The sequence below is a fragment of the Cryptosporangium japonicum genome (assembly GCF_039524755.1).
GTDB classification, from domain to species: Bacteria; Actinomycetota; Actinomycetes; order Mycobacteriales; family Cryptosporangiaceae; genus Cryptosporangium; species Cryptosporangium japonicum.
Genome location: NZ_BAAAGX010000003.1, coordinates 1 through 55,022, shown reverse-complemented (window position 1 = coordinate 55,022; position 55,022 = coordinate 1). Strand labels below are relative to the sequence as shown.

45 protein-coding genes, 1 tRNA gene and 2 pseudogenes are annotated in these 55,022 nt (G+C 71.0%); 24 read left to right on the top strand and 24 right to left on the bottom strand.

What is annotated here, in order from left to right; translation table 11 throughout:
- On the top strand, window positions 1–2,102 hold a 2,102-nt coding region (locus ABD437_RS02125), incomplete at its 5' end, for a LuxR C-terminal-related transcriptional regulator (protein WP_344647002.1).
- 77 nt (window positions 2,103–2,179) lie between these two features.
- Window positions 2,180–4,024 carry an AfsR/SARP family transcriptional regulator gene (locus tag ABD437_RS02120; RefSeq protein WP_344647001.1) on the top strand — a complete coding sequence of 615 codons (1,845 nt, stop codon included), beginning with the start codon at window positions 2,180–2,182 and terminating at the stop codon, window positions 4,022–4,024.
- Here ABD437_RS02120 and ABD437_RS02115 read toward each other — a convergent pair whose 3' ends face one another.
- Entirely contained in the window at window positions 4,025–4,888 is an 864-nt protein-coding gene (locus tag ABD437_RS02115; protein ID WP_344647000.1) for an alpha/beta fold hydrolase, read from the bottom strand.
- A 138-nt stretch (window positions 4,889–5,026) separates the two neighbouring features.
- On the opposite strand from ABD437_RS02115, the gene ABD437_RS02110 reads away from it, so the two are divergent.
- Genes ABD437_RS02110 through ABD437_RS02100 form a run of 3 tightly spaced genes read left to right on the top strand, consistent with a single transcriptional unit; the run spans window position 5,027 to window position 7,507 of the window.
- The gene (locus ABD437_RS02110) at window positions 5,027–5,980 is read left to right on the top strand and encodes an alpha/beta hydrolase (protein WP_344646999.1); all 954 of its coding nucleotides are present in this window, start codon (window positions 5,027–5,029) and stop codon (window positions 5,978–5,980) included.
- On the top strand, window positions 5,977–6,684 hold the full coding sequence (locus ABD437_RS02105; RefSeq protein WP_344646998.1) for an alpha/beta fold hydrolase: 708 nt from the start codon (window positions 5,977–5,979) through the stop codon (window positions 6,682–6,684). Before ABD437_RS02110 ends, ABD437_RS02105 begins: the two co-directional genes overlap by 4 nt.
- Window positions 6,685–6,709: 25 nt before the next feature.
- Entirely contained in the window at window positions 6,710–7,507 is a 798-nt protein-coding gene (locus tag ABD437_RS02100; protein WP_344646997.1) for an alpha/beta fold hydrolase, read from the top strand.
- A gap of 46 nt (window positions 7,508–7,553) precedes the next feature.
- Here ABD437_RS02100 and ABD437_RS02095 read toward each other — a convergent pair whose 3' ends face one another.
- Window positions 7,554–10,352: an AAA family ATPase gene (locus tag ABD437_RS02095; RefSeq protein ID WP_344646996.1), complete on the bottom strand. Its 2,799-nt coding sequence runs from the start codon at window positions 10,350–10,352 to the stop codon at window positions 7,554–7,556.
- Window positions 10,353–10,491: 139 nt separating this feature from the next.
- Between ABD437_RS02095 and ABD437_RS02090 the strand changes: the two genes are divergently transcribed.
- A complete protein-coding gene (locus ABD437_RS02090; protein ID WP_344646995.1) occupies window positions 10,492–13,215 on the top strand; it encodes an AAA family ATPase in 2,724 nt (907 codons plus the stop codon).
- On the opposite strand, the gene ABD437_RS02085 is transcribed toward ABD437_RS02090, so the two are convergent.
- The 6 genes from ABD437_RS02085 to ABD437_RS02060 all read right to left on the bottom strand — a co-directional run bounded on the left by ABD437_RS02085 (window position 13,208) and on the right by ABD437_RS02060 (window position 19,763).
- On the bottom strand, window positions 13,208–14,389 hold the full coding sequence (locus ABD437_RS02085) for an FAD-dependent monooxygenase (RefSeq protein WP_344646994.1): 1,182 nt from the start codon (window positions 14,387–14,389) through the stop codon (window positions 13,208–13,210). The two genes, ABD437_RS02090 and ABD437_RS02085, sit on opposite strands and share 8 nt — an antisense overlap.
- A complete protein-coding gene (locus ABD437_RS02080; protein ID WP_344646993.1) occupies window positions 14,386–15,129 on the bottom strand; it encodes an SDR family oxidoreductase in 744 nt (247 codons plus the stop codon). Before ABD437_RS02080 ends, ABD437_RS02085 begins: the two co-directional genes overlap by 4 nt.
- Before the next feature lie 45 nt (window positions 15,130–15,174).
- Window positions 15,175–17,943 (bottom strand): ATP-binding protein, encoded by a 2,769-nt coding sequence (locus tag ABD437_RS02075; protein WP_344646992.1) that lies wholly within the window; start codon window positions 17,941–17,943, stop codon window positions 15,175–15,177.
- A 24-nt stretch (window positions 17,944–17,967) separates the two neighbouring features.
- Complete coding sequence (locus ABD437_RS02070; RefSeq protein WP_344646991.1) at window positions 17,968–18,372, bottom strand: cupin domain-containing protein; 405 nt, start codon at window positions 18,370–18,372, stop codon at window positions 17,968–17,970.
- Between the two features lie 65 nt (window positions 18,373–18,437).
- Window positions 18,438–19,046 carry a sigma factor-like helix-turn-helix DNA-binding protein gene (locus ABD437_RS02065; RefSeq protein ID WP_344646990.1) on the bottom strand — a complete coding sequence of 203 codons (609 nt, stop codon included), beginning with the start codon at window positions 19,044–19,046 and terminating at the stop codon, window positions 18,438–18,440.
- A gap of 102 nt (window positions 19,047–19,148) precedes the next feature.
- The gene (locus ABD437_RS02060) at window positions 19,149–19,763 is read right to left on the bottom strand and encodes a TMEM175 family protein (RefSeq protein ID WP_344646989.1); all 615 of its coding nucleotides are present in this window, start codon (window positions 19,761–19,763) and stop codon (window positions 19,149–19,151) included.
- A gap of 122 nt (window positions 19,764–19,885) precedes the next feature.
- On the opposite strand from ABD437_RS02060, the gene ABD437_RS02055 reads away from it, so the two are divergent.
- Window positions 19,886–20,590: a TetR/AcrR family transcriptional regulator gene (locus ABD437_RS02055; protein ID WP_344646988.1), complete on the top strand. Its 705-nt coding sequence runs from the start codon at window positions 19,886–19,888 to the stop codon at window positions 20,588–20,590.
- Between the two features lie 111 nt (window positions 20,591–20,701).
- Here ABD437_RS02055 and ABD437_RS02050 read toward each other — a convergent pair whose 3' ends face one another.
- Together ABD437_RS02050 and ABD437_RS02045 are read right to left on the bottom strand one after the other, a co-directional pair.
- Window positions 20,702–21,709 (bottom strand): hypothetical protein, encoded by a 1,008-nt coding sequence (locus ABD437_RS02050; protein WP_344646987.1) that lies wholly within the window; start codon window positions 21,707–21,709, stop codon window positions 20,702–20,704.
- Between the two features lie 220 nt (window positions 21,710–21,929).
- Window positions 21,930–22,484: an NADPH-dependent F420 reductase gene (locus ABD437_RS02045; RefSeq protein ID WP_344646986.1), complete on the bottom strand. Its 555-nt coding sequence runs from the start codon at window positions 22,482–22,484 to the stop codon at window positions 21,930–21,932.
- 116 nt (window positions 22,485–22,600) lie between these two features.
- Between ABD437_RS02045 and ABD437_RS02040 the strand changes: the two genes are divergently transcribed.
- The 3 genes from ABD437_RS02040 to ABD437_RS02030 all read left to right on the top strand — a co-directional run bounded on the left by ABD437_RS02040 (window position 22,601) and on the right by ABD437_RS02030 (window position 25,415).
- Window positions 22,601–23,554, top strand: coding sequence for a LysR family transcriptional regulator (locus tag ABD437_RS02040; protein ID WP_344646985.1), 954 nt, complete (start codon window positions 22,601–22,603; stop codon window positions 23,552–23,554).
- A gap of 81 nt (window positions 23,555–23,635) precedes the next feature.
- A complete protein-coding gene (locus ABD437_RS02035; protein ID WP_344646984.1) occupies window positions 23,636–24,175 on the top strand; it encodes a SigE family RNA polymerase sigma factor in 540 nt (179 codons plus the stop codon).
- Window positions 24,168–25,415 carry a hypothetical protein gene (locus ABD437_RS02030; RefSeq protein ID WP_344646983.1) on the top strand — a complete coding sequence of 416 codons (1,248 nt, stop codon included), beginning with the start codon at window positions 24,168–24,170 and terminating at the stop codon, window positions 25,413–25,415. Before ABD437_RS02035 ends, ABD437_RS02030 begins: the two co-directional genes overlap by 8 nt.
- A 4-nt stretch (window positions 25,416–25,419) precedes the next feature.
- On the opposite strand, the gene ABD437_RS02025 is transcribed toward ABD437_RS02030, so the two are convergent.
- Both ABD437_RS02025 and ABD437_RS02020 read right to left on the bottom strand, forming a co-directional pair.
- Window positions 25,420–26,073 (bottom strand): response regulator, encoded by a 654-nt coding sequence (locus tag ABD437_RS02025; RefSeq protein ID WP_344646982.1) that lies wholly within the window; start codon window positions 26,071–26,073, stop codon window positions 25,420–25,422.
- A complete protein-coding gene (locus ABD437_RS02020) occupies window positions 26,070–27,119 on the bottom strand; it encodes a sensor histidine kinase (RefSeq protein WP_344646981.1) in 1,050 nt (349 codons plus the stop codon). The genes ABD437_RS02025 and ABD437_RS02020 overlap by 4 nt, the downstream gene beginning before the upstream one ends.
- Window positions 27,120–27,252: 133 nt before the next feature.
- Between ABD437_RS02020 and ABD437_RS02015 the strand changes: the two genes are divergently transcribed.
- Both ABD437_RS02015 and ABD437_RS02010 read left to right on the top strand, forming a co-directional pair.
- Window positions 27,253–28,101, top strand: coding sequence for an alpha/beta hydrolase (locus ABD437_RS02015; protein ID WP_344646980.1), 849 nt, complete (start codon window positions 27,253–27,255; stop codon window positions 28,099–28,101).
- Complete coding sequence (locus tag ABD437_RS02010) at window positions 28,098–29,243, top strand: acyltransferase family protein (RefSeq protein WP_344646979.1); 1,146 nt, start codon at window positions 28,098–28,100, stop codon at window positions 29,241–29,243. The genes ABD437_RS02015 and ABD437_RS02010 overlap by 4 nt, the downstream gene beginning before the upstream one ends.
- 2 nt (window positions 29,244–29,245) lie before the next feature.
- Here ABD437_RS02010 and ABD437_RS02005 read toward each other — a convergent pair whose 3' ends face one another.
- Window positions 29,246–30,961 (bottom strand): transglycosylase domain-containing protein, encoded by a 1,716-nt coding sequence (locus ABD437_RS02005; RefSeq protein WP_344646978.1) that lies wholly within the window; start codon window positions 30,959–30,961, stop codon window positions 29,246–29,248.
- 58 nt (window positions 30,962–31,019) lie between these two features.
- Here ABD437_RS02005 and ABD437_RS02000 point away from each other — a divergent pair, with 58 nt between their 5' ends.
- Both ABD437_RS02000 and ABD437_RS01995 read left to right on the top strand, forming a co-directional pair.
- On the top strand, window positions 31,020–31,697 hold the full coding sequence (locus ABD437_RS02000) for a response regulator transcription factor (RefSeq protein WP_344646977.1): 678 nt from the start codon (window positions 31,020–31,022) through the stop codon (window positions 31,695–31,697).
- Window positions 31,694–33,391, top strand: a complete 1,698-nt coding sequence (locus tag ABD437_RS01995; RefSeq protein ID WP_344646976.1) for a sensor histidine kinase — start codon at window positions 31,694–31,696, stop codon at window positions 33,389–33,391. Before ABD437_RS02000 ends, ABD437_RS01995 begins: the two co-directional genes overlap by 4 nt.
- A gap of 58 nt (window positions 33,392–33,449) precedes the next feature.
- Here ABD437_RS01995 and ABD437_RS01990 read toward each other — a convergent pair whose 3' ends face one another.
- Together ABD437_RS01990 and ABD437_RS01985 are read right to left on the bottom strand one after the other, a co-directional pair.
- Entirely contained in the window at window positions 33,450–34,304 is an 855-nt protein-coding gene (locus ABD437_RS01990; protein WP_344646975.1) for an NAD(P)-dependent oxidoreductase, read from the bottom strand.
- 152 nt (window positions 34,305–34,456) lie between these two features.
- The gene (locus ABD437_RS01985) at window positions 34,457–34,624 is read right to left on the bottom strand and encodes a hypothetical protein (protein ID WP_344646974.1); all 168 of its coding nucleotides are present in this window, start codon (window positions 34,622–34,624) and stop codon (window positions 34,457–34,459) included.
- A gap of 340 nt (window positions 34,625–34,964) precedes the next feature.
- Here ABD437_RS01985 and ABD437_RS01980 point away from each other — a divergent pair, with 340 nt between their 5' ends.
- Window positions 34,965–35,909, top strand: a complete 945-nt coding sequence (locus tag ABD437_RS01980) for a glycoside hydrolase family 16 protein (protein WP_344646973.1) — start codon at window positions 34,965–34,967, stop codon at window positions 35,907–35,909.
- Between the two features lie 10 nt (window positions 35,910–35,919).
- Here the strand turns inward: ABD437_RS01980 and ABD437_RS01975 are convergent, their stop codons facing one another.
- Together ABD437_RS01975 and ABD437_RS01970 are read right to left on the bottom strand one after the other, a co-directional pair.
- Window positions 35,920–38,079 carry a hypothetical protein gene (locus tag ABD437_RS01975; protein ID WP_344646972.1) on the bottom strand — a complete coding sequence of 720 codons (2,160 nt, stop codon included), beginning with the start codon at window positions 38,077–38,079 and terminating at the stop codon, window positions 35,920–35,922.
- A 1-nt stretch (window position 38,080) separates the two neighbouring features.
- Window positions 38,081–38,210: transfer RNA gene (locus tag ABD437_RS01970), tRNA-OTHER, on the bottom strand.
- A gap of 848 nt (window positions 38,211–39,058) precedes the next feature.
- Here ABD437_RS01970 and ABD437_RS01965 point away from each other — a divergent pair.
- From ABD437_RS01965 to ABD437_RS01955, 3 genes and pseudogenes are all read left to right on the top strand, one after another.
- A pseudogene (locus tag ABD437_RS01965) lies at window positions 39,059–39,648 on the top strand (DinB family protein).
- 163 nt (window positions 39,649–39,811) lie between these two features.
- Window positions 39,812–40,231: a GNAT family N-acetyltransferase gene (locus ABD437_RS01960; protein ID WP_344646971.1), complete on the top strand. Its 420-nt coding sequence runs from the start codon at window positions 39,812–39,814 to the stop codon at window positions 40,229–40,231.
- A 612-nt stretch (window positions 40,232–40,843) separates the two neighbouring features.
- Complete coding sequence (locus ABD437_RS01955) at window positions 40,844–41,620, top strand: toll/interleukin-1 receptor domain-containing protein (RefSeq protein ID WP_344646970.1); 777 nt, start codon at window positions 40,844–40,846, stop codon at window positions 41,618–41,620.
- Between the two features lie 35 nt (window positions 41,621–41,655).
- Here the strand turns inward: ABD437_RS01955 and ABD437_RS01950 are convergent, their stop codons facing one another.
- Both ABD437_RS01950 and ABD437_RS01945 read right to left on the bottom strand, forming a co-directional pair.
- Entirely contained in the window at window positions 41,656–41,943 is a 288-nt protein-coding gene (locus ABD437_RS01950) for a hypothetical protein (RefSeq protein ID WP_344646969.1), read from the bottom strand.
- Between the two features lie 77 nt (window positions 41,944–42,020).
- Window positions 42,021–42,596 (bottom strand): hypothetical protein, encoded by a 576-nt coding sequence (locus ABD437_RS01945; protein WP_344646968.1) that lies wholly within the window; start codon window positions 42,594–42,596, stop codon window positions 42,021–42,023.
- A 411-nt stretch (window positions 42,597–43,007) separates the two neighbouring features.
- On the opposite strand from ABD437_RS01945, the gene ABD437_RS01940 reads away from it, so the two are divergent.
- From ABD437_RS01940 to ABD437_RS01930, 3 genes are all read left to right on the top strand, one after another.
- The gene (locus ABD437_RS01940) at window positions 43,008–43,322 is read left to right on the top strand and encodes a cyclic-phosphate processing receiver domain-containing protein (RefSeq protein WP_344646967.1); all 315 of its coding nucleotides are present in this window, start codon (window positions 43,008–43,010) and stop codon (window positions 43,320–43,322) included.
- Window positions 43,323–44,222: 900 nt separating this feature from the next.
- Window positions 44,223–44,357: a hypothetical protein gene (locus ABD437_RS01935; protein WP_344646966.1), complete on the top strand. Its 135-nt coding sequence runs from the start codon at window positions 44,223–44,225 to the stop codon at window positions 44,355–44,357.
- A gap of 241 nt (window positions 44,358–44,598) precedes the next feature.
- Complete coding sequence (locus tag ABD437_RS01930; protein WP_344646965.1) at window positions 44,599–44,913, top strand: hypothetical protein; 315 nt, start codon at window positions 44,599–44,601, stop codon at window positions 44,911–44,913.
- A gap of 117 nt (window positions 44,914–45,030) precedes the next feature.
- Here ABD437_RS01930 and ABD437_RS42940 read toward each other — a convergent pair.
- From ABD437_RS42940 to ABD437_RS01920, 3 genes and pseudogenes are all read right to left on the bottom strand, one after another.
- Window positions 45,031–45,123, bottom strand: a pseudogene (locus ABD437_RS42940) (Imm8 family immunity protein); the annotation flags it as partial.
- Between the two features lie 985 nt (window positions 45,124–46,108).
- Window positions 46,109–46,579 carry an RICIN domain-containing protein gene (locus tag ABD437_RS01925; protein WP_344646964.1) on the bottom strand — a complete coding sequence of 157 codons (471 nt, stop codon included), beginning with the start codon at window positions 46,577–46,579 and terminating at the stop codon, window positions 46,109–46,111.
- Between the two features lie 789 nt (window positions 46,580–47,368).
- Entirely contained in the window at window positions 47,369–48,649 is a 1,281-nt protein-coding gene (locus tag ABD437_RS01920) for a TolB-like translocation protein (RefSeq protein WP_344646963.1), read from the bottom strand.
- A gap of 659 nt (window positions 48,650–49,308) precedes the next feature.
- Here ABD437_RS01920 and ABD437_RS01915 point away from each other — a divergent pair.
- Window positions 49,309–49,659 carry a peptidase inhibitor family I36 protein gene (locus ABD437_RS01915; RefSeq protein ID WP_344646962.1) on the top strand — a complete coding sequence of 117 codons (351 nt, stop codon included), beginning with the start codon at window positions 49,309–49,311 and terminating at the stop codon, window positions 49,657–49,659.
- 399 nt (window positions 49,660–50,058) lie between these two features.
- Here ABD437_RS01915 and ABD437_RS01910 read toward each other — a convergent pair whose 3' ends face one another.
- Window positions 50,059–50,445 (bottom strand): hypothetical protein, encoded by a 387-nt coding sequence (locus ABD437_RS01910; RefSeq protein WP_344646961.1) that lies wholly within the window; start codon window positions 50,443–50,445, stop codon window positions 50,059–50,061.
- Window positions 50,446–50,942: 497 nt separating this feature from the next.
- On the bottom strand, window positions 50,943–51,401 hold the full coding sequence (locus tag ABD437_RS01905; protein ID WP_344646960.1) for an SUKH-3 domain-containing protein: 459 nt from the start codon (window positions 51,399–51,401) through the stop codon (window positions 50,943–50,945).
- A gap of 1,294 nt (window positions 51,402–52,695) precedes the next feature.
- Here ABD437_RS01905 and ABD437_RS01900 point away from each other — a divergent pair.
- Window positions 52,696–53,037 (top strand): hypothetical protein, encoded by a 342-nt coding sequence (locus ABD437_RS01900; RefSeq protein ID WP_344646959.1) that lies wholly within the window; start codon window positions 52,696–52,698, stop codon window positions 53,035–53,037.
- 6 nt (window positions 53,038–53,043) lie between these two features.
- Complete coding sequence (locus ABD437_RS01895) at window positions 53,044–54,909, top strand: hypothetical protein (protein ID WP_344646958.1); 1,866 nt, start codon at window positions 53,044–53,046, stop codon at window positions 54,907–54,909.
- Window positions 54,910–55,022 lie beyond the last annotated feature (113 nt).

Sequence of the window (55,022 nt, the reverse complement as noted above, 5' to 3'; positions counted from 1 at the left end):
TGGCCGACGGGTCGGGCATCCCGCTCGACCCGGACGTGCGGCGGGTGCTGCTCGACACCGCGGCCGGAAACCCGCTCGCGGTGCGCGAACTGGCGGCGGCGATCCAGGATCACGGCCTGACCAGAGGTATCGACCGGCCCGAGCACCTGCCGATGTCCGAACGCCTGGAGCGCACGTTTCTCGGGCAGGTGTCCGCGCTGCCGGAGTCGACCCGCCGACTGCTCCTCGTGCTCGCCGCCGCCGAGGATCTCCCGCTGGCCGACGTGATGACCGCCGCTCGTCGGTTCGCCGCCGGGCCGGACGACCTGGACATCGCCGACGCGGCGGACCTGATCCGGATCAGCGGCGACCGGGCCCTCTTCCGGCATCCGCTGGTCGCGTCGGCGGTGTACGGCGGTGCGGACACCGCCGATCGGGATGCGGTCCACCACGCGTTGTCCGAGACGACGGTGGACGCGGACCGCTCCGCGTGGCACCGGGCACTGGCCACCCACACCGAGGACGAGCGCGTCGCCGCCGCGTTGGCGATGGCCGGACAACGGGCCCGACGCCGTGGCGCGTTGGCCGACGCCGGACGGGCGCTGCACCGCGCGGCCACGCTCACGTCGGTCGGCGAGGTCCGCGCGGCGCGTCTGGTCCAGGCGGCGGAGGCGTACCGGGGGGCCGGGCGGTGGCGCGACGCCGTCCGGGCCGGACGGGAGGCGATACCGCTGACCGCGGACGCCGGGCTGCTGGTGCCGCTCGCGCACACCTTCGCGATGATGGCCGTCATCGGCGCACCGGACGGTGGAGAGCCGTCGGTGTTCGACGAGATCGCCGACCGGCTGCCCGAGGGACCGGAGCGGATCGGCGTCCTGATCGCCGCGGTGACGGCGGCGGACGGCCGCGGGGGCGCACGAGAGCTTCTCGAGCGGCAGCGCGGGTCGACGGACGACCCACTGCTGATCCCGGCCCTGGCCGTGCTCGATCCCGTGCGTTACGCGCCGCACCTGCGGCGACGGCTTCCGCGGACGATTCGGCGCACGGACGACCCGGTCCACCTTCTGGTGCTCGCACGCAGCGCCGAGATCGTCCAGAACGTCCCCGCCGCGATGCGCTGCCTGGACCGGGCCGTCGACGGCTTCCGCCGGGCCGGTTCGCCGCGCGACGTCTGCCTCACGGTGAACCGCCGGGGACGACTACGGCTGGCCGCCGGGCTGTTGACCGACGCCGACGCTGACCTGCAGGTGTCGTTGCGCGTCGCCGAGGAACTCGAGCTGACGACCGTCGTCGCCGCGGGAGCCGTCGCGCTCGCCCGGTTGCGGCTCCGACGGGGAGAACCCGTCGAGGCCGCCGAGGTGCTGGCCCGGGAAGCCGCGCTCGCCGGTGACCGCCCGAGCCGTCGGCTGGCGGCCGACTACGCGTGGGCGCGAGGTCTGCTCGCGTCGGCCGAGAACCGCGCCGAGGACGCGTGGCAGCACCTCCGCGCGGTGTCGGGCGATCGGGAGACTCTCCGGTGGGCGCTGGCTGATCTGGTCGAGGCCGGGCTCGCCGCCGGGCACGCGGAGGAGGCACGGGACGTCGTCGAGGCGGTCGCCGGGGAGGCGGCCGCTCTCGCCTCGCCGTACCTGACGGCGAGCGTTCACCGGTGCCGGGCTCTGCTGGGAACGGGGCCGGCCGTCGACGATGACTACCGGGAAGCGCTCCGGTTCGGCCGGGAGAGCCCGGGCGCGTTCGAGTTGGCCCGCACCCAGGTGGCCTACGGTGCCTGGCTGCGCCAGCAGCGGCGGGTGGTCGAGGCGCGCGAGCCGCTCGCGGACGCACTCCGGGAGCTCGACCGGTTGCGGATCGCCCCGCTGGCCGACCGTGCCGCGGCGGAACTTCGTGCCGCCGGCGTCACACCTGCCCGCGATTCCGCGGCCGCCCGGGTCGTCGACGCGACGGCCGTGCTCACCCGGCAGGAGCTGCAGATCGCGCAGCTCGCCGCGGCGGGACTCACCAATCGGGAGATCGCTGACCAGGTCTTCCTGTCCCATCGCACGGTCGGCGCCCATCTGTACCGCATCTATCCGAAGCTCGGCATCTCGACCCGGGGCGAGCTGGCGGCCCTGATGGCTCGCTGAGGCGCGCGCCCGACCGCCTCGCCAGCAGAGTCGTCCGACGTATTACCGCCGGCCGGTGACGCCGACAGGATCGGGCCATGCTCCAGTTCACAGTTCTTGGTCCGATCGGCGTCCGGCTCGGCGATGCGGAAGTGGAGACCGGGGGCCGGCAGCAGCGAGTGGTGCTCGCCCTGCTGCTGGCCCGGGCCGGCGCGAACGTGAGCGTGTCCGAGCTGGTCGACACGCTGTGGGAGGACGACCCACCGACGAGCGCGGTGAACGTCGTCCACCGCTCGATCGGCATGCTCCGGCGCATGATCGAGCCGGGGCTGCCCGTGCGGACGACGGGCAACTACGTCGTTCGCGGCCCGAGCGGATACCGGCTCCAGGTCGATGCGCGATCGCTCGACCTGCTCCGCTTCCGCTCGCTGACGGACCAGGCCCGGGGCGCGGACGAACCCGGGCGCGCGATCCGTCTGTACACCGAGGCCCTGTCGCTCTGGCAAGGGCCGTCGGCGGCGGGGCTCCGAGCAGTGTCCCGCACCCATCCGGCCTTCGTCGCGATCGACGCCGAATGTTCGCTCGTCGTCCGGGAGGCCGCGGACCTCGCGCTGCGCCACGGCCCGGTGAACCTGGTGCTTCCCGCGCTGCGCCGGGCCGCGCACCTCAACCCGCTGGACGAGGCGCTGCAGGCACGCCTCGTCCGGTCGCTGGCGGCCGATGGCCGGCAGTCCGAGGCCGTGAGCCTGTTCCAGGCCGTGCGTCGGCGCCTGGACCGGGAGCTCGGCATCGACCCGTCGCCGGAACTCCTCGACGCGTACGACCACCTGCTGCACCAGCGAGCCGTCCCGGCCCCACCGAGCGCCGGCAAGCGGTCCGTTCCGGCCCAGCTCCCACCGGACCATCCGTTCTTCAGCGGCCGCTCCGACGTGCTGGCGAGGGCCGAAGCGATCCTCGCGCAGGACCGGAGCCACGGCCGCCCGACGGTCGCGCTGGCGATCGACGGTATGCCCGGTGTCGGCAAGACCACGCTGGCCGTGCACCTGGGGCACCGGTTGGCCGCGGACTACCCGGACGGTCAGCTCTACGCCGACCTTCGAGGCCTCGCCCCCCACGGTGCGACCATGGCGCCGGACGAGGCGTTGCGTGGCTTCTTGAGCTCGCTCGGCACCCCGTCGTCCGGTCTCCCGACCGAGTTGCACGCACTGGCCGGGCTGTACCGGAGCGTGCTCGCTGATCGCCGGGTGCTGGTGGTGCTGGACAACTGCCGCGACTACCAGCAGCTGCGCCATCTGTTGCCCGCGTCGCCCGGCAGCCTGGTGATCGTCACCAGCCGGCGGCGTCTGACCGGGCTGATCACCACCGGTGGCGGCCAGCCGCTGCCGCTGGACCTGCCGAGCCGGGAGGAGGCGCGTGCGCTCGTGGAGCGCCGGCTGGGCGAGGAACGGGTGGCCGGGGCGCGCCGGGCGGTGGCCGAGATCGTCGACCGCTGCGGACGGTTGCCGCTGGCCCTGGCGTTGGTGACGGCACGAGCGGCGGCGCACCCCGGTACCCCGCTCGCGGAGATCGCGGCCGAACTGACCGCGACACGAGACCTCAGCGGGTTCGGCCCGGACCTGGCGGCCGATCTGCGGATCGCGTTCTCCTGGTCCTACCGCGATCTGACACCGGACGCGGCCCGGCTGTTCCGCCTCCTGCCGCTGAACCCCGGACCGGAGCTGACCGCGGTCTCGGCGGCTGCTCTCGCCGACGTCGACCACCGCACCGGTGCCGCTCTCCTGGGTGAACTGGCCTCGCTGACGATCCTGCGGCCTCGGGCGGGCCGGTACGAAGTTCACGAGCTGCTGCACGCCTACGCCGAGGAGCTGAGTGAACAGCACGACACCGCCGCCCGTCGTCGCGCCGCGGCGTCGCGGGTCGCGCAGTACCGGCAGCCGGCCTGATCAGCCGTGGAACCGCCGGAGGGCGGCCAGCGTCGCCTCCGGATTCTGCTCGGGGATGAAGTGCCCGCTGTCGATCGCCTCACCGGTCACCTCGTCGGCCCAGTTCCGCCAGATCGCCAGCGGGTCGTACCAGGCACCGACCGCGCCGCCGGCCGCCCAGAGCACCTGCACCGGGCAGGCGATCCGGCGCCCGGCCGTGCGGTCCTCGTCGTCGACCGCTCGGTCGCAGGTCGCACCCGCGCGGTAGTCCTCGCAGATCGCGTGGATCACCCGCGGATTCCGGACGTGCCGGGAGTACTCCGCGACGGCGGGGAACGACCGCATCGCCCCGCCGAACTGGGCGTCGAAGAAGAACCAGTCCGGGTCGGCGGCGATGAGCGTCTCCGGTAGCGGGAACGGTTGGGCGAGCACGGCCCAGTGCCAGTAGCCCAGCGCGAACCGGTCGTCGGCGTGCGCCCAGACTTCGCCGGTCGGCACGATGTCGAGCACCGTCAGCCGGCGAACCACGGCCGGGTGATCCAGCGCCAAGCGGTATCCGACCCGCCCACCCCGGTCGTGACCGGCGACGTCGAACGTGTCGAAGCCCAGCTGACGCATGAGCGCGACCGCGTCCGCGGCCATCGCGCGCTTGCCGTACGTGGAGTGGTCGGCGACGGTGGGCGGCGCGGTGCTCTCGCCGTATCCGCGGAGATCCGGGGCGACGATCGTGAACTCGGCGGCGAGCGCGTCCGCGACGGGGTTCCACAGCTCGTGGGTCTCGGGATAACCGTGCAGCAACAGGAGCGGCGGGCCGTCGCCCCCGTGCCGGACCCGCAGCGTCACCTCACCGACGTCGATGCGGGTGGTGGCGAAGACGTCGGACATGGTGGTCTCCTCGGTCGAGCCGGTAAAGGCCCGACCGTAGCTCCGGCCGATGACGACGCAGTGCGGTCGCGTACGCACTGGATCAGCACTCGGCCTTCCTAGCGTCGGCCCCGACAACCACTTCGTCGGGAGGCAGTCATGGCCGAAGTCGTGCTGGAAACGGCCGCGCAGGAGTTCGCGGACGCCACGTCGAAACCGCCGTTCATCTACCAGCTCTCCCCGGTCGAGGCCCGCAAGGTCCTCGACGACGTCCAAGCCGGACCGGTCGACGCGCCGCCGGTGGACGAGCAGTGGGTCGTCGTCTCCGCCGCGGTGGGCGACGTCCGGGTGCGCATCGTGAAGCCCCAGGGTGCGACCGGTGCGTTGCCGGTCGTCCTGTACGTCCACGGCGGTGGCTGGGTGCTGGGCAACGCGGGCACCCACGACCGGCTCGTCCGCGAGTTCGCGGTGGGCATCGGCGCCGCGGTGGTGTTCGTCGAGTACACGCCGTCGCCGGACGCGCACTACCCGGTCGCGATCGAGCAGGCGTACGCGACCGCCCGCTGGGTCGTCGCCGAGGGTGCCGCGCACGGCCTCGACAGTGCGCGGATGGCGGTGGCCGGCGACTCGGTCGGTGGCAACATGACCGCGGCGCTGACGCTCCTGGCCAAACAGCGCGGCGACGTCACGTTCGTGCACCAGTCGATGTACTACCCGGTCACCGACGCCCGGCAGAACACCGAGAGCTACCGGACCTTCGCCGACGGGCCGTTCCTCACCGCGGCCGGCATGGCCTGGTTCTGGGACCAGTACGCCCCGGACCACGCGGTGCGCTCGGAGATCACGGCCTCGCCGAACCTGGCCAGGCCGGAGGACCTGACCGGCCTCCCACCGGCGTTCCTGATCGTCGACGAGGCGGACGTCCTGCGGGACGAGGGGGAGGCGTACGCGGCCAAGCTGCGTGCGGCCGGGGTGCCGATCACGACGGTGCGGTACGACGGCATCTGCCACGACTTCATGATGCTCAACCCGCTGAAGGACACCCACGCCGCGCGCGGCGCGACCGCTCAGGCGATCGCGGTGCTGCGCGAAGCCCTCGGGGTGACCCGATGACGCGGCCGACGGTGGTGCTGGTCCACGGCGCGTTCGCCGACTCCAGCGGGTGGGGCGGCACGATCACCCGGCTGCAGGACGCCGGTTATCCGGTCGTCGCCGCGTCGAACCCGCTGCGCAGCGTGGCCTCGGACGCCGCCCAGGTGCGTGCGCTCGTCGACAGCATCGACGGACCGGTCGTGCTGGTCGGGCACTCGTACGGCGGCGTCGTCGTGTCCACCGCGTCGGCCGGCGCGTCGAACGTGCGTGCACTGGTCTACGTCGCGGCGTTCGCCCCGGCGGAGGACGAGAGCGCCGCGTCGCTCGCCGCGCTGTACCCGGGCAGCACGCTGGGGGAGGCGCTGCGCCCGGTGCCGCTGCCGGACGGTGGCCAGGACCTCTATCTCGACCGGACGCTCTTCCACCAGCAGTTCTGTGCGGACGTGCCGGCGGACCTGGCGACGCTGATGGCGGCCACCCAGCGTCCGATCACGGCCGCCGCGTTGAACGAGCCGGTCACCGGTCCGCAGGGGTGGCAGGCGATCCCCAGCTACTTCCTGATCGCCGGGGCCGACCGGAACATCCCGGCGCAGGCGCAGCACTTCGTCGCCGACCGCGCGAAGGGCGTCGTCCAGGAGATCGCCGACGGATCGCACGCGGCGTTCGTCGCGCACCCCGACCTGACCGCGTCGCTCATCGACCGGGCCGCGGGCGAATCCGCCTAGCGCCTCTCGAGAGGAAGGAACTTCGATGTTCAGACGGACGGTGGCTCTCGCCGCCGCACTCCTGGCGATCGTTTCGGTGACGACGCTCGGCCCGGGCGCCGCGGCGGCGTCCACCCCGCGCCCGAAGCCGACGATCGTCCTGGTCCACGGCGCGTTCGCGGACTCCAGCGGCTGGAACGGCGTGACGGCCCGGTTGCGGCGGGCCGGGTACCCGGTCGTGGCGGCCGCCAACCCCCTGCGTGGTGTCGCCTCCGACGCCGCGCAGGTGACGGCGCTGCTCGAGAGCATCCGGGGCCCGATCGTCCTGGTCGGACACTCCTACGGCGGGGCCGTGATCTCCCGGGCCGCGGTCGGTGACCGCGACGTGAAGGCGCTCGTGTACGTGGCCGCGTTCGCGCCGGTCGCGGGGGAGAGCGGCGCCGACCTGTCGGCGAAGTTCCCCGGCAGCACGCTCGCCGACACGCTGCGCCCGGTGCCTCTGCCCGGCGGCGGCGAGGATCTCTACGTCGATCCGACGCTGTTCCGGCGCCAGTTCGCGGCCGACGTCCCGGCCTCCGACGCCGCGCTGATGGCCGTCGCCCAACGCCCGATCACGGCGGCGGCGTTGGCGGAGGACGCGGTCGGGCCGCAGGCCTGGCAGTCGGTCCGGAGCTACTTCCTGGTCGCCGGGGCCGACCGGAACATCCCGCCGAAGGTGCAGCAGTTCATGGCCCAGCGGGCCAAGGGCGTGGTGCGTCTGGTTCCACGCGCGTCGCACGCGGTCTTCGTCTCGCAGCCCGGCATCACGGCGTCGTTCATCCAGCAGGCCGCTTCGAAGGCCTGACCCCTCACACCGCACCGGCGCGCGACACCGCGCGCCGGTGCGTTCGTCACGGCTGGGCCGTGCCTTCGGCCCGCAGCGCATCCGCCAGGTCACGCCGGGACCGGACGCCACGCTTCAGGAACACCTTCCGGAGGTGGTACTCCACCGTCCGGACGCTGAGGAACAGGCGGGCGGCGATCTCGCGGTTCGAGAGGCCGTCGGCCACCAGGCGCGCCACGTTCGCCTCCTGCACCGTCAACGCGTCGCCGGGATCGACCAGGCGGCTCCGGGCCGTCTCTCCGGTCGCTTCCAGTTCGCGGTGTGCCCGCGCGGCGAACGCGGCCGCTCCCCGACCGGACAGCAACTCGTGCGCGGTGCGGAGTTCGCCCCGGGCGTCGATCCGGCGGCGACGGCGGCGCAGCCACTCCCCGTAGGCCAGCCGGGCGCGACCCTCGTACACCGCGAGACCACCCCGCCGGTAGCGGTCGATCGCTTCGCGGTGGTGGGCCTCGGCGCCGGCCGGATCGTCGGTCAGCGCGCGGCCGGCCGCGAGCATGCCCAGCGCCCAGTCCCCGCCGACCGGCTCGGTGAGAGCGGTGAGCTCGGCGAGGGCGCGGTCGGCGGTGGCCCGGTCGCCGACCCGCACCGCGGCCTCGATCAGTTCGGCCAGGATGCGTGAGCTGTAGGTGAGCAGGTGGATCTGATCCAACTCTCCGCGGCCGACCCGCAACGCGTCCTCCGAGTCGCCGACCCCGTTGGCCAGGATCGCCTCGGCGAAGTTGGCGATCGTCGGCGTCACCCGGTCTCCCGCGGCGACGTCCTGCCGGAGCTCGCCCGCCAGCCGCGACACGGCCGGGGCGTTTCCGCGCCAGGCCGCGGTCAGCAACCGGTGGGTGCGCCGGAACGGGTGCCCGATCGCGTCTTTGATCACGTCGATCTCGTCCGCGATGAGTTCGGCCTCGGCGAGTCGGCCCTGGACCAACCGGGCGGCGCCGGCGAACGACAGAACCAGAGGGAGGACGGTCAGCTGTCCGTCGGCACGCGCCAGTTCGACGTGCCGGTCGGACAGGGTCCGCATCGCGTCCACGTCCCAGGTCTCGATGGCGGCGTTACAGTCCAGGCCGGCCGACCGGGTGGGGATCAGGGGCGCGGGCGCGTCGAGGAGTCCGGTGACGGAGCGGCGGAGAAGCGGGATCGCCTCCGCGCGTTTCCCGAGTCCGATCAGCGCCTGACCGCGCAGCAACAGGTCCACCGGGTGGGTGGAGTCGGCATCGGTCGCGTCGAACACCGCTCGGCTGAGGTCGCGGTAGGGAACATCGCCGTCGCCGGGATCGGACCGCTTCCGACCGAGCGTGAACTGCGCCATGAACAGCGCTTCGTAGTGTGCTGTACGCACGAAGCCCGCGTCCGGGACATCCGGCCGATCGGCCGCGGCCAGGATCTCACGCACGACTCTCGGGCTTCGATGGCGGGCGAAATCGACCTGCGCACGGAGGAGCGCGACCTGGGCCGAGCCGAGCGGGTCGAGCGCATCGGCCGGCAGGACGCTGAGCAGCAGTTCGGCGGCCTCCGGCGCACCGGCGTCGAGTTTGGCCTGCGCCGCGGCCAACAGCCGGCGGGCCCGATCGACCGGCCCGGGGGTGAGGGCGGCCGCGCGCTCCAGGAACGCCGCCGCCGCGGCGACGCCTCCGCGGCCGCGGGCCCGCACGGCCGACTCCTCGAGCACCTCGGCGATCCCCTCGTCCGGTTCGACCGCGGCGTGGCCGCGGTGCCAGGCACGCCGGTCCGGATCGAGCTCGACCGGCGTCGCCTCGGCGAGGGCGGCGTGCGCCCGGCGGCGGTCGGGCGGTGAGGCGGCGCGGTAGATCGCCGACCGGACCAACGGGTGCCGGAAACCGACGCGTGTACCGACGGTGAGCGCGCCGGAGTGTTCCGCCTCGTCGATCGCGTCCGGGCCCAACGACAGCGCACGGACCGCCAGCCGGAGCAGCGAAGAGTCACCGGTCGGGTCGGCCGCGGCCACCAGCAGCACCCGGCGGGCGCTCTCCGGCAGGCCGCTGAGTTGATCCAGCAGGCTCTTCTCGATCCGGGAGGTCAGCGTCGTGTTCCCCGCGACCGTGTACCCCCCGGCGATCTCGGTGGGGCTCAGCGCCGACGGCAGCTCGTGCAGCGCGAGCGGGTTCCCGCCGGCCTCGGCGAGGAGCCGGTCCCGGACCCGAGCGTCGATCCGCCCGGGCAGAACCTGATTCAGCAGCGTGCGGGCGTCGTCGGTGTTCAGGCCGGGCACGGCCAGCCCGGGAAGTCCGCGGAACGTCGTGTCGACCGTCCGCATCACGAAGATCAGCACGACACCTTCGGAACCCAACCGGCGCGCGCTGAAGGCCAGGGCTTGCCGGGAAGCGTCGTCGAGCCACTGCGCGTCGTCGATCAAGCAACAGATCGGTCGCTCGGCGGCCACCTCGGTGAGCAGCCCGAGGACGGCCGCGCCGATGAGGAACGGGCTCGGCGCGGCACCGGTGCGCAGGCCGAGCGCGGTCTCCAGCGCGTCACGCTGGGGCGCCGGTAGACCCGCGGCCCGATCGAGCATCCCCGCGGTCAGCTGGTGCAGGCCGGCGTAGGGCAGCTCCATCTCCGATTCGACGCCGACCGTGCGCTCGACGCGGATCCCGGTCGTGAACCGGTCGAGCGCCGTCTCGGCCAGCGCGGTCTTGCCGATGCCCGGGTCGCCGTGCACCACCAGCGCCCCGCTGGTGCCGGCGCGAGCGTCGTCGAGAACCTTCCGGATGACGTCCAGCTCCGCGACGCGGCCCCGCAGCTCCGACCGGCTCGAGGCGGCGACGGTGAGTCGCCGGTTCCGCTCAACCACGGATGCGAGCGCCGGAAGTCGGCTGGGGGACCACGGATGCGAACACGAACGAACCCTACCGACGCCGGGGTCCTCCGGTGACGCGACGTCCCTACGAGCGGCGCCATCGTCGAGGGCAGTGGAGCGGTCAGGAGGAACAGTGCTCGGTGAGATGGTCGGCCGCGAGGCCGAGCTGGCCTTGATGAACGAGTCGTTGGACGGCATCGGACGTGGACTGGTCCTCCGCGGGCCGAGAGGAATCGGAAAGACCGCGCTGCTCCGCGCGGGCGCGCACCTGGCCGAACGGCGGGGCTTCACCGTGCTGCGATGCCAGGGCACCCCCCGGGAGCACACGCTGCGCTACAGCGGGCTCCATCAACTGCTCCGTCCGCTCCTGGCCGACTTCGCCGGGCTGATCGAGGGTGAGCGCGACGCGCTGGACGTGCTCTTCGGGATCGCCGACGGGCCACGCCCCGACTCCCCGCTGGTCTGCCGGGCCGCGTCCGGTCTGCTCGTCCGCGCGGCCTCCCGCGCTCCGGTTCTGCTCGTGCTGGACGACCTCCCCGCGCTCGACCCCGACAGCCTGCGTGTCGTCGAGTACGTGCTTCGGCATCGAGGGAACACGCCTGTGGTCGTCTTCGCGGCGGGCTCGACCGACCCGCTGACGACCGGCCTGCTCCCGCGACGGGACCTCCCCGAGCTTCCGCCCGACGCCGCGGGCACCCTGGTCGGGGCGGTGGCTCCGCGGCTCTCCGCGGTCGACCGCGACGTCGTACTGGGGCTCGCGCAGGGGAATCCGCTCGCGTTGGCCGAGTGGTCCCGGCACCTGGTGGAGCACGGCGCACCCCTGGGGACGTGCCGATACGACCTGGCCGACTTCCCGGCCCGGCTGGAGCAGGACTTCGGGATCGCCCGGCACGGACTTCCCCGGCGGACGGCACGCCTGTTGGTGCTCCTCGCGGCGTACGACGGCGACATCGCCGACGCTCCCGGGGGCGCGGACGAGTTCTGGCGCGCGGCGGCCGAACTCGAGCTGACGGAGGCCGACCTGCGGGCCGCCGAGCAGTCGGGGGTGGTGACCGCCGCGAGCGACGTGCCTCGCTTCGGCCATCCGCTCACCCGCGCGGTCCTCTACGGCACGGCGTCGCCGGCCGAGCGGTCACGGGCGCACACCGCGTTCGCCGACACCCTGACCGCCGACCCGGACCGGGTCGTCTGGCACCGCGCCGCGGCCACCCTGGGCCGCGACGACCACGTGGCCGCGCGCCTGCACGCCATCGGTGAGCAGGCGAGGAGGAACGGAGCCGTGGCCAGGGCCGCGACCGCCTACGAGTGGGCCGGTCGGCTCTCCACGGCGGGCGACGCGGCGGCGCACCGCCTGGGCCTGGCCGCCGACGCGGCGCTGCGCGCGGGACACCGGCGGCACGCGGCGGTGCTGATCGGCCGGGCCCGATCGCTGGCCGAGCATCCGGCCGCCGTTCCCGATCTGATCCTGCCGGAGTACTACGCGCGGGTGCTCAACGACGTCCCCGGCCAGAGCGTCGACGAGCTACTGCGTTCTCTTCCCGAGCTGCCGCCGACCCACCGGGGGCTCGCCGTGCTGGTCGCCGCGATGGACGTCCACAACTCCGGTGACCCGGGCGGGGAGGCGGCCCGGATCGAGCGCGCCACGGTGCGGCTCGGTCTCGCCGCCGACGATCCCCTCCGGGTCATCACGCTGGCCGCCGTCGCGCCGCGGACGCACGCCCGCGAACTGATGCCGCTCGTCCGGCGGCACTGCGGACGGGTCGCGGAGCTCGCGACCACGTATCAGATGGTCGGCCTGGGCGGTGCCGCCGAGTCCCTCCGGATGGTCCCGGAGGCCGAGCAGTGCTACCGCGCCGCCATCGTGGCCTGCGACACCGAGAACTCGCTGCTCGAGAAGTGCCTGTCGATGGTCCGCCACGCGTCGCTGCTCGCCCTGACCGGAGCGTTCGCGCCGGCGCTGACCGAGGCGCGGGAGGCTTGTACGCAGGCGGAGCGCCTCGACCTGACCGAGGCCGCGGTCGCGTCGGCCGCGATCGCGGCCCGGGTGCACGCCTGGCAGGGCGACGTCCCGGCCGCCGTCGCGTCACTGGCTCGCAGCGCGCGGCTGACCCACCTGGCCCGGCCCCATCCGGCGACGCTCACCGAGGTCGCGTCGGCGCGTGCCGCTCTCGCGTTGGTGCAGGGCCGACCGGCGGAGGCCGTGCACGCGCTGCTCGAGGTGGCCGGGCACCGGACCTGGGCCGGCCACACGCTCGGAGACCTGGCCGAGGCCGCGAGCCGGGTGGGCGGGAGTTCCGCCGTGGCGGACGTCGTGGAGCGGATCGCCGCGGACGCGGAGGTCTTCGACTCGGACCTGCTGCGCCACCTGACGCTGCGGGCCCGCGCGCTCGCCGGCGACGCCTCGCTGTTCGACGAGGCGCTCGCGACTCCCGGGGAGGATCGCTTCCCGGTGGAGTGGGCGCGGACCCGCCTGGCTCACGGCGAGTGGCTACGTCGGCGCCGTCGCCAGCTCCGGGCCCGCTCTCGTCTCGCCGCCGCGTCGGCGGTCTTCGCCGCGGCGGGCGCGGAGCCATGGCGGGTTCGTGCGTCGCTGGAACTGCGCGCGGCGGGCGGCACCGTACCGTCGTCCGACCCGGAGCGGGGCGATCAGCTCGAACGGGCGACGTTGACCCCACAGGAACGGCTGGTGGCGCGGCTGGCCGGCGATGGACTGTCCAACCAGGACATCGCCGGACGCATCGCCGTGTCGCCGCGCACGGTCGGTACCCACCTGGCCAACACCTACGCGAAGCTCGGCATCCGACGGCGCTCCGAACTGGCCGCGCTCCTGCGCGACGGCACCACGGGGGTCAGGTAGCTCCGCGGTTCACCCCGGCCGACGCTTCCGAGGTCAACCGACGGGTCACCACCGCGACCACTTTTCCGCGGATCCAGGCCGCGAACGGGTTCGACGGCACGAAGAACTGCGCCTTCACGTACGCGAGCAGTTGATGCTTGCGGACCAGCGGGCGCATCCGTTTCTCCCAGGCGCCGAACGCCGCGGGCAGGTCGTCCGGACGCGCCGAGAGCTCGTCGCCGAGCGCGACCGCACCGATCATCCCCGCGCTCGCGCCCATGCCCGAGTAGAGCGTGAGACACCACGCCGCGTCGCCCAGGAGAACCACTCGCCCGTCGTGCCAGCGGGGCATCCGCACCTGGTGCACGGAGTCGAACAAGCGGTCCGGTTGCCGACGCAGTTGCTCCAGCGCGAAGGCGACCATGCCCCCTCCGTCCAGCCCGGCGAACCGGGAGGTGAGCGTGGTGACGGGATCGTTCCGGAATTCCGCGTCGACGTTCCGCGTCCGGTAGGCGAACAGCGCGGTGGGAGTGCGATCACGGAAGGGGAACACCCAGAGGGATCGCCCGGGTTGGGCCAGGATCACCTGGTCGCTGTCGGGATAACCGGGCACCTGGTGATCGAGGGAGAACGCGCAGACGACGGCGTGCAGGGACCGCATGAACGTCGCGTCGGCGCCGAAGACCAGGCGGCGCACGGTCGATCGCAGCCCGTCGGCCCCGACCACGAGGTCGAACTCCTCCTCGTAGGTCCGGTCGTCCGCGGTGTCGAGCAGTGTCACGCCGACGGTCTCCGGCGTCTGCCGCACCGCGACCGGCACGGTGGCGAACCGTACCTCGATCCGGCCGTCGACCCGCTTCCACAGGGCGTCCTCGATGTCGCCCCGCATCACCCCTTCCGGGTTCCCCGGCTGGTCCAGGAAGCCCGCGCTGTGCTGCCGGCGGCCGACCCGGTCCACGGTCCAGGTGTGGTGGTCGGGCGGGGTACGCAGGTGCATGCGTGCGAGTACGCCCAGCCGCGCCGCCGCCGTCTTGCCCACGGAGAACAACCCGACGAAGTAGCCACCGGTCCGGCGGGACGGCGCGCGCTCGACCACCACCGGCTCCCACCCCGCCTCGTGGAGCCGGATCGCGGTGGCCATGCCGGAGATTCCGAGGCCGACCACCAGAACCCGGCGCGGCCGGCCCGAACTCACGAGGTGACCCAGTCCGTCAGGCGGGTGCGACCCAGCCGGGCACCGGACCCGGGAAGCAGCAGCCGTTCGCTGAGGGGCACGCCGAAGAAGGGCGCCACGGACGGGTCGGTGACGACCGCGCGTTCGTCGCCCCGCGCCGCGAGCAGCCGCCGGGCGAACTCGTCGAGCCCCATCGCCTCCGGGCCGGCGACCTCCACGACGTCCTCGACCGGCGGCTCCGACACGATCGTCGTCAGCAGGTCCACCAGGTCGGGGACGGCGATGGGCTGAACCATGGTGCCCGGCAAGCGCACGGGCTCTCCCGGGGCGCCGTCGCCGACGAGCAGGGCGAGGAAATCGAAGAACTGCGTGGATCGCACGATCGTGTACGGCACGTCGCCGTCGCGCACCGCGTGTTCCTGCGCCACCTTCGCCCGGTAGTAGCCCAGGTCGTGGGGGCGGTCGACGCCGACGATGGAGAGCAGCACGTGGTGCCGCACACCGGCCTTGCTCTCGGCCGCGAGCAGGTTGCGGACGGAGGTCCGGAAGAACTCCGTGGCCGGCCCTTCCGCCATGTCGGGCGAGTTGGTGACGTCGACGGTCGCGGTCGCGCCGTCCAGCGCCTCGTCCAGACCGGTACCGGCGATGGTGTCGAAACCGGTCGTGACGTCCGCGACCACGACCTCGTGGCCGTGCTCCCGCACGTTCGCGACGAGAGCCCGGCCGACCCGGCCCGCTCCTCCGACGACGACAATCTTCATGACCGTCTCCCTTTCGTGTGGGGTGCGTCCACACGCTAGGAAGGCTCAGTGCGGATCGAGTGACGGAGCGGTGGTCAGCTCCTTCCGCGACCGGATGCCGCGCTTGAGGAAGACCTTCCGCAGGTGGTACTCCACGGTCCGGTCGCTGACGAACAGCCGGGTGGCAATTTCTCGGTTCGTCAGCCCCTCCGCTACCAGCCGGGCCACGTTCGCCTCCTGCGTGGTCAGCGCGGTGGACGGGGCCTCCGTGCGGACGCGAGCCGTCTCGCCGGTCGCCTCGAGCTCCCGTCCGGCCCGCGCCGCGAACCCGGCCGCGCCGCGCCCCGACAGCACGTCGTGAGCGGCGCGGAGCTGCTCACGAGCGTCGACCCGGCGTCGTTGCCGGCGCAACCATTCGCCGTACGCCAGCCGGGCCCGGGCTTCGAAGATGACCATCTCGGCCGACCCCAACCGATCGATCGCCTCGCGGTGGTGCTCCTCGGCGTCCGTCGGACCGGCGGTCAGGGCCCGGGCCGCGGCGAGGGTGCCGAGCGCCCAGTCGCCGCCGACGGGCTCGGTGAGGGCGGTGAGCTCGGTCAGCGCGCGATCGGCGAGCGCCCGCTCGCGGACCCGCACCGCGGCCTCGACCAGCTCGAACGCGATCCGCGAGGTGAACGTCACCTGCCGGACGTGCCCGAGCTCCAGCGAACCCACCCGTACGGCGTCCTCGTGCCGGCCGAGTCCGTTGGCCAGGATCGCCTCGGCGTAGTGGGCGGTGCTGAGCGGTGCACCGTCGCCGGTGGCGGCGGCACCCTGCCGGAGCACCGCCGCGTGCCGCGCGACCTCGGCGGTGTCCCCGCGCCAGGCTGCGAGCTGCACCCGGACGTGCGGAGGGAACGTGTAGCCGATCGCCTCCCCGATCACCGCGATCTCGTCGGTGAAGCGTTCGGCGTCGTCGAGCCGGCCCAGGCTCGCGCAGGCCGCTCCGGCGTAGGACAGCATGACCGGCAACGCGGTCAGCAGCCCTTCGGCCCGGGCGGCCGCGATCTGGCGCTCGCACAGCGCCATGAGCAGTCTCATGTCCCAGACGTCGGCCGCCGAGATGGCTTCCAGGCCGATCGACTGCGGCGGGATCAGGTCGACCGGAGCCGTCAGCAGCCCGGCGAGGGCCCGGTGCAGGACCGGTACGGCCCGGGCGCGGGCGCCGACCCCGATCAGCGCCTGTCCGCGGAGCAACACGTCGACCGGGTGGGTCGAGTGCGGATCGGTGGCGTCGAGGACTTCCTGGCAGATGTCCCGCCAGGGGTACCCGTCGACGCCGGGGCCGTCGTCCACGCCGTCGCCGGGGCGGCCACCCTGAGCGATCGCCACCCGCAGCGCGCTGTAGTGCGCGTTGCGCCGGAGTTCCGGATCCACGCCCGCGAGCTGCCGGGCGGCGGCGAGGATGTCGCGGGCGATCTCGGGGGTGCGGCGCCGTGCGAAACCCGCCTGCGCCCGCAGGAGCGCGGCCAGCGCCGACCCACGGTGATCGAGCGCGGGGCCGGGCACGTCGTCGAGCAGCGCCTGAGCGGCCTCCGGTGCGCCGGCGTCGAGCTTGGCCTGCGCCGCGGCCAGCAGACGGCGGGCGCGACCAGCGGGATCGGGACTCAGCGCGGCGGCGCGTTCCAGGAAGGCGGCGGCGGCCGAGACACCACCGCGCCCCCGGGCGCGCACCGAGGATCCTTCGAGCTCGGCGGCCACGCTCTCGTCCGGCTCGACCGCGGCGTGTCCCCGGTGCCAGGCGCGGCGGTCCGGATCCCGCTCGGCGATGGTCGCCGAGGCGAGCGTCGCGTGCGCGCGACGCCGGTCGGCGGGCAGCGCGGTGCGATAGACACCCGACCGGACGAGCGGGTGACGGAACTCGACCCGCTCGCCGATCACGAGGTCGCCGGTGCGTTCCACGGCTTCGACCGCCCCCGCGTCGACGTCCAGCGAGCGCATCGCCCGACGCAGCAACTGGGCGTCGCCGGTCGGATCGGCCGCCGCGAGCAGCATCACCGAGCGGGCGTCCGGCGCCAGGCCGTCGAGCCGGCTCAGCAGGCTGTCCTCGATCCGGGTGGCCAGCGATACCGGGCCGCCCATCGTGAAGCCGCCGGCCAGGTCGGCCGGCGCGCGAACGAGCGGGAGTTCGCGCAGAGCGAGGGGGTTGCCCTTGGCCTCCGCGAGGATCCGGGCCCGGATCCGGTCGTCGATCGGTCCGACCAGTTGCTGGGCGAGCAGCCGCTCGGCGTCCGGTTCGGCCAGACCGGTCAGGGTGAGTTCGGGAAGCCGCGTGAACGGCGCGTCGACCGTCCGCATCACGAACAGCAGCACGACACCCTCGGACTGCAGCCGGCGCGCGGCGAACGCGAGCACCGTCCGGGAGGCCTCGTCCAGCCACTGGGCGTCGTCGACCACGCAACACAGCGGGCCGTCAGCAGCCGTTTCCGACAGCAGACCCAGGACGGCGAGCCCGATCAGGAAGGGCCCCGGCGCCGGGCCGGAGCGCAGACCGAGGGCCACCTCCAACGCGTCGCGCTGGGGCTCCGGCAGACCACCGACCCGGTCGAGCAGGCCGACGAGGAGGAGGTGCAGCCCCGCGTACGGCAGCTCCATCTCCGATTCGACGCCGACCGCGTGCTCGACCCGCACGCCGTCCCCGAGACGGGCCAGCGCCGAGCGCACCAGGGCGGTCTTCCCGATGCCGGCCTCGCCGTGCACCACCAGGGTCGCGCTCTCGCCGCGGCGTGCTCCGTCGAAGAGCGTGCGCAGAACCGCCAACTCGTTGCTGCGGCCGTGGAGAGGTCCGGACACCATCGGACCATTGTGGCCGGGCTCGCGTCAGGTGGGGCGCGGTGCCCTCCGGTTCCGCCGGGCCGCGAGTTCGCCGGGGTCGACGAAGGTCAGCATCGGGGCTCCGGGCGGACACAGCAGGGTCACCAGGAACCGCAGGCGGTCGCGGTCGCTGTGGTTGCCGTCCTGGTAGTGGATGGTGTCGCCGCCGGGCTCCCAGAACGCTTCACCGGCGCGGACCACGCGTTCCGGCTCACCTTCGATCTCGAAACGCATCTCGCCTTCGAGGACGTATCCGAAGGCGGGGCCGGGGTGGCGATGCGGCGCGGCACCAGGATGCCCCGCGGGGTACTCGATGGTGAACGTGACGGCGTCCGCATTCGGCGGTACGAAGGGCGGCCGGACTTCCTGGAGGACGGTCAAGGCGTTCGACGCGTGCTGGTTCTCGGTCATGTCGGCGACGCTAGGGATCCTCAGTGCGCGGGCAGTGACGATCGGGTGCCGGGCGCGACGACTCATCACGCCGTCGAGGCGAGACCGACGAGCGCCGCGTGATCTCCGGTCCGGGACGCGTCGAGGAAGGCGCTCAGCAGTTCCCGGTGCGTTGCCGCCGCGGTGGGGGGCCGGTTCGTCCCGGGGGTGGCGGCGAGCCGGAGCCGGGCTCGCCGGGCGTGCTGCCGGGTATTCGTCTCGCTCAGCCCGACCGCCGACGCGATCTGGTGGTAGGGCCAGCCGAACGCCTCCCGCAGGAGGTAGATGACCTGGTCCCGGGGCGCGAGGACGTCGGTGAGCAGCCGGATCACGGCCCGCACCGCGTCGCTCTGTTCGGCGAGGCGAGCCGGATCGACCTCCGGGCCCGCGAGCCGCTCGAGCCACGGGCCGGCCGGGACCACCGGTCGACGCAGCCTGGATCGCACCGCGCTCACCGACAGTCGCGCGGTGGTCCGGCACAGGAAGGCCGACGGGTCCACGACGACGGCCCGGTCCGCCCGCTGCCAACACATCCACGCGTCCTGCACGATGTCATCGGGGTCGGCCAGCCCGCCCGCGACGTGGCGTGCGATCGCTAGGAGCCGATCGCGGACGGCCAGGAACTCGCCGAGCCCCGGGCTGCCGATCTCCACCATGCTGAACCTCCGGCCCACTCGCGAACGAGCTCCGGACGCTAGCGAGCGGCAGTGCAAAACCAGTGCGGCCGCTGGCCGCGGGCGCGGGGGCGCGCCGGTCCGTCAGGACGCCAGTACGCCCCTGCGGCGCAGGAGGGTCAGGATGCGGCCGTCGGCGAGGAGCAGCAGCAGCGGCCAGTAGCCGGCGCCGGGGACGACCAGCGTGAGCAGGAACGCCAGAGCCAGGGCGACGGCGTTGCCGATCAGCTGCTCGAGGACGGTGCGGTCGGGGGCGGACTCCGCCGGGTTGATCCGGCGCAGGGCGAGCGCCAGCGCGGTGAGCGTGAGGCTGGAGACGAAGAGCACCCCGATGTAGAGCGAGATCACGAGTCGGTCGTCGCCGTACGCGCCGACCATCTCGGCCGGGAAAGGCAGAACCACTACGCACAGTAACCATAACGAGTTGATCCGGACGATGCGGGTGTCGATCGAATCGACCCGGTCGAACAGCCGGTGGTGCACCGTCCAAATGCGCCAGATGACGAAGAAGCTGAGCGCGAAGCTCCCGAACGGCACGAGGTTTCCGGTGATCACCTCGTGCGGGGACTCGTGCTTTTCGACCGCCTCGGGCACGAGCTCGACCAGCGGAAGCACCAGCAGCGTGAGAGCGATCGCGGCCGCGGCGTCGCTGAAGAACGTCATTCGCTCGGCGTGCAGAGGCGGAGCGGACCTGCTCATGGAACATCCTCGATTGGTGGGATCAACTACTTGCCATACGGTGTATGACGAAGCTAGTTTAGCCATACACCGTATGAGAAAAGCGGGTGGCCGACGGGTCTCACTCACTAGAGTCGTCAGGTATGACCACCGGCGAGCGCACCCACGGGTCGGTGTGGCTGCGTCCCGCGCGCACGCCACGGGCGGCGAAAGGCCAAGCGTTCGCCCAGGACGACCTCGCGGCCGCCGGCGTGGCGCTCGCCGACCGTGACGGGCTCGACGCGGTGTCGATGCGCCGCGTCGCCGCCGAATTGGGCATCACCGCGATGTCGCTCTACTGGTACGTCGACACCAAGGACCAGCTCGTCGAGCTCATGGTCGACCGGGTCCTCGCCGAGCAGCCCGTACCGGTCGGCGACGACTGGCGGGCCCGGCTGCGGTCGATCGGCTGCGACACCCTGGAGCTGCACCGCGCCCACCCCTGGTTCGTCCACGCCCAGGGCCGGCCGGGAACGCTGCCCGGCCCGGGACAGCTACGCCACTGGGACCGCCACGTGCACGCCCTGACCGACCCGCGGATCACCCCCAGGCTGGCCCCGGAGAACGTGACCCTCGCGGTCGGCACCGTGATGAACTTCGTGTCCGGCTACGCCCTCACGCCCGCCCGCGGGGTGCTGACCCCGTACGCCGGTCACCCGCAGATCGATCAGTACCTGCGCGACGCCGTACTCGGCCACGGCCTGGAGAGCCTGCGTTCACTGGCCCACTTGAGGCACCAGTTCACCGAGGACCGTTTCGACGACGGGCTCGACATCGTCCTCGACGGACTCCACGCTCGCCTGTTCTGAGCCGCGGGTCTGCCTCGGCTCCGTTCGCCGACCTCGTCAGGGCCAGCCGATGAGGCGGGGCGGCTCGCCGGTCACCTCGTTCTCGTCCCGAACGAACTCGCGGTTCGCGGCTCAACCCAGCGTCAGCACGGCGCCGAGCACCACGACGGACCCCACCACGAGCACCGTGAAGAGCGCCACTTGGAGGACCGGCACCACCCGACGCGGGACCGCCCACCGGCGGCGTGGAACGACGGTGAGCCCGAACGCGGCCGCCGGTGCCCCGATCCGGTGGAGAACGGGCCCGACGGCGTACCCGACCGTCGACTCGATCGGCGCGCTGTTGACGCCTACCAGGTACTTCGTGTCGATTCGCTGGACCTGTGGACTCCAGTCGGGATCGAACCGGACAACAGACTTGACCCAGGAGGACGTGATCGATTTGCCGGTCGGATACCGCGGATAGGCCGTCCGCGCCGGCCCGGGAGCGGTGCGGCGGAACTCCTCGTAGGTCGGCTCGCCGCCCGGGATCAACAGAACCAGACGCTCCGGCGGAAGCGACTCGAACGCGCGCTCCAGCTCCCACCGGAGTCCGGCGGTGGAGCCGAGCGCCAGCACGACCAGCCGCGCCGCGCTCATCAGCCTCCTGACCTCGAACTGCCAGTCGGCGTCGGCGATCGCGTAGCGGTACGCCCCGACGTGCGGAACGTCCTCGCCGGGACGGGCGACCGCGACCACCCGTCCCGCTCGTTCGAAGACACGCGCCAGCTCCTCTTCCTCCGTCCGCCCCCGGACCCAGAGCGTGGACACCGGCGCGGCGTTCGGTCGGGCGGCCGCGTCGTCGCTGCCGAACGACCGGAGGTACAGGACGAACGGGCCCGCCGGCAGGTCGCTCACGGACGTCGGGGCCGGCGTGCGCAGACGTCGGCGCATCCACCGCCGCCGGCGCCCGCGTACCGCCAGGAGCACGCCGACCGCGAGCAGCGGCATGGTGCTGAGGCCGCCCGCTACCGCTCCCACCGAGTCGTCACCGATCGACTCCCCGACCGCGACCGTCGTGACCGCACCGGCGACCGGCGCCGCGCAACATATGAGCACCCACCCCAGCGCGATGATCAACGCCCCGAACCGGCCGTTCACGGCCACCCCCTGGACCGACCGACGGCGAGAACTGACCGAATCCAGGATGTCGGCACTCCACTGTGTCCGGGATCGTCCGAACGGGGCGAGGTACGTGCGGGGAGGGGGCACGCATGATCAGCGGGGCGATCATCGGGGGATTCGTCGGGCTCGCGCTGGCGCTCGTCAACTGGGTGATTCAGCGCCGGCGGTCCAAGAAGCCGGACTAGCGGCGCTGTTCTCAGAGCTGTTCGGGTGTGGCCAGGCGGTACACGAACGGGCCGAGGTCGCTCTGGGCGATCGCTACCACGGCGTGGGCGAGGCTCTCCTGGGTCGCGGCCAGGCTCAGGTCGCCCAGGCGGACCGCCTCGTAGCCGGCGTCGATACTGAGCTGCTCGACCACGCGCCGGGCCTCCTCGTCGCCGGACCACAGATTGCTCGGCTTCGCCCGCGCGGTGGCGATCCGCCCGTACAGCGCCGCGATGTTGGTGTTGAACACCTTCGCGGTCGGTCCGCCGGTCACCGACTTGACGTACTCGGCGTTCGACGCGAAGCCGGCCGGGGGCTTCACCTCGCCGTAGAGGTTGGTGGCGTCCAGGACCGTCTTGCCCGACAGTCCCGTCACCGACGCCAGCGCCGCCGGCACCGCGTCGCCGGGGACGGCGACCAGCACCGCCTCCGCGGCGCTAGCGTCCCCGCCGCCGCGGCCGAGCCGGGTCACCTCGTGCCCGGCCCGCTCCCACAACCCGGCCAGCCCGCCGCCGATGTTGCCCCGCCCGATCACGGTGATGTCCACGCATCTCTCCCAGCCGGTTCCGGCGCGCCGGACCGAACCCGTCGCGCGACGAGAAGGACCGTAAGCCGCGCGCCGGACGGACGTCCAAGACCGGTTTGCACGTCGGACGATAGCCTTTGTCTATCGATATCAGCCCGCGTGTTCTGCGCTATTTCCTGGCCGTGGCCGACGAGCTCCACTTCGGCCGGGCCGCCGCACGTCTCTACATTTCGCAGCCGTCGCTGAGCCATCAGATCCGCAAGCTCGAAGAGACGCTCGGCACGCCGCTGTTCGTCCGGTCGAGCCGCCGGGTGCAGCTCACCGCGGCCGGCCGGACGCTGGCCCAGGAGGCGCCGGCCGCGTTGACCGCGCTGGAGCGCGCCGTCGAACTCACCCGCCGGGCCGGGTCGGGGAGGACCGCGACGATCCGGCTGGGCTATTCGCCGATCGCGAGCTTCGGCACGCTCACCGCGCTCCTGGCGGCGATCGCGGAGGACCACCCCGGCCTCACCGTCGACGCGCGCGAGCTGTTCAGCGCCGAGATCCCCGAACGGCTTCACGCCGGCGACCTGGACCTCGGTCTCGCGCTCTCGCCGCCGACCCCGGACGGAGTGGCCGTCGAGCTCGTCCGCGCGGAACGCGTCGCCGCGATCGTCGGTGTCGGTCATCGGCTGGCCGCCGCGGCGGAGATCCCGCTGGCGGACCTCCGCGACGAGACCCTGCTGCTGTTCCCCCGGCACCTCGCCCCGGCGTACTACGACGGCATCGTCGCCGCCTGCCGGCAGGCCGGCTTCACGCCGCGGCTCTGCGTCTTCGACGAGCCCCCCGTCAGCGCCATGCTCTCGCGGCTCGCCGCCGGACGCGAGGTCGGCCTGGCGCCCGCGTCGTTCACGGAGCACGCGGCGAAGGCCGGCACCGGCGTCACCCACCGCGACGTCGTCGCCCCGTCCATCCCGGCGGAGTTCTCCGTGCTCTGGCCCACGACGGAGCGGTCACCCGTCATCGCCGACGTCGTCGCGACGATCCGCCGCCACGCCGCACGCCACGGATGGCTGGACGGCGGACCCGGTCCCGGCCCGGCGATCACGTGATCCACGAGCGAGGTGCAACAGGGCGGCGTCCGACGGCGTTCAGGGGAGCGAACAGGACGACAGCTCGACGGGGATGAGGCCATGGACCGGGACGCCGACGACGAGGAATTCGTGCGGTTCGTCACCGCGCGCAGCCGAGCGCTCCTGCGCTACGGCTACGTGCTCGCCGGCGAACCGCACACCGCCGCCGACCTGGTCCAGGAGGCGCTGCTCCGGCTCCGGAGCGCCTGGGCCCGCGGCAAGGGCCGGGAACACCCCGAGGCCTACGCCCGCGTCACGATGTCCCGGCTGCACATCAGCTGGTGGAGGCGCCGACGCGGCGAGCAGCTCACCGCTCTGGTGCCCGACCGCACCGCGCTGGATCCCGCCCTGCGCCGGGTGGAGGACGACACCGGCCTCTGGCGGGCCCTGGAGGTGCTCGGCCGACGGCAACGCGCCGTGATCGTCCTGCGCTACTACGAGGGCCTCGGCGACGACGAGATCGCGGAGATCCTCGGCATCGCCGAGGTCACCGTCCGCAGCCAGGCCGTCCGCGCCCTGCGCCGGTTACGCAGCCACCTGACCGACGACCGGATCGCCGCGCTCAGCGTCGTCGACACCGAGAGGAGCAACCGTGCCTGACGCCGTCGAAGCCTCCCTCGCCGAGGTCCTCCGCCGAGCCGCCGACGACGCCCCCGAACCCGCGCCCGGCGCCGGTGAGGCGCTGCTCCGCGAACACGCCCGCCGGGCCGGGCTCTCCCGGGGGCGGGTGCTGGCGCTCGCGGCCGCGATCAGCGTGCTGATCGTCCTGGCGGCCGTCGTCACCGTGCGCGAGCTCGTCTCCAGGGGCGACGACCTGCGTCCGATCGCCCCGCCGGTGCGCATCGTCCACTCCGACTACGAGGACGGCGCTCCGATCGCCGACGTCTGGCCGGACGCGGTCCGGACCGTTCCGGCCATGATCCCGATCAACGGACGGTCGAACCCGTTCAACGTCGACCGGGTGCTTCCCGACGGCCAGCTGCTCGTCACGCCGGTCGGTGACGAACCCGGCATCTCGCACCTGTGGGTGCTGAACCCGGCGACCGGTGACGCCCGGCCGGTCAGCCCGGCCGGCGACTGGGTCGTGGTCGTCGGGCAGCAGGTCGACGCGGGGGAGGCCCGCTGGATCGCCTGGATCAGCCAGCCGACCGGGGCCGAGCCCGACACCCCGGTGTACCTCTGGTACGCGCCGGTCTCCGGTGGGAAGGCGCGCAAGGCGCTGAGCGCACCGATCAGTACGTCGGGTGGGGTCGACCTGAGCGCGGTCCGGGTGTTGATCGACGGCGACACGCTCGTCGTCACCCCGGCGCTGAAGAAAGAGAAGGGCCAGGCCGCGAGCGTGGTCCGCACGGTACGCATCGGGGAGAACCGGGTCCGCACGGTGCCGGACGCGACCGGAGCGACCGTGCTGCAGTGGCCGTGGCTCAGCGACGCACGCACCCCCGGTCACCGGACGATCCGCGAGGTCGGCACCGGGCAGGTCCGGTCCGCTCGGCTGCCGGCCGACTGGACCGACGTCGACTGTTCGCTCTCCTGGTGCGTCGGGCGGCAGGATGGCCGGCTCGTCGTCGCCCGGCGCGACGGCTCGCAGGCCCGCACGCTCGCGAGCGGCGCGCCGGTCGTCGGCATCGTCCGGGATCGGTTCCTGTTCGTCTCCGGCCGGACCGTCTACGACCTGCGGACGACGAAGACGCTGACGCTGCCGGCCGCCGCCGGCGAGCAGGGCCCGGCCTGGCAGTCGATCGGGATCGTCGGCGAGGGCGGCGGGACGCCGATGGTCGGCTGGATGAAGCCGGACTCGTCGGAGTACCTGCTGGTCGACACGCAGGGCATGGTCTGAGCGGTCAGTGGGGGGAGACCAGGCCCATCTCGTAGGCGAGGATCACCAGGTGGATGCGGTCGCGCGCGCCCAGTTTCGTCAGGAGCCGCGCGACGTGGGACTTCGCGGTGGCGGGGCTGATGTACAGCTCGGCGGCGATCTCGGAGTTGGTGCGCCCCCGCCCGATCAGCGTGAGCACCTCGCGTTCGCGGTCGGTGATGCCGTCCGAGGATCGCAGCGGGGGCGGCGCCGGAACCTGGCCGGCGAACTGTTCGATCAGCCGGCGGGTGACGCTCGGAGCGATCAGGGCGTCCCCGGCCGCGACGACACGGACGGCGTTCAGGATGTCGTCCAGAGCCATGTGTTTGACCAGGAATCCGCTGGCCCCGGCGCGGAGCGCGGCGTACACGTACTCGTCGTCGTCGAACGTCGTCAGGATCAGCACCCGGACCGGCCCGGCGTCGGCCAGGATGTGCCGGGTGGCCTCGATGCCGTCCATGACCGGCATCCGGATGTCCATCACGACCACGTCGGGCTGCTGTTCCCGGGCCAGCTGCACCGCCTCGGCCCCGGTGGAGGCCTCGCCGACGACGGTCAGGTCGTCGGCGTCGTGGATGAGAACACGCAGCCCGTTGCGGATCAGCGGCTGGTCGTCGGCGAGCACCACCCGGACGCTCATCGGGCCGTGACGCGCTCGGTCGTGGCGTCGGCGAACGGCAGGTGGGCGACGACCCGGAAGCCGCCCTCCGGCCCCGGCCCGGCGCTGAACCCGCCGCCGAGGAGGCTGACCCGTTCACGCATGCCGGTCAGGCCGTGGCCGAACACCGGTTCACCGCCCCGGCCGTCGTCGGTGACCTCGATCGTCAGCCCGTCCCCGGTGCGACGCACGAGCACGTCGCAGTGGTCCGCGCCCGAGTGCCTGCCCACGTTGGTGACCGCCTCCTGGATGATGCGGTAGGCGGAGAGGTCGAGGTCGGGCGGGAGCGGCCCGCGATCACCGTCCCGGCGCAGGTCGACGCGGACGCCCGCGTGCGCGGCCCGGGTGACCAGGGTGTCGAGATCGGCCAGGCCCGGCGCCGGATCCAGCGGTGCCGACCCGGCGTCCGGATCCGCGCGGCGCAGCGTCCGCAGCATCCGGTCGACCGCCGCGGCGGTGTCGCGGCTGACGTCCTCGATGGTGGCGAGTGCGTTGCGTGCCTCGGCGGGCTGGGTGTCGATCACCCGACGCCCCATCCCGGCCTGGACCGCGATCACCCCGATCGTGTGCCCGATCAGATCGTGCAGTTCGCGGGCGATACGCAGGCGTTCGTCCTGGACGGCACGCGCGGTCGCCTGCTCTCGGGCGGTGGCGGCGAACCGCCGTCGCTGCCGGACCGAGTGGCCGATCACCCACGCGGTGACCACCGCCAGGATCTCGATGACCGACACTTCGACGACGCCGGGAAGCGGCGCGATCGCCGTGACGCCCAGCTGCACCGCCACGGCGACGATCGCGGCCGCCGCGGACCGGCGCGCGGACGCCACCGCGGCCAGTCGCCCGATCGCGAGGTCGGCGGCCAGGAAACACACCACCGCGGCCAGCGGGCCCGAGGACCATTGGTCGAGGAGCACGATGCCCACGGCGCCGCCGGACAGGGCCAGCACCAGCACCGGCAGCGGGTTCCGGCTCAGCGACAGCGCGAGCAGCAGCGGCACCGCGATGACGAGCGCGACGGGTTCGAGCATGCGTCGATGATATTTACGCTGGTAGAGCCCCGGCATCGGCCGGCGGGCGTACGCCCGTGGGACGCGTGCCGCCGCCCCGGTGCACTCGCCGGGCCGATGCGGGTGGGCACGCCGGTTCGCGACCGTGGCCCCCATGAACACGAACGTCGTCCGGCGTGGCCTGCGTACCGCGCTCGCCGTCCTCACGGTCGTCGCGGTGCCCGCGATCGGCATCCTGCTGGTGGCACCGGCCGCGCTCTCCGCGTCGTCCCCGGCCGGTGCCGCCGTCTCGCGGCACGGATATCCGGCGGGGAACTACCTGCTGCTCGATCCGGGTGGGCGCGGCCGGGTCGTGCAGGTGTTCGGGGACCTGTCGGCGGCCCGGCGGATCGCGGTCCTGGTGCCCGGCATGCGCACCCGGCTGGCCAACTGCTGGCGCGGTGTGGGCGGTGCGCGGTACCGGTCGCCGTCGGTGCAGGCCGCCGACCTGTACCGGGCGATGGGAGGGGAGCGCGACGCGGTGATCGCCTGGCTCGGCTACGACACCCCGCAGACGCTCCGGGAGGCCGCCGGGGACGACCGGGCGATCGCGGGCGCCGACGCGCTGACCGCGTTCGTGACCGGGTTGGTCGCTGCCCACCCGGGCGCGACGGTCACGCTGCTAGGGCACAGCTACGGGTCGACGGTGATCGGCCGGGCCGCCGCGCGGCTGCCCCGCGCGGTGACCGACATCGCGGTGTTCGGCAGCCCCGGCCTGGACGTGCGCACGGCCGCTGACCTGGGCACGACCGCGCGGGTCTGGGCCGGGCAGAGCGCGGGGGACTGGATCCGCTGGGTGCCCGGTGGCCGGGCGCTCGGGCTGGGGCACGTCCGGAACCCGGCCGACCCCGCGTTCGGCGCCCGGATCTTCCCCACCGCGGACGTCGCGGACCACGACCACTACCTCGCGCCGGGCACCGACTCCCTGGCCGCCCTGGCCCGGATCGCGACGGGCCGGGCATGAGCGGCGCTGCGCGCCTTCGTCTGAGCGGCGGGCCGGGCCGGAGCGGCGTCACCCGCTGGGCCGGTGCCGACCGGATCGCCGCGGCCACCCCGGCGCACCGGGACCGCACGATCGACGCGCTGCGCGCGGTCGCGATCCTCGGTGTCGTCCTCGGTCACTGGCTGGTCTCCGCCCTGGTCAGCGACCCCGCGCAACCGGCCGACGTCCACGGCGCGAGCCCGCTGGGCGAGACCCCGGCGCTGGCGCCGGCGACCTGGCTGTTCGAGACGCTCGGCCCGTTCTTCTTCGCGGGCGGCTACGCGGCCGCCCGCAGCATCCGCGGCCGAGCGTTCCGGCCGTGGTTCGGCACGCGGTTCGTCCGGCTCGGACGGCCGGTCGTGGTGCTGGCCGCGGTGTGGTTACCGGCGATGCTGCTGCTCCGCGTGATCGGGGCGCCGGAGAGCACCCGGCACGTCGTCCGGTCGCTGGTCACGCATCCGCTGTGGTTCCTGCTGGTCTTCCTGCTGCTGACCGCCCTCACGCCGCTCCTGCGCGCCGCGGTGCTGCGCCACCGGACGTGGACGGCGGCGCCACTGGTGGCCCTCGTCGCGCTCGGCGACCTGCTCCACCTGGGCAGCGGAACGACGCCGGTGGGCTGGGCGGTGCCCTACGTGCTGGGGATCGCGCTCGCCGAGGGTGTGCTGCCCCGCCGGGCCGGGGCCGTGCTGGCCGCGGCCGGGGCGACCGCGATGGCGGCGCTCGTCCTCGGGCTGGGCTACCCGGCCAGCGCCGTCGGTGTTCCGGGCGCGGGCCGGTCCAACCTCGACCCGCCGTCGCTCTTCGCGCTGGCTCTCGCCGCGGTCCAGATCGGTCTCTTCCTGCTGATCCGGGGCCGGTTGGCCGGGTGGCTGCGTCGCCCGCCGGTGTGGGCCCCGGTGGTGCTGCTCAACGTGTTCGCGATGACCGTGTTCTGCTGGCACCAGAGCGCGCTGCTGCTGACGAGCTTCGGCGGTCTGCTCGTGGGCCGGCTTCCCGGCCTGCTCGACGAGCCCAGCGGGTGGTGGCCGGTGCACCGGCTGCTCTGGCTGCCGGTGTTCGCGGCCGTGCTGATCGCGTTGTGCTCGGCGTTCCACCGCCTGGAGTCGGCGCGGCGCCGGCCCTGAGATCATCGGGAGTTCGTGCGGGCGTCCTCGGCGGCTCGGGTCTTGGCGTCCCGGTCGGTGGCCTCGTCCTCGTCGGCGCGGCTGTGGGAGCCCATCACGTCGGCGAAGATCTGGTCGGCGAGGAAGCGGCTGCGCTTCGGGAGGGCGAACGCGTCGCCGGTGCCGCCCACCCACACCGCCGTGGCCACGTCGGAGCGCCAGCCGCACCGCCACGCGTCGGTGTTGCCGTCGGCGAGGCCCGGTTGGGCGGCCAGGTCCGATCCGTCCCCGTAGGCCTTCGACAGCAGCGCCCCGGTGAGCGTGAGCGCCCGCTCGTCGAGCACCGGCCGGCCCGTTCCGGGCTCGGGATCGTGGTGCCACACCACCGTGCCGTCCGGTGCCGTCACCTTCCCGATCAGGTACGGGCGGTGGGCGACGCCCCGATCGGCCAGCGTCGCGTAGGCCGTGGCCTGGTCGAACACCGACACCGCGGGGTGGCCGGCGCGGATGCTCTCGAGCGCGGTCCGGGTGAGCGGGGGCGCGCCGCTGATCGCGGTGATCCCCGCGTCCCGGGCGAACCGGGCGACCGCCTCCGCGTCGAACTTCGTCGTCTCCAGGTAGGCCCCGAAGTTGTCCGGGCCGGGGTAGGCGAGCGGGCCGCCGTACTCGACCGACGTCGCCACGACGAACGGCTTGAACGTGGCCCCGGCCGGGTGCGCGGCCTTCGCCGGGTCGAAGTTGCCGTAGCCGGCCTCGCCGGCGTAGTAGGCGCGCACCTGGCCGCTGCCGAGGGCGATCGAGACCACGGCGGAGCTGATCCGCCGGTCCTGACCCCGGCCCCGGGTCCGCGCCGCGGTCGCGGTCCGGCGCTGGAGCGCGGCGTCGAGCGTCGTCGTCACCGTGTAGCCGCCGGTGTAGAGCGCCCGCTCGGGCAGGATCCGGCGCAGTTCCTGTTCGATCCGCGCCCCGAGCACACCCTGCCACCCGGCGCGCAGCGTGCCGCCCGACGTCGAACGCGGCAGCGTGGACGGGTAGGTGAGCGCGGCGCGTTCGCCGGCGCCGAGGAACTTGCTGCGCACCATCTGGTCCAGCACGTAGTTCCAGCGGCCGCGGGCGCTGTCGGGCTTGATGCGCGGATCGAAGTTCGTCGGGTCCTTGATCGCCGCGGCCAGTACCGCGCCCTGTTCGAGGCTCAGGTCCGCGGCGTCGACCCCGAAGTAGGCCGTGGCGGCGGCCTGCACCCCGAACGCCCGCCGGCCGAAGTAGATCGTGTTGAGGTAGCCCTCCAGGATCTCGTCCTTCGACATCGACCCGGCCAGCTTGCGGGCGAGCACGAGCTCCTTCGCCTTGCGGGTGACGCTGCGGTCGCGGGTGAGGTCCAGCGCGTTGCGGACGTACTGCTGGGTGATCGTCGAGCCGCCCCCGGCGCTCCGGTCCCCGGTGACCAGGCCGACGACGGCACGCGCGATGCCGGTGACCGACACCCCTTCGTCGTTCGTGCGGAACCCGGCGTCCTCGGCGGCCAGGACGGCGTCCCGGACGATCGGCGGCACCTCGTCGAGGCGGACGTTGCGGCGGTTCTCCGACGCGAACACCGCCACCGGGCCGCTGCCGTCGGCGTACGTGACGGTCGTGGCCTGCGGGGCGGGCAGGATCGGCGGCAGCTCGACCGAGTCGTAGGCGACAGCCAGACCCACGACGAGCGCCACCACACACAGGAACACGATTCGCCGGACCATGCTGCGGATGCTGACGAGCGAATGTCAGGAAGTTGTGCGGGCCGCTTACAGTCGCGCTGTGCCGACCCACCTACTGGTGGCCGAGGACGACCGGAACCACGCGGAGATCCTTCGTCGTTACCTGGAGTCCGCCGGCTATCGCACCACGATCACGCACGACGGCCGGGCCGCGCTGGAGCAGTTCCGGCGCCGGCGACCGGACCTGGTGGTGCTGGACGTGATGATGCCGGAACTGGACGGCCTGACCGTGTGTTCGGTGCTGCGCCGCGAGTCCGACGTGCCGGTACTGATGCTGACCGCGCGCACCAGCGAGGACGACCTGCTCACCGGCCTGGACCGCGGGGCCGACGACTACCTGACCAAGCCGTACCGGCCGCGTGAACTGCTGGCCCGGATCCACGCGCTGCTGCGCCGGGCCGCGCCGGCACCGGACCGGTTCGGGCCGTTCGCGATCGACGTGGCCCGGCGCGCGTTCACCGTCCACGGGCGTGCCGTCGACTGCACGCCGGGGGAGTTCGCGATCCTGACCGCGTTGATGCGTCAACCGGAACGCGTCTTCACCCGGGCGAACCTGATGGAACACACGAACGGGTACGGCCGCGACTCCACCGAGCGCACCATCGACACCCACATCTCCAACCTCCGGCGCAAGATCGAGCCGAACCCGCGGCGCCCCCGCTACCTGGTCACCGTCTACAGCGCCGGCTACAAACTGATCGACCCGGGGCCGCCGTGAGCCCGACCGTGCCGCTCCACCGCAGCCTGCTGATCCGGCTGGTGGCGACGTCGATGCTGATCGCGGTGTGCGCGGTGGCCGCGACCGCCTGGCTGACCACCGAGCTGACCCGGCGCGCGGTCGTGCCGGAGCCGAGCCGCGCGCTCACCGCCGACACCGACATCTACGACGCGTTGATCGGGTACGCGGCCACCCACCGCACGTGGGCGGGCGTCGACGGGGTGCTCCGCACGCTGGCCGAGCGCACCGGGCGCCGGATCGCGCTCACGACGCCGGACCGCCGGCCGATCGCCGCCGCGCCGGCCGACGCGATCACCGCGGTCGCGGTGTCCTCGGTGCCGACCGCCGCCGTGGATCCGTTGAACTCCGACGGCGGCCTCATCGACCCGCGCGCCGTCGGCCCCTACCGGCTCGGCGCGAGCGACCGGTCCGCCCTGGACCGGATCGCCGCCGACCAGGTGGCCTGCCTGGCGAAGGTGGGCTATCCGGCGGAGACGGTCCGCACCCCGAGCGGCCGGCCGGTCGTGCAGCCGGCCGACGGTCGGAGGGAGGAGTTCTGCGAGAGCTGGGCGCTCGACCAGCCGGTGGGGGCGGAGCGCGCGCCGCTGGCCGAACTGACCGAGCGGGTCGCGGTCTGCGCCGGTGAGCAGAAGCTGTTCATCACGCCGCTGTTCGCCGTCGCCTACGGCTCCGGAGCCCAACTGCAGAGCTGTCTGGACGCCGAGCGACGCGCGCAGTTGCGGCCCTGGGTGGCGCCGATCGCGTTGGTGTTCGTCACCGGCCCCGCCGCACCCGAACCCGAACCGGGCGTGACGCTCTCGCGGCGCAACGTGCTGCGCATCGCCGGCACCACGACGCTGGTGTTCGTGGTGGCCGCCGCCGCCACGATCCTGGTCGGCCGACGTCTCGTCCGCCCGTTGCGGCTGCTCACCGACGCCGCCCGGCGCGACGCGCGGCACCCGGTGCCGGTGACCACCCGGGACGAGATCGGCTACCTCGCCGCCGCGTTCAACGACCTGGCCGCCCGGCGGCAGGCCGTGGAGCGACAGCGCACCGAAATGGTCAGCGACATCGCGCACGAGCTCCGCACGCCGCTGACGAACATCCGGGCCTGGCTGGAGAGCGCCCGCGACGGCGTGATCACCGTCGACGCGGAGGTGCTGGAGGTGCTCGTCGAGGAATCGATCCTGCTGCACCACGTCGTCGACGACCTGGGTGACCTGGCCGCCGCCGACGCCGGGAGCCTGCGGGTGCACCGCGAGCCGATCTACGTCCGCGACCTGCTGGAGCAGCTCGTCGGCGTGCACCAGGGCGGCGTGCGGGTGGTGTTGGAGGCCGCCGCCGACCCGGAGGTGAGCGTCGACCCGGTGCGCCTGCGCCAGATCGTCGGCAACCTGCTCTCGAACGCGGTGCGCCACACCCCGCCCGGCGGCCGGGTCACGGTGCGCCTGGAGGTGCGCCCGGCCCAGCTGGAGATCGCGGTGACCGACACCGGGAGCGGGATCGCGCCGGCGGACCTGGCCAAGGTCTTCGACCGGTTCTGGCGGGCCGACACGTCACGCACCCGGGCGACCGGCGGCAGCGGCCTGGGCCTGGCGATCTCCCGCCAGCTGGCCCACGCCCACGGCGGCGAACTGACCGCGACGAGCGAACCCGGGCACGGCTCGACCTTCACGCTGGTTCTCCCGATCTGAGGGGCTCGCGACGTTTCTCGGCCGGCGAAGCCCGGCGGGCTCAGCACGCTCCGGGCCGTCAGGTGCGGGGCGCTTCCAGGACGTGCAGCAGCGCGATGAAGTCCTCGGTGCCGTGACCGGCCGCCACCGTTTCCTCGAGGAGACGGTGCATCGTCTCGGTCAGGGGTCCGCTGGCACCGGCGGCCCGGGCCGCGTCCGACATCAGCCGGATGTTCTTCAGGACATCGGCGGCGCCGGCCTGCAGGCTGAAGTCACGATCGAGGAGCTTCGCCGACTTCACCCGGGAGATGCTGCTGGCCATCTGGCCGCTGTCGGCGATGGCGCGCAGCGTCGTCAGGTCCAGACCGTTGCGGGCCGCGAAGTGGAAGGCTTCGACCAGACCGACCACGGTGCTGAGCATGAAGATGTTCGTCGCGAGCTTCATGGTCAGGGCGTCCGGGACGGGCCCGCAGACATGCGTCTCGCGGCACATCGGAGCGAGCAACGGGCGGACGTTCTCCACGACGTCGGTCTCCCCGGCCAGCATCGCGATCAACTCGCCCCTCTCGGCCGGCACGCGGGAGCCGGACACCGGTGCCTCGACATAGGCGCCCCCGCCGGCGCGGACCGTCGCGTCCAGCCGCAGCGAGTCAGCCGGTGAGATGGTTCCCATGTGCACCACCGTGCGGCCGTCGAGGTGGGCACCGTCGAGCACCTGGTCGGCCGCGGCCGCGTCGGCGAGCATGAGGATGACGACCTGAGCCAGCACGAAGACCTCAGCGGACGTGGCGGCGACCCGCGCCCCCGCCGCACGCAGCGGCTCCGATCGGGTCGTCGTCCGATTCCAGACCACGAGCTCCGGAACTGCCCGGGCGAGGTTCAGCGCCATCGGCTGACCGATCGTGCCGAGTCCGATAAAACCGACGGTCGTCACAGGTATCTCCCCGGGTCAGCGACAAGCACTCTCCCACTATCAGTCAGGCGACGCGGTTCGCCGCACGGGAGGCGCCACTGACGGACGACCGAAGCCGAGGCACGACGACGCTGACGCTGGTCAGGCCACGAGCGGCTGCGGATTCCTCGCCGTCATGACAGCGCCAGCGAGGCGGTCGGAACTGTCGCGATCACATAGTCCTCGGCCAACCCCGACTGCACGTCGACCGTTGGACCTCGTCCGACGTAGCGGACGACGAACACGGTTTCGCGTAGCCACATCTCGTCGTATCCGACGAGGGCAGCCGGCACCTCGCCCACGAGCCTCACTTCGTCGCCCGGCTTGAACGCAGCATCTTCTGGAGCGTCCTGGCGTTGAACGGTTGTGAGTGCGTCGATGAGGGTCTCCAGGGGGCCGGTGTCGGCACCGTAATGAACGAGAAGGCCGGCCTGTCCGAAGACGCGGCGGCGTCAGGGTGCGGCGCCTCCGACGTCGCCGATGATCATGTCGGCTGACTGAAAGCAGTTTTCTGTGCGGTATGCGCGTGCTGTGACGAGCGCGTCGACAACGAGAAATATTTACGCAACACTGTTTACGTCCGTAGGTCGCATGTGGACCGCTGCAGTGGATCGAACCGCTCTCGGCGAGAGGACGTTCTCCGTGGCGATTGATGCAGGTTTCGTGGACCGCGTACTGCCGCGCAGCCGCCGGCGCGTCATGGCCCTCCTCGTCGCGGCCGTCACCGCGCTCGTCGGCGGCGCGGTCGTCCAGCAGCAGCCCGCACACGCCGCAGCGTGGAACCTCGTGTGGGCCGACGAGTTCAACGGATCCGGCGCGCCCAGCAGCGCCAACTGGAACTACAACGTCGGCAACGGACTCAACCCAGGCCTCAATGCCTTCGACGGCTGGGGCAATGGCGAGTGGGACTGGTACCGGCCCGAGAACTGCGCGCAGTCCGGCGGCAACCTCGTGATGCGCGCCAACTGGCTCACGACACCGATCACGGTCAACGGCCGCAATTTTTACCAGACGTCGTGCCGCATGACGACGGACACGAAGAGGTCCTTCCAGTACGGCCGCATCGAGGCGCGGATGGCGCTCCCGACCGCCACCGGCTCGTGGCCGGCTTTCTGGATGCTCGGTGACGCCTGCGACGAGACGTCCACGGGTTCCTACAACCCGGCGCAGAACTACTACGACCGCATTCCCAGCAACTGGGCCAGCTGCGGCGAGGTCGACATCATGGAACACGCGAACGCGAACGCGACCGTGACGAACAACATCTTCTGGGACCTCCGGACCGGAGTGTTCCCGTGGACGGCGGGGCAGAACGCCAACTACGTCGCGAACCCCGGCGTCACCAACGTCGCGGCCTTCCACCTCTATGCGATCGAGTGGACGGCCACGCAGATCCGCTGGTACGTGGATGGCGTCCAGACGCACGTGATCGACACGACGCCGGCGACCCTGGAGGAGTTCCGTAAGCCGTTCCACATCGTTTTCAACCTGGCGCTGGGCGGCACCTACCCCGGACAGAACCCCGTGCAGAGCCAATTCCCGTTCACGGCGTCGATCGACTACGTGCGCTACTACCAGGCAGGTTGAGTAGCGCCGGCTACTCGGGGATCAGCTCACCGAGCTGATCCAGCGTATACACCTGCGAGCCCGCGGGCAGACCTTCAGGTGCCTCGATACCCAGGAACGTGACCGGCTCGTCCGGTAGCCGACCGTCCCACGCGATCACCTCGGTCTCCGTGCGCCAGCGATCGACCAGGTAGGAAACGGTGAGGTAGCGCCGTTCCATCAGGGCCCGCACTCGGTCGGAGGTGGTGAAGGTGTTGTCCTCCACCCGGTTGAACGACGGACGGCCGGAGAGGTAGAGGTGCAGCCACACCGCCTGCCAGCCGCGCTCGCCTTTGGCGAAGACGATCGGCAGCGCGACGCGGCCCGGGCCGCGCATGTGCGAGCGCGCCCGCACGGTTCGGGCGTCGAACGGCGCGCCGCGCTGGTTCCTGGCGCGGGCCTGATAGCCGAACATCGACTCGGCGACTTCGTCAAATGATTCGCCGGAATAGATGTTGACCTGAGGAACCACGTAGCGACCGCCGACCTTCAGGGGCACGTCGATGAACTCGGTCGCGCCGTTGGGCGCATCGGTGACGTCGCCGGAGTGCACCGCGCCGCCGTGGCGGTAATTGGTCCAGGACACTTGGCCGGCGGTGCGGAAATCGTCGTCGAGGAACAGCACGGACAGGTCGTAGTCGGTGCGGCGGCTGGTCTGCCGCCAGTAGGTGAAGAAGCGCAGCAGCTGACCGGTGACCGGTGCCCGCGAGCCTCGAGGCAGGACCCGGAAGCCGCCCTCGGTGGCCTTGCCGGACAGCGGCAACGCGACGTCGAGCACCTCGGGGTCCACCAGCAGTGGGTGCTCACGCCGGGGCAGCCGAACGTTGATCTCGGCGTCGAGCAGCGCCGAGAGCTCGGCCACCAACTCGGCCGGCAGAGGTGGCCGCAGATCCGGCCCGATCCACGCATTTCGCGAGCGGCTCGCGTACATGCGTGCTGACACGGGCGTCAGCCGATTGCCGACGTGCTCCCGCAGGGAGCAGAGCACCCGGCCCGACGCCGAGCCGAGGGCACCTGTCACGGCTTCGACCACGGCGGCGCGCTCCGTCGGCGACGCCTGCCGCAGCAGCCGGTCCGCGGACCGCAGGAGCAGGCCCGGGGCGGCCGACAGGACCGACGCGGCCGTACCGACGGCTCCGGCGCGGAATGCCTCCTCGGCCCGGCCGGCCAGGGTTCGGACTCGCCGCTCACCGCGGGCGACGGCGAACACCTCCTGCGCGTGCGGCCACTGAGAGTACTCGTGCGGGTGCAGGCGTTCCCCGAGCCGCTTCCACCGCTCCGCGTGGCGGGCGACGTCAGCGAGTTTGGCCGGGCTCGCGGCGACGACCTCGTCCAGCGCGGCCAGTAGGGTTCGCCGCTCCCGGCGGCGGAAGGCACGGAATCGCGTCGGTGCCGCCAGCGAGACATCTCCGCCGGAGACCTGGCAGGCCAGACGCAGCACATCGGTCAGGCTGTCCACCGCGACCAGCGGCCTGCCGAGGACGATCCGGACCCCGTTGAGTACGGCGCGGTTCTCCCGCACCGGGATCTCGGCCGGCTGCGCGCCGTCGATGCAGGCGACCGCGAGCTCGCTGAGGATGGCGAGGTCTGCCTCGCCGTGCGGCGTCGTACTACCGGCCAGGGCCAGGTACAGGCGCTCTACTTCGACCTCGGCGGTGTCGCCCAGAGACAGCAGGGTGACCCGGTCACTCGCGGTGGCGACCAGATCGTCGTGCGCGGCGAGCAGCTCGTCGTAGGTGTGCTGGTAGATGCCGTAGGCCGGCAGCTCGAGCAGGTTGACCCCGCCGGATCCCACCGCGTCCCGCAACTGCTCATCGGTCGCGCTGCCGCCGCCGGCGAGCACCGCTGCGCGCAACCGCTCGACCCAGAACTCCACGGTATCCGGCACACCGTCGGGGAAACCGATGAAGTAGGCATTGTGTCGAACGTGGTCGCCGACCAACTCGCGCACCGCGGACACGACGGTGGCGGCCAGATCCATCGCCTCCGCCGGGGCCAGTGCACCGATGTGGTCCAGCAACGCCCGCGACGCCGCGAACCCCGCGTCGAGCAGCGCCGCGTCCAACTGGCGCGCGACCGGCGCGGCGTCGCCGGCCACGCCGGTGCTCGCCGGCACGCGCAAGGTTCTCTGGATGACGAGCTTCTCGTACATGTGGGTCGCCGGGGACTCGAACCCCGAACCTTCCGGTCCAATAGAAGGAGAAGGAAGCGCTCCCATGACCGCGGAGGCGGAGAGCGGACGCGCTATTCAGCCGGATGCTCTACCAGTTGAGCTAGCGACCCGACGGAGATCATCACACAGCCCACGCCGATGGACCATCAAGTTCCTAGTCCGTCGTCCACGCAAGTTCGCCGGGCGGGCATCGCGTCCCACGGGCCGTCGTCGGCTACGGCGGTTCCGCAACTCCTGTTCGGGAGTTCGGGCGCGCCCCCGTCGGCCCCACGGGTGGGTCGTCGTCGCGCACACCAGCGCGGAGGACGTCGACCGGGTGTGGCGCGTGGACGGCGGCGCCGTGAGCCTCGGGCGAGTCGTGACGCCGCTGGGACGGGCAGAAGCTCGCCGGGTGTTACGCGCACCGGGACGGCCGGGTGGATCCGGCGAATCGGAGTCAGGTCATCGCCTGTGCCGGGCGGACGCTGGACGACGTGAACGGAGTGGTCGTGGCCTCGCCGTGCTCAGGTCACGGAGCCAAGCCCGCACCGCTCGGTTGACTCCGGCGATTGCGATCCGCACGTCCAGACCCGCCCCACGGCCGAGGGATCTCGTGGGTGAGGGTGATTCGACAGAGGACTGGCCACGTCATAGCGTCATCGTGTGCAGCTGCAGTTGGGTCACGGTGATGACTCCGGCGGAGTTGTCCGAACCAGTCCGGCGCCGGTGGCGCGGTCGACAAGGGTGACCCTGGTGGCGGCCGGTGACTGGGCCGTCGAGCTCCCGCGACCACTGCTCCTCCAGCCCGGCGAACATGTTTGGTCAGCCGGTTCGTCGTTTTTTTGTTCGGCGGTCGGACGGAGCGGTGACTCGGCACGAAGGAGATGGCGTCTGGCTTTGCCGATGAATCCGCATCCGACGTGATCAGCGTCCGGCCATGCCGCCAGGTCGGGCGTGACCCGCTGGCATGCTCTGGGGGGTGACCGCTGAGGACCTGAAGGATGATCTGCGCTCCTACCTGCGGCAGGGCCGGGACGTCATGCTCGGGAAGCTGGACGGGCTGTCCGAGTACGACGTCCGCCGGCCGCTGGTGCGCCCACCGGCACCAACCTGTTGGGACTGGTCAAGCACCTCGCCGGGGTGGAGTCGGGCTGGTTCGGTCTGACGTTCGGTCGTCCGTTCCGGCATCTGCCGTGGATCGACGACCAGGACGCGGACCCGAACGCCGACATGTGGGCGACGACCGAGGAGTCACGGTCGGAGATCGTTGATCTCTACCGGGAGGTTCAAGCCCACTCCGACCGGACGATCGACGCGCTCGAGCTGGACGCCGTCGGCTCGGTGCCGTGGTGGGAACCGGAGCGTCGAGCCGTGACCTTGCACCGGGTGCTGGTTCACGTGACCGCGGAGACGCATCGGCACGCCGGGCATGCCGACATCGTGCGTGAACTCATCGACGGCCAGGTGGGGCGGCGCGGGCCCGGGGACAACCTTCCCGAGGGCGATCAGGCGTGGTGGAGCGAGTACCGGGAGCGTCTGGAGACGGCGGCGCGTTCCTTCGGTACCTAGCTGCGACCGGCAGCTAGCGGCGCGCTGCCGGTTGACCGGGCGGGCGAACCTATTGCCCCGAGGTACCCCCTCGGCAGCAGCGACCTGGCCGTGCAGATCGGGGGCACGCTATCCGCGGCAGTGGGGTGTGTTCGTTCCCGCTGGTCGAGAGCTACCGTGATCCGTGATCGATGACCAGGCTCTCGACTATCGAGTACGGGGGGACGTGAGCGATCGTGAGCTCACCGACCTGCATCGATCAGCTTTCGGCGTGGACGACGACGGCCACGACGAGCCGTGGCACGCGCGCCTGAGAGAACACAGTCTTCTCTGGGTGGTTGCCCGTGCTGCCGGCGAGCTCGTCGGCTTCGTCGATGTCATCGGGGATGGCGGGGTGCACGCCGTGCTGCTCGATACGGCGGTCCATCCCGAGTATCAGCGTCGTGGCGTCGGGGCCCGATTGGTCAGCGAAGCGGCGGCCGCAGCCGCTGAGCTGGGCTGCCACTGGCTGCACGTCGACTACGAGCCGCACCTCGCGACGTTCTACGAGCAGTCCTGCGGGATGCGTCCGACTTCGGCGGCTGTGCTGCGGCTGCGTCGGTGACGGCGATAGCGCACCAAAAGGCTGACTGCGGCAGAGGAGCACGCCGATGCCCGCGGCCATCGGCGTAGCTCGGCAGCTGAAGTGCGGTCAGCGCTGGCGGACATTTCCCTTGGCCCTCAACGAAGCCTGGTCGTCGGTTAGGCCGGCGCCTCACGCTCCGACCGCCTCCGGACAGACCAGGGAGGCCGCTGCCCTCCAGTGCCGGACGCCCCGTCACTGACCGCACCGTGCCGCCATAGGGACAGCCTCCGACAGCGTCGGTGCTGTCTCCACCACGCCCCGGCTGAACAGGCACTGTTCCGGGCGCCTGCGCTGCGGTGATGGGCGGATGGGTGTCGGCGAAACGCCACCGGTCGCCGTGAATTCCCAGGAAGCCGTCGAGATCGACTGCGAGGCCGACACCATCCTGGCAATCGACGGGGCGAACGATCGATGCGGGGATCAATCCACTGGACCTCGGATCAGCGTCGCTAATGCTCGCCCGTAGTTGACGACGTCGCGTGCCGCCCGTCTTGTCGGCGACAGAAGAGCGCTTTGTGCTAGGGGTGCGCGGTGCCCGCCGACAAGCCTGGCTGCGGTTGCCCGGCAAACCGGCGATCGCATACTGGTCGCATGGGGCGGCGGATCTTCGTCAGTTACGCGCGCGAGAATCGGGCGGCAGTTTCGGGCATCGAGGAAGACTTGACGGCAGTCGGTCACGAGGTCTGGTCCGATGGATCGTTCTCCGGCGGAGAGATCTGGTGGTCGGAGATCCTGGAACACATCAGTTGGTGCGATGTCTTCCTTCTTGCACTGAGTGACGCAGCGTTGTATTCGCCGGCATGCCGACTGGAACACCAGTACGCGCTGGATCTTCGACGTCCAGTGCTCCCGGTCAGAGTCGCGCTGCTTCGGCAGCAGATTTCCCTTCCCGGAGGGCTCGGCGAGCAGCATCAGATCGACTACCACCAAGGCGGTCGCGAGGCGACTCTCGAGCTGCAACGGGCGATCGCGCGGGCGCCGGTGGCCCCGGAGATCCCGCCCGACGTACCGGTGCCTCCGACTCCCGGGGCGGACGGAGCCCGACGACCGAGCGCGCACGTCGTGAAGTGCAAAGGAACCACTCTTGAAGTCGACATCATGGATGGGATTTACCGTGGTCGTCTCAAGGTGTCGGGAAACGACGGATGGGACCTGGTCAAAGTCTGGTTGGACGACGAGCGCTGGCCGACGGTGCTCAGATGGAAAGGTTTAGTGGGAGCACGTCAGATCCATCTGTGGTTGCCACACGGACGCGAGCTGCAAGTGTTGATCCGCCCAAATGAGGACAGTTACGGAAAAATTTCCTACCTCAGAATTAGCTCCGATGATGAGCTTCTCGTTGAGGGCAATCGATGGAAGTTCAGGTGAGGTCAGGAGGCAGATCGCCGACAATATGAGGCCCACTAATCCGTAAGAGCGTCGCTCGATGGCGGACGATGGCTGCCGACCTCTCCCAGGCTGTCCAGTAGCCGTCCGCGTGCCGCCTGGAGGCGCTCGGAGTAGTCGGGCATGACGATCTCGACGAGCGCCCGATCCAACGTGCCGGCGATCGCGTAAAGCGGCGACCACACCGCACGCTCCTCGTTCACCAGGTCATCAAACCTCGGCGAGCCGATCATCCGGTCGAGCCAGCCGGAGAGCATCAGAGCCTGGTCCCTGGTGAGCTTGATCGCGAGAGCATCATCAGCCACCCGCGAAGGGCACGGGGCGTGCCCGGGGCGAGGTCGGTGTCTGTCCGATCAGCGGCATGTGAGTGCGTCGGTTGGGCTCAAATGAGGTCTGTCCAGAATTCGACGGTTGCCTGCGGTTCCCAAGGGACCTCGGCAGTCTGTCCACGGCCGAACTCCCGATCGATGTAATCGGCGATGTTCATGCCGTAGTGGATGATGTCGGTCTGCCACATCGAGAGCACCGGATGGCCGAACGTCCCTCTGCCGGCGGGCAGGTAACGATGTCCATAGATCGGCACCATCCGGGGGACCTGCGCGAGCATGCGTGCGGCGATGGCCAGCGCCGAGGCCGTGTCGCCTGGGCGGGAGCCCCATCCGTCGAACCAGAAACCGTTGTTCTCGACGTCGAACAGCACCCCCTCGGACGGCCACGCCAGACGCTCGCGGAGCGGTTCGCGTATTGCCGCACGCCAGTCCGGCCACGGCTCCGCATACGTGTAGATCACCCCGGGCTGGCGAGGTCTGGGCCGCGAGTTGACCGGCAGTCCCGCGCCGAGGAAGGCGCGGTGATCATCGGCGAACTGGAATCCGAACTCGTGCTCGATCCGAGCGAACTCCGTGTCACTCAGCCCAGGGTCGATCGCACACACCGCGCTGAGCTGGAGCCGATGCATAGCTTCTTGACCCAGGTCACGGCCGGCCGCACCAGAGCGCTCAGATGCCACTCCCATGCGGGTCTCCCTTCTCGTGAGGTAGTCGTCTCCCGCGGTCCCCGTCGCTGACGGGATAGAAGATCAGCCGCTCCGCGAGCCGGGGCGGCCAGGCGCGCTGGTCCAGTTCACGCACCAACCCCGGTTCCCTGCGCCCGGTCGGACGCCACAGGGGTCGTCGTTGCTGCTGGGCCAGGCAGGAGACCACTCTATGGACGGGCCGACCGCCCATGCGGCCTGGCTGGAGCCCGACAGTATCGACAGCTCGAGTAGAACGGCGACGAAGTTTCGCCGTCCATCCCGCGCGTACGGCCTGGCAGCGTGAGATTCGGATATTAGTTCCAGGCACGGTGGGAGACCCGACATCATCGTGCGATGACAGAGCGCAAGCCGACGATCGTCCTCGTCGATGATCTGCGCTCGTTCGTTGACGGCCGGCCGGCCGAGGTAGCGCGCACGAGCTCAGCCGGAGTCGAGCTTCTCGAACGGCACCGCGGCCACCGGCTTGATGAGCTCTGGCTCGACCATGACCTGGGCGGCGATGACACCATCTGGCCGGTTGTAGAGGTCCTGGAACGGGCCGCCTTCGAGGGTCGACCATTCGATATCGGTGTCGTCGTCGTTCACTCCGCCAACGCCGCCGGCGCCGCGAGGACGAAACACCGTCGCGAAAGCCTGTCCGCGGCATGAGCGAGCCCTCCGAGGCAGCAAGGGCCTGTCTCACCAATAGTGTTTCCGGCGGTGGATTAGTAGGTCTGACCGGCAGCTGTTCAGCGCGCCGCTCGTCATCGACGACGAGCTGTGGCTCTCGATCGTCGTCAGCCGGATCGCCCTGCACGGGGCCGGGACCTGGGTCACGCTTCCCCTCCATGGTCAGCGCCGGCCAGTTGCCCTGCGTGGAGCCCTCATGGGAGGTCGAATGGCGGCTCCCGCCGCCAGCGAGCATTCTCGCAGCGCTGTGATCGACCCGGGGCGTCGGTTGACGGCGGTAGGGCATCAAGGTCGCTTAAACGCGGCAATTGAGTGCGTCACTTGACATGCAACCACTGAGCCAGCCGGCACGAGCTACGGTGCTGCTCAACTCCGTCACGACCTCGAGGGTGGGTATGACACTGCCATCGAAAGGCGCTCGTCGGATAACTGTCGACGGCGTGCAGTTTCGTTGGAGGGTCCGGCGTCGGCCGACCTACTCGCAAGCCCTGACCTGGTCGCCGATGAGGTTCGTCGTCGAGAACGCCGAGGAACAAGGCGCCTGTCTCGTTGTCGATTTGCCGGGCCCGCACCCGAGCAACTGGCTGTCAGCCTCTGGCCGGCCAGTGTTACCCGCAACTGTGGCGGCCGCAGTTCGCCAGGCGCTGGCGTCTGGCTGGCAATCCACGGCCCCCGGACCGCCGTGGACCATGTCGCTGCTCGACGCAGGGGCTGAGGAGAACGCACTCCGCAGTCGCTGACGCGGCAACGGGTCCCGGGATAAGCAAGTGTTCGGAAGCGAACGTTCCGGCCGTTACGTCGCCGATCTCGCCGGCGGCCGATCCGCGCGAAGCTCATGGCACAGCAGGAACACACACTTCTTCTTGGAGGCTGGACGACATGAGCGGCTGCTACGACTACTCGTACGACTACAACCAGTGCAACGACTGGGACTACAACGAGTGCAAGCCGCGTCGTCGTCGCCACCACAAGAAGCGCTACAACGACCGCTGGGACTACAACCCCTGCAGCTGAACCACCTGAACAGCGAGGCCCGCAGCGCACCCCCGCTACGGGCCTCGCTGTGTGTTGTCGGCGCGGTCAGTGTGTCGGCTGCGCATGATCAGAGACGACGTCGTCCCCGCAATCCGCTGACTCGGACCGGCACTTGATCGCGTGGCGCCCCGCGAAAGCGGGACGCCCTATCAGCGGCACGAGAGTACGGCTCGAGTAAGTGATGTTGCCCCGCGACGCGGCGCGGTTGATCATACGTCGCGTGAGCTACATCAGAGTCGAGGTGGTGCGTTGGGTAGACGCCGAATGGCCCGGTTGGATGGAAGTGCACCTCCGGGAGGCGGACGGGAGCACTGCCACCATTGTCGAGAAGGTGCCTGTTCTCCTCTGGGATGAGCTACCAGCTACCGAGCTGGGGCTTCCCGCTCAGATCGATATTCCATGTGATGTGCTGGAACGTGAACAGGACGTTGTCGGCCGCGCGTACGCCCTCGTGCGGCTGCGCTTTCGCATCGAAGCCCAGGGCGGCCGCAACACCTTTCGCCTCCCTGGTGGCGATGTCACCGGTTCCCGGTAGGGTCTGTTCACCTCGCGGCACCGGTTGCAGAGAGGTACGCAATATCGGCGGCATTAGCGGACGTCTCTCCGGTCGGATTCCGAGTTCCACGAACCGCGCAATGAATTGCTAGCGGTCTCACGATCGGTACGACTCGAACTCCCACGGGCCGATCTGAGCCAACTGCGCCGCGATCTTGCGCCACGAATCTCCGGAGCAGTCTTCGACTCTGCGCCGGAGTACCGTGAGCCATCCAGTCCACGCTGCGCCGGGCTCTCATGCAATCGCTCTAGGAGGTAATCTCGTCCGACTGCTGCAGACCAACCGCCGACGAGGAGCGCCGAACGACACTAAAGCTTCAACGCTCCGCGCCAATTGAGTGGAGCGTTCGACGTATCCGGCCGTTCCTGACGCCACCTTGGACGACTCTTCCGGGAGGGCTTCAGGGCAGAATGTGACCTCCGATACCTAGGCTGCCGTGTCCACGGATCGTCGTCGCAGCGGTGAATCCCCCTGGCTGGTCGTGAGGAGATGATCGGTGGTCTGCAGATTCACCGTCCGGTACAGCGGCACTGTGTCCGGCCCGGGTAGTGGCCAGATTTAACCAACGACTCTCTCAAAAGCGAAGCCGTGAGCAACGTCGCGCTGTACCTCGCAGTAGTGGGTGGTTTAGTTCCGGTCTCCGGCCGTGGGGTGATTGAGCCGGTACAGCGGAACGGTGCCGACGCGACCCTCGAAGATGCACCCATGGTGCTGGCCGGCACTGCGGACCTCATCCTCGCTCCTTATGTATAGACGGTTTGTGACACTGGCGTTTCACATCCGGTGGAGCGTCGCCGCCGTGGTGGCCGTTGCGGCCGGCCGACCACGAGCCCGAGACTGAGCCTGTGCAGCCCCTCCCGAAATGGAGGTTAGGCAGAGGGCCACCGTCAACGCTGTCCCAACCTGCAATCGCCGTCGTGCGCGCACCACGTCACCGACGTAAGTCCGACCCGGACTCCGATAACTGTGGTTCGAATCCTCACGCGCGTCCGGGTAGGGCCATGTTGAGATCTCTGACAGCCACGCCTAGTACTGCGCGGCGAGCAGGGGACCGTGGGAAGCCGTCAGTGCGCCGAAGCTCGGCGCACTGACGCCGGAACTGCGCGCGTTATCAGCAGCACGGTCGGCACGCCGTGGCCACGGACCCTGTGCGGCCACGGCGTTGTTCGAAGCCTCAATACCAGCGCATTTCGGCGTAGTCCTGGCAGCTCCACATGACGACCCTGGTGCCATCGCCTGGATTTCCCTCATAGACGTCGAGGCACTTATCGTTGAGCCGGCTGCGAATCTGTTGCCCATACCGGTACCAGCGCATTTCGGCGTAGTTCTGGCAGCTCCACATGACCACGCTAGTGCCGTCACCGGGGTTTCCCTGAGCGACGTCGAGGCACTTGTCGTTCAGCTTGCTTCGAATCTGTTCGCCGTCCCAGTACCAGAGTTGCTCGGCGATGTTTTGGCAGCTCCACATGACCACGCTAGTGCCGTCACCCGGGTTTCCCTGAGCGACGTCGAGGCATCTATTGTTCAAGAAGCTGCGAATCTGTATGTAATTCGGTTCGGCGGCCGCCGGCGACGCATCCGGTATTATTACCGTAGCGGCAACCAGAATTGCAGTGAGGCAGCGCATCCAACGGGTCGATGTCATAGGTATTTCTCCTCGATCTTCATTCGAACTTGGCATGGGTGTGCGTTTGAGCCATTAGGGTCGAGACTCGCGGCATGGTTTGAATCGCTGGTCGAACCGGTAGGCCGTCTCAGGCGCCCGCCGCATTTAGCTGCAGCGGATCCGGAAGTGGATGGCGTCGGTTGTGCGGCCGCCGCCTCCGACTGCCGTGAGGTAGTGCCCGTCCCGGGTGCTGATGCAGCAGGAGTCCGAAGCGCCGGTAGCCGGCGTAACGGAGTTGTTTGCCTTGCGGTCGCCGCACGGGGCCCGCGAGAACGGCGAACTCCAGTGCGAGGAACTACGGCGGCCAAGGCCGAAACCCCCAGGCGTGGCATAGCTTCCCCCGATTGCCTGCCGCTAGACGCCCTGACCATAAACCTCGTATGCCCATAAAAGCCATAAGAAGGACGACGGACTGAGCAGATCGCGTTGCGGTGCCTGAAGTCGGTGGGCGGGGATCGGGTAGTCACGATGCCGTGCCGACCGCTGAGCGGCTCGGAGCGAAGTTCCGCGCCGGCATACTGCAGTACCTAGGGCGATGTATCCAGCGACCTAGCCCATCCGCTGGAGTGCGCCGGTGTGCTCGCGCGAGGGGTGCTGCGCCTCCGGCAGCCGCGTGAGACGGTGCGGATCCACCTGTGCACTCGGCCAAGGCGCGCAAGCCGCACCGCGACAGAAGAGGACGCCGCGATCGGAGTTGTGAGCGCGGGTTGGGCTGTTCGAATTGTTTATCGCGGGGCCCGGAACAGCACCTGTCCGTCGGAACCAGGATTATCGGAGGCGGGTCAGGAATACGTCTGGGAGGTAATTGGTGTCGCCGGGTACCTGTCCCTCAGCATTCGTCGTGAACGAGAGGAATCGGCCGTCTGCGCTCAGGCTGGGGTACCGGATCACCGGTCCGCCGGTACCTGACGAGCCCGTACCTGACGGTCGGATTGACTGGCTCGTTCCGGTGGTCGTGTCTTTCACGTAGATGACCGGCCCGTAGCTCGGCCCGCGCGGAAACACGAGGTCTCGACCCCATTCGCTACTGAACGCTACGTATCGGCCGTCCGCGCTGATGCTCGGTGTGTCCGGAATCTGCCAGGCGCTCTGCTGGTTCGCGTCCGCGACCAGCAGGTTAGTGTCGCGCCATACATCCCGCTTGAGGATTCGACCGTTGCCGTTCTCGTAGTAGGCCACGTAGCGGCCGTCGTAGTTCATCGCTAGCCCGGTCGGCTGGGGCCGGTGGGTCAGGTCGACCCACCAGAGGGCTTGCCGCGTCGTTCGGCGAGAAAGGTCCCGGACGAACATGCCCCAGGTCGCCGGGCTTACCTTCCGGTGCACAACGGGGAGCTCCTGGACCAGGTCGGTCGAGGTCGACCAGAACGCTGCGAACCGCCCGTTGCCGCTGAGAGTCAGGCTCGAGACTCGGCCGTTGGCCGGCTGGCCGGTGGGGGTCACATTGACGTCGACGACCCGGCCGGTGGCCGTGTCCGCGATCAGGTGACCGGACGCCACCAGCCGCCCGGCAGCATCCAGGCTCGGCGGGCTCGGCGGCTGGTCGGGCGCCGGCAGGACACGTGTGGTGCGGCCGGTCGGCAGGTCACGGACGAAGATGTCCGCCCGGCCGTCGGTGTCGCCGGGCACCAGGACGTTGCTCGTCGACCGGTACGCGACGCGGTTGCCGTCGGCGCTGATCACCGGCATCCGGCCGCCGTCCGGGTTGGGCTCGGCGTTCGTGGATGCCGAAACCCGGACGAGGTGTCCGGTCGCGTATTCGTAGGCGAAGACGTGGTGGCCCGTGTCGTCCGGGATTAGATTGGTGGCGTCCGACGCGAACGTGACCCAGCGCCCGTCGGCGCTGACCGATGATCGACCTGACCAGCCGTTGGCCTGGCCGCCGGTGCTTGAGACCGATACCCGAACGGTCGCGCCGACCGGCAAGCGGTCGTCACCGAATCCGGGTTGCGTTCCGAACAGCCCAACGCCAACCGCGACGACCAAGCCGATGATGCCGCCCGAGAGACTTCCAGCCATAAGTTCAATATCGCCCGGAAATCGTCCTGCCATGCATTTCGCGAAAGTAGTTACTTCGTACGTCTGTGTCGAGGCTGCCGTCGGTCTCCCAGAGGGCAAGCCGGAACTGTGTCCACAGATATTCCGCGACTTACTCTCGTCGGCGTGAGCGTGCATCTCCGCGCGGCTGCCCCTGGCTATCGGGATGCGCTGTGGCGTCGGGGAAGCGCTCTTGCGCCTCTGCCAATGACGTGTCGTCAGCCCTGGGGAGAGGTTTGATGACGTCGTCCGGCTGGTTCGCCGGTGGTGAAGGCGGCTCTGAGGCAGCCGTCGCCGCACCGATAGAAAGCGCCGACGGGTGGAGCGTCCTGCCCGTCTGTCCCGGAGCCGTGGGCAAGGCTAGCCATCTCGGCTGGCCCGCAGTGGATCTTCGTCGCCCAAGGGACGTTAACGATACGCGTCTGGCGCGAGGGTCGCCGCGCCAAAGCAATGAGCCATGCACTCACTCGCTGCGACATGTCGATCGCAATGCGCACATATGATTGGTGAACGATGGTAGACACACGGCTGAAGATGCCCGGTCGGGGCATTCAGCTTCTTTCAGGAACGTACCGAGCGATCGCGTACTAATTCTTAGGTCGGTACCGTCCGGCTCCATGAGTCCTACTACCCTACGAACTCGCTCCGGTCGGCCGCGTGGGCGTCGCAGCGCCGTGAGCGCATTGCTCGCCGCGCTGTTGGGCCTCTCGGCCAGCCTGATTCTCGCGACGCCGGCTCAGGCCAGCAGCGCCGACTGCTACACCAGCACCGTGTGCCTGTGGGAACACTCCGACTTCACCGGTCAACTCTGGCGGCAATACCCCGCGCAGATCACTCCGTGCCGTAGCTTCGTGCCCGACGGATTCAACGACGAGGCCACCCGGATCTGGAACCGGTCCGACAAGGTCATCAACATCTATGAGCACGCTAACTGCAAGGGTCGCGGTAAGGCCATCTTCCCCGGCGAAGGCGTCAACTTCGACAACACTTTCTTCAACGACGTCGCGACGTCGATCAACTACTGATCGGTCCGGCACGAAGAGGTAGCCCGCGAACGGACGCTGCGCTGCGCGCTGCAGATTCCAGCGCGCAGCGATCCGCGCGCCACCGGGCGAACGGCTTCGACGGCGGTGGTTCCAGCCTTAGTGGCTTCAACGCTGCGAACGCGCCCCATCGCTATCGAACGGACCCTCGCCCCACGTTCCCATACCCCTCCTGAGAGGTCAGCATAGGGGACTGCGATACCCCCTCGATCCGCCGGCGAGCACAGTCCGGGATCTCATTGGGCCGATGAACCAACCTGCTGACGGCGGCATGTGCGGATGTTCCAGGACCACCGAGCCCCTGTTGGGGTTGAGTGCTTAGATGCAACGTCGTGCGCTACTCGCGGCCGAAATGAAACGTCGCGGTCACCGCCCGCTCACTCAGTACGTCAGATCGAACTGCAGGCGAGGGTTGACCGGCGATCCGACGACGACGTGGATCGCGTGCTTGCCATCGCCGGCGCCCCGAGGTCCGTCGAAATTCATCAAGCCAGCGTCCGGAAAGTCTCCCTCACCTGAGGCCGTCGCTTTGCTGTAGCCGGCGAATACGCTCCCACCGCAGGCGGTGCTGAAGCCTGCGTCGTAGAGGGCTCGGACGACGGTAGCCGCGATCTCCCGGTCAGTTCTGCCCCTCTTAAGAACGACACGAACAACGGTGGTGGGGCAGTCCGCGAGCCCTGCCTTCTTCACCGACAGGACTTGGTCGGCCGGAAGGCCGGCGAGCCTGAGCGCCTGCAAGTCCGCGAGTGTCTTGGGTGGGAACGTCACCGACGGAGGTGGCGATGCTTTGGTCTTCGGTGGCGCGGCCGATTCTGATGGGGGCGGGCTCGCGATCCTCGGAGTGGGTGTCTTCGACCTAGGCGCCGCAGGGCTGCTTGGCGCCGCAGCGGACCTGCGCGCTGCCGCCGCGGTTGAGGTGGTGGGGTCTGATGTTGACGAGGTCTCCGGGCCAGGCAAATAGAGATTGGCGTACGTGACGATGCCAGCCAGACCAGTACAGCACAGCACGACTGGGACGGTCACGGCGATCGCGATAACGATGATGCGCCGCCTGTCGTTCGCCGACCGCGCTGCCATCATGGGCAGGATTATGTCGTCCGGCAAGACGCCCGCGGGTCGGAACACCTCGGCGAGCTTCCGGCCCGGGACGCACCCGCGTTTCGGGTTTCGTCGCGTCCGCAGCAACGAACGCCGACTCGAAACGACGATCGCCCCTCGGCGGCAGGTCCGGATGTCTCTACGACAGCCCGCCCGGACGTGATGAGTCAGGTGATCTTGCGAGGCATGTATCCGAGAACGAGTTCGTCCAAGGCCTGCGGCATCTGACCGAAGGTGGCGAGAACACCGTCCACGACGTAAATCTCTGCCTGCTCGTCGATGCCAAGAAACGCACATGCGCAGGTTCCGCTGGCCAGCTCGCCGATCGGAGCGATGTCGCGGCCGATCTGCCGGCCCCATTCGATGAATCTGTCGGCTTCGCCGCAGCATTCGGTTGGTACGAGCGTGATTGGCTCGCGGGCGCGGGTGACGCCCGCCCCACCATCAGGAACGGTGAGGCCTCCGAACTCGGAGAGGAACTGAAGCGCAATCGAGTGCATGGGTGGGAACCCGTCTGCTACCAGTTCCGACTCCCATCTCTGTGTACTGACAGCGCGATTGGCGTGCCACCCGACCGATTCAAGGATGCGCCGGGTTTGCTGCTGATGGGCGCTCGGGGGGTTCACGGCAGCAACGGTAGGGGCACACGCAACCTAGCGGCGAACGATCACGACGTCCTCAACTCGGCATGAGCGTGCGTCGTCCGCCACGTCACCGAGCGGCGGCCCTAGGGTGATTTGCCGTGACGGGGTACGACGTTCCGTTGGCCGACTGTCCGGCCCGCACCACGCTGGAACTGACCTCGGGGACCTGGCTGATCGGTCGGACTCGCGCACGGCCCGCAGCGGTACTCGGATCTGCACCGACGGGCCGGCGGGATCACCAGGAAGACGCTGGCCCAGGCCGTCGCCAGCGGCCTGGTAACGAAGCCGGGGAAACAAGGTGGCGCCTACGCGCTCACCGACCTGGGGGCTCGCTGACCGCGCTCACCACCTGGGCCGAGACGCACGCGGACGAGCGCGCCGAGCCGTGCGGTCCGTCGGGCACGCCGGGGTTTCCTCGGGCTGCCTACCGTGGGACCTCACCGACGGATGCCCGGAACGGGGCGCGCGACGGCATGACTCGAGATGACGGCGTTTCGCTGGTCGCCGGTGCGTCAGGCACCGTGGGCGGCGGTGTGGCCCGGCATCCCCCGTGCGTGTGCTGGTCCGTCCGGGGTCGACGGGCGCGGCCCTCGCGGGGGTCACCCGGGTCGACGCCGACCGTGCCGGCCTGCGTCCGACCCACGCCGGCGTGCCGGCGGCGCTCCTGCTCGCCGGGTACCCGGACCTGCCCGGCGTGCCGGCCGACCTCCGCCGGGATCGAGCGGGTCGTGCTGCTCTCCAGCGGGTACGTCGTCGGCGGCGATCTCGGCGATGCCGTCGTCCGGTTGAAGTCGCCGTGCGTGACAGCGGGCTGCGGTGGACGGTCCTGCGCCCCAGCGGGTTCATGTCCAACACCCTGAGCGGGCGCGCGAACCGATCGCCGTCATCGATCCCGACGACATCGCCGCGGTGCCTAGCCTGGTGCTGCGCACGCCGGGGTACGACGCCCGGAGCTACCGCCTGACCGGGCCCGAGACCCTGCCGCCCTCCGAACGGGCGGCCGTTCTCGGCGACGTCCGGGAACGACCGATCGAGCTCGAGCCGGAGGCGGACGACGAGGCACGTTCTTCCAGTTCTTCGGCCGCGGCTACGACGACGCGTCCGTGGACGACGGCGCGCCCGCGTTGCTCGGGCGTCCCCTCCGGACGTTCCGCGACTGGGCGACGACACACGCCGACGCCTTCCGCGGTTAAAAGTCCCGGTGAACCCGGCGGCGCTCCGATCCGTGTCGCTGGCGTCACCGATCGTTGCTCTCCGTCGACGAGGGGCGTCTGTCATGGAGCCGGAGCAGCTCTCGGCCAGCCCGGCCTCGCTCTCGGGGGCCGCCGCCGAATTGCACGACCTCGCACACGACCTGAAGCCCGGCGTGTTCGATCTCTTCCTGCTGGACGAGGCCGGCGAGCCACGGAGCCATCCGGACGTCGACGCGGCGATGCGTACGTTCGGCGAGTTCGCCCGCGACCAGTACCAGGACGTGGCGGCGTTGCTGGTGGCACTGTCGACCCGGGTGAGCGCCGCGGCGGGCGGTTACCGCGACGCCGATCTGGCCGCCGCCGCCGAACTGACGACGCTGCTGGCCACGGCCACCTACGTGCCGTCGAGCGGTCGGCCGGACTGATCGCGCATGGCCTATCGCGACGACGTGGCGTTCATCGAGCGGATGCGCCCGGAGTTCGTGCGGGTGGTCGCCGAGGAATGCCTGCGCGCCCGGGACCTGCTGCGGTCGGCCCTGCCGCGCCTGACCCGGCTGCGCGGCGGCTCGGTGCAGTGGCGCTCGGAGGCCTACGACCTCTGCCGGCGACGGCTCACCGAGAGCGTCGACCTGGCCGAGGGCCTGTACGACGGCTACGACCGGGCCGGCGCCGCGATCAGCGACTACGCGGCCGCCCAGCACCGCGCGAAGATCCTCGTCGAGGACGGAGTCGCGGCGGAGACCTCGCTCGGTGACCTGATCGCCGACATCGTCACGACCCAGTCGCCGGCGGTCCGGCTCGCGGCTCCGCTGCGGCAGTGGAACGACCTCCGGTCGACGACGAGCATCAGCGACTTCCTGATCGAGGCGACCCAGCGCGACGCGATCGACCGGGTCCGGACCACGGCGGAGACACTGTGGAGCCACGCGAGCGTCGCGTACGACGACGCGCTGCGGGTCGAGCGGGACGCCCGGCACGACACGGTGGCCCGGTTGCGCTCGGCGTACCGCCTGATGCCGGACCTGCGTGCCGCCTCGACGCTGGCCGCGACGATCGTCGCCGTCACCCCGGGCCTCGACGGCCCGCGCGGCCAGTCCCACCGCATCGGGCCACCGACCGCGCCCGCACTGCGCTTCGACGACGACTTCCCGTACGACCCGGAGGCGCGGGCCACCCCGAGGGACTATGCGAGCTGGGAGAAGTGGAACCTGCAGCTGGACGGCGCCCGAGCCGCGCGTCCGGACCTCGACGACGCCACCGAGGCGTACGCCCACTACCTCGAGGGAACCGGCACCGACCTGCGGGTGGACTACGAGGAGGCCTACCGCGAGGACGGCACGATCCGGAAGGCCGTGGACGCGGAGATCAGCGCCGCTCAGCGCGACGCCGAGCGTCTCTACCTCCAGACCGGGCAGACCGGGTTCCAGCTGACCGGCGACCCGTCCAGCGCCGGCCGGCTCGCCCACACCGGCTACGGGGCGTCGACCGAGAATTGGCAGAAAGCGCTGGGGGAGCACACGCTGTACGGCACGGCCGACGTCGAGGTGCACGGAGACCAGATCACGATGCGCGTCACCGTGCACGCGGAGGACCGGTACAACTTCAACCGGGACGCCGCCGACATCGCCACCGGAGCGCCCGACAACGACAACGGCCGGTTCTCGACGCTGGGCTGGGCCGACGGATTCCGCACGTACGGAGAGGTGGAACGCACGGTGACGTGGACGATCGGCGACCCGGACGCGGCCGCGCCCAGCGGCGGGAGCGGACCGGACCGGACCGGGATGCGCCGGGCGAGGATCGTGCGGACGGACGGTCGGATGGCTAGGCGGTGGATCGTGGCGGCGGTCGTCGTGCTCGCTCTGGCCGGCTGCGACGGCACCCCGGCGGCGGACCGGTCGCCGACGCCGTCGGTGACGCACTCGACTACGCCGGTACGCACGGATCGGGAGCCGATCACGAAGCGTTTCCCGGCGCTCGGAGCCTTCCGCGACGTGCACTGGCAGGCCACCACGACGGTGTTCACCGACAACCGGGTGCCCGGGCCCAGCGACACCACGATCCAGGCGGTGGTCGGTCTCGCCGAGACCGATCTCGCGGCGGCCCGGAGCGGCTATACCTGGGAGACAGCGCCGGCCGGCTGGGACGACGACGTTCCCCAGCCACTCCGCGCGTACCTGCCGAAGAACGCGGAGTGGCGACACAGCGAGCAGTACGACGCGGCCGTGCTGCCGGCGTCGAACGGCAACGTCTACCTCGACGACGCCGGCGGGACCGTCTACCTCGCCGCGTACTGACCCCCGGAACGTCGTACAGGCCGCGGACCCGTTCGCGACGTGGCCAGATCCAGGCGCTATTCGGCTAGGGCTTGTCCTGCGAATCAGGTCAGCCAGATCAGTGTCGCGGCGAG

Excerpts from the sequence above, each read along its gene's own strand:
- ABD437_RS02120 (WP_344647001.1), top strand. The coding sequence starts at position 2,180 with ATGCTCCAGTTCACAGTTCTTGGTCCGATCGGCGTCCGGCTCGGCGAT.
- ABD437_RS02115 (WP_344647000.1), bottom strand. The coding sequence starts at position 4,888 with ATGTCCGACGTCTTCGCCACCACCCGCATCGACGTCGGTGAGGTGACG.
- ABD437_RS02110 (WP_344646999.1), top strand. The coding sequence starts at position 5,027 with ATGGCCGAAGTCGTGCTGGAAACGGCCGCGCAGGAGTTCGCGGACGCC.
- ABD437_RS02105 (WP_344646998.1), top strand. The coding sequence starts at position 5,977 with ATGACGCGGCCGACGGTGGTGCTGGTCCACGGCGCGTTCGCCGACTCC.
- ABD437_RS02100 (WP_344646997.1), top strand. The coding sequence starts at position 6,710 with ATGTTCAGACGGACGGTGGCTCTCGCCGCCGCACTCCTGGCGATCGTT.
- ABD437_RS02080 (WP_344646993.1), bottom strand. The coding sequence starts at position 15,129 with ATGAAGATTGTCGTCGTCGGAGGAGCGGGCCGGGTCGGCCGGGCTCTC.
- ABD437_RS02075 (WP_344646992.1), bottom strand. The coding sequence starts at position 17,943 with ATGGTGTCCGGACCTCTCCACGGCCGCAGCAACGAGTTGGCGGTTCTG.
- ABD437_RS02070 (WP_344646991.1), bottom strand. The coding sequence starts at position 18,372 with ATGACCGAGAACCAGCACGCGTCGAACGCCTTGACCGTCCTCCAGGAA.
- ABD437_RS02065 (WP_344646990.1), bottom strand. The coding sequence starts at position 19,046 with ATGGTGGAGATCGGCAGCCCGGGGCTCGGCGAGTTCCTGGCCGTCCGC.
- ABD437_RS02060 (WP_344646989.1), bottom strand. The coding sequence starts at position 19,763 with ATGAGCAGGTCCGCTCCGCCTCTGCACGCCGAGCGAATGACGTTCTTC.
- ABD437_RS02055 (WP_344646988.1), top strand. The coding sequence starts at position 19,886 with ATGACCACCGGCGAGCGCACCCACGGGTCGGTGTGGCTGCGTCCCGCG.
- ABD437_RS02035 (WP_344646984.1), top strand. The coding sequence starts at position 23,636 with ATGGACCGGGACGCCGACGACGAGGAATTCGTGCGGTTCGTCACCGCG.
- ABD437_RS02025 (WP_344646982.1), bottom strand. The coding sequence starts at position 26,073 with ATGAGCGTCCGGGTGGTGCTCGCCGACGACCAGCCGCTGATCCGCAAC.
- ABD437_RS02020 (WP_344646981.1), bottom strand. The coding sequence starts at position 27,119 with ATGCTCGAACCCGTCGCGCTCGTCATCGCGGTGCCGCTGCTGCTCGCG.
- ABD437_RS02015 (WP_344646980.1), top strand. The coding sequence starts at position 27,253 with ATGAACACGAACGTCGTCCGGCGTGGCCTGCGTACCGCGCTCGCCGTC.
- ABD437_RS02010 (WP_344646979.1), top strand. The coding sequence starts at position 28,098 with ATGAGCGGCGCTGCGCGCCTTCGTCTGAGCGGCGGGCCGGGCCGGAGC.
- ABD437_RS02005 (WP_344646978.1), bottom strand. The coding sequence starts at position 30,961 with ATGGTCCGGCGAATCGTGTTCCTGTGTGTGGTGGCGCTCGTCGTGGGT.
- ABD437_RS01975 (WP_344646972.1), bottom strand. The coding sequence starts at position 38,079 with ATGTACGAGAAGCTCGTCATCCAGAGAACCTTGCGCGTGCCGGCGAGC.
- ABD437_RS01955 (WP_344646970.1), top strand. The coding sequence starts at position 40,844 with ATGGGGCGGCGGATCTTCGTCAGTTACGCGCGCGAGAATCGGGCGGCA.
- ABD437_RS01945 (WP_344646968.1), bottom strand. The coding sequence starts at position 42,596 with ATGCATCGGCTCCAGCTCAGCGCGGTGTGTGCGATCGACCCTGGGCTG.
- ABD437_RS01940 (WP_344646967.1), top strand. The coding sequence starts at position 43,008 with ATGACAGAGCGCAAGCCGACGATCGTCCTCGTCGATGATCTGCGCTCG.
- ABD437_RS01935 (WP_344646966.1), top strand. The coding sequence starts at position 44,223 with ATGAGCGGCTGCTACGACTACTCGTACGACTACAACCAGTGCAACGAC.
- ABD437_RS01925 (WP_344646964.1), bottom strand. The coding sequence starts at position 46,579 with ATGACATCGACCCGTTGGATGCGCTGCCTCACTGCAATTCTGGTTGCC.
- ABD437_RS01920 (WP_344646963.1), bottom strand. The coding sequence starts at position 48,649 with ATGGCAGGACGATTTCCGGGCGATATTGAACTTATGGCTGGAAGTCTC.
- ABD437_RS01900 (WP_344646959.1), top strand. The coding sequence starts at position 52,696 with ATGGAGCCGGAGCAGCTCTCGGCCAGCCCGGCCTCGCTCTCGGGGGCC.
- ABD437_RS01895 (WP_344646958.1), top strand. The coding sequence starts at position 53,044 with ATGGCCTATCGCGACGACGTGGCGTTCATCGAGCGGATGCGCCCGGAG.